We start from the raw sequence: 41,037 nt of genomic DNA on the forward strand, positions 1-41,037 counted from the left end.
AAAAAAGCCTTCGCGCGCACCCAACCAGGGTCGCCGAAGGCCGACTCGTGGATTATAGCAAGTGCCCCAGTCCCACCACGACCCGCATCGGACGGGGGAGACGCGGACGTGGATACGCACCGGTCTCGGCAGCACCGCACATTCACCGACGGCTGTCGCCAGGTGCGAGCAGACTGGTCAACTCCGAGATCGCCTCGGGGGACGGCTTGAAGTAGCGGCGGACGTTCTCCGGCTTCTTGTGCCTCGACTTCGCCATCAGCATCAGCAGGGAGGCACCCTGCTCGCCCAGGTGGGTCAGGGCGGAATGACGGTACTCGTGCATGTCCCAGCCTGTCCCCGGCCCACGCACGGCGGTGTGCTCGTCGAGCAGGGCGCGGGCCTGGCCGTAGGAGAGGCGGGCCAGACCGGTTTCCGGGCACACGTCGCGCGGGCTGACCACCTTCCCCGGGCCTGGGCGACGATGGGTGACGAACACCGGCCCCCGGACACGGCCGCGCAGCAGACGGGGCAGGAGACGGGCGGTTCCGGCGTCCCAGTAGACGGTCTCCAACACGAAGTCCTCGCGCGCCTGACCGCGGCGGCGGGCCTTGCTGCGGGCGCCCTTGGCCTTCACCGGGCAGCGGCGGGCGGCGAGGTCCAGGTCCTCGATGTTCACGCCGAGGATCTCCTCCGCGCGGGCGGCGGTCTCGTAGAGCATCCGCCACAGCGTCTTCTCCCGCAGGTGGACATCGCGGCGGGCGATGAGTCGGTCCACGGCCATCTTCGATCGGGCCGGGGTCTCGGAGTCCGGCACCGCCAGCCGCTTCGTCCAAGCCGGGACCGCCGGGCCGTCGTAGCCGTACGACTCGCACCAGCCCAGCCAGGACAGCACCGCCGCCCGGCGGGCGTTCCAGGTGTTGACCGCCGCAGTGCCCCACAGCAGTTCCAGGGCCTCGCCGATCTCGTCGTCCGCGACCGACCCCAGCGGGCGGGCCTCCCCGATCCGCTGGGCGGTCTTGCCGACGCCGACTCCGTAGCTGCGGACCGTGTTCGGATTGCGCAGCGAGTCGAGGAAGGCGTCCGCCGCCGCGCGGACGGTCAACGCCTTCCCGGCCGGCAGTTGCACCACGGTGGGCACCGCTTCCCCCTTGCCACGGATAACAGGGCCGCTTCACGTACGGCCCGGAGAACGTCACCGCAGGTGACGAACCAAGCTCCCGCAGATAATAGGGCGTTATCCGTGGGACAACTTCACACCCGTCACGCGACCGACATCCCGTCAGCCGCCGACCAGGGACGACGAGGGCTTAGCGCCGGTTTTCGTTCCGATGTTCCTCGCCCCCCGCATCGAGGTGGTCGACGACGGCGGTGCGCTGAGAGCTGCCGTGCTGTCCGGCCTCTGCGGCGTAGAGGACGCGGCCGTCCTGGAGGGTGACGACGGCGACAGTCGCCGGGCCCATCGGGCCGGGGGCCTCGGGTACGTCGGCGACGACCAGGAGCACGGCGTCCTCGTCGGCGAGGAGCTGCCGGGCGTGCTGCTGCGCGCGGTCGTGGATCGTGTAGGCCGCCACGGCGTAGCTGCACGGTTCGCACCACCGGCCGCGTCCCAGCGGATAGTCGCGGCGTACGCCGCAGCGCCGGCACTCGTGCTGCAGGGCGCGGGCGCGGTCGAGGACAGCGCGTTGCGCGAGCGAGCAGGTCCTCTTCGGCACCGCCTTGTCCGCCTCGTACAGCGGGGCGTAGCAGTTGCCGTGGTAGAGGACCTGGCCGACCGGTGCGGAGCCGGGCTTGAAGCCTTGCCGGGCGAGATCGGTCTTGGTGAACAGCCCCTCGGGGACGTCACCCCACCAGGTGTAGCGGGTGACGTCGGGGAGCGCGGGAACGTACGACACTGCGGCCTCCTTGGCGCGGCTTGCTTGGCTCGAAGATAAGGGCACGTATGGACTCCTGCAACAACCCTAAAACGTGGGTTGACCTGCGCGTTTAGGAACGGGAAATCTAGCTTGTTTGATCAGTTTTTCGCTTGCGAGAATGCTAGCTAATTCGGCAGCGGGAAGGAATGCCGCGCGTGCGTGGGAACGCCGCCAGAAGCGTCTCGCCGGACGGGATATCTAGCTAGACTCCGCGCCATGTCGCACATTCCCTTCGTGATCGCGCTGGAGGAAGCCGACCTCATCGCCTTGAACGAGGTGGTCAAGACCGGCTTGGACGCCGAGGAGAAGTGGCTGGAGAAGCGGCGCGAGGACATGGGGCTGCGGTTCCTTCGGGGCAAGGCCGCCCGGGAGGTCCGCAAGCTGATCCGCACGGAGTTCGCCGCGATGCGCGCGAAGGGCAAGCTGGCCGGCACCAAGGAGCTTGTCGTCGCGAGGGCGGTACGCGAGGAGCTCAAGCGCCGGAAAATGAGCGGCACCTACGAGCCGGTGCCCGCCGACGAGATGCGCGCGCCGGGCAGGCCGGTGGGGACCGGGCCGCGCCACTACGGCAAGAGCCGATTCGACAAGACGACCCTGACCCACCGGATGTACGTGAAGCTCCCCAGCGACCTGGGAGAACAGCTCGTGCGCGCCTGCTACTGGGAGTCGGAGCCCGCGGTGAAGGCCCTCATCGAGTGGCAGGATCTGTGGGGGGACGGACCTGTGGTCATCATGCGCGAGGCGGAGCGCCGGGGCGCGGTCACCATGCTCGACCTGTTCTGTGCCGCCTTCGCGCCCCGCCCGAGCGCCGACGCGATCCTGGAGAAGGCCACTCTGCAGGAGCAGATTGTAACGACCGGCGACGTCGTCCGCAGCGCCGTCAAGCGCGCTATCCGCTGAAGGATCCTGGGCCGTTTCACTAGGGAGAAGGCGGACTATCTAGCTAGATATTATGCGGAGACTACCAGCGGCAATGCTGCCTTTTCCGCTTGCGGTATCACTCGCCGCATTGCATGCGGGTTGGCTTGCGAGAGTCCAGCCGAATCGGCAGGCTTCGCTTACCTGAACAGGAAGGAGGACCCAGTGGCCGAACCGGATATCGTCTCGCAGGTCAGCGAGAAGGGTGGGGTCGGAAAGACGAGCCTGACATCGGGCTTGATCGCTGTCGCTGCCGAGATGGGCCTGCGGGTCGCCGGCGTCGACCTGGACCCGCGTGCCACGCTCACCGACGAGATGGGAGTCACCGCACCCAAGAAGACGGTGAACGACATCTACTTCGTCGATCCCGAGAAGCCCCCGCGCGACCCTGCGCAGATCGCCGTCGAGACGCTGACCCGGGCGGGCAAGCACTGGCCGTCCAACTCCTGGGTCCTGCCTGGCGTCCGCCAGCTCGCCAACCGGGAAAACGACGGAACGACAGGCATGGAGTACCGGCTGAAGCGGGCTCTGTGGGGCCTGCGCGAGATGGTGGACGTGTTCTTCATCGACGTCCCTCCCCGGCCGGGCGGGAAGCTCGTCGGCTCTGCCCTCATCGCCTCTCAGAAGGTCGTGCTGCCCGCGACCCTCAAGAAGGACGGGTACCTCGGTGTCCGTGAAGCCCTGAGCACCATCGAGCACGTCACCAATCCGGGCGGTGTGAACGAGGGTCTGCAGGTCTGCGGAATCGTGCGCAGCATCGTGCCAACCGGCAAGAAGTACACGGGCGTGCACCAGCTCTGGGAGAAGCGCCTGGAGGAGCGCTACAGCGGCCTCCTGCTGTCGACCAGGTTGAACGACTACGCCGTGCGCGAAGTCTGCAGGACCGGGTCCATGCCCATCACCAAAGCCCCCGGGCGCGAGGCCAAGTACCTGGTGGGCGCATACCGCGAAGTCCTCGACCACACCCTGCCGGACCTGAAGGAGAAGCTCTGATGCCGTCGTTCCTGGACCAGGCCGCGGAGTCCGACAAGGAGATCCGTCAGACCCAGGAGAAGGACCCTGCCGACATGTCCGGCTCGAAAGAGCCGGACTGGGACAACCCCGCAAGCTGGAATGGTGACAGCGGCAACGCCAGCAATCCCGCCAGCGGAAACGTTGGCGTCAAAGCCGACGAGAAAGAGCACGAGGAGCCACGGGCTCCTAAGCGCAAGGCTGCCCCTACCCGCACCCCGACGCTTCGCCGGGGCCGGCCGAAGGGCCCCGATCGCAAGCCGCTCAGCACACGGATCCTCCCGGAGCTTGATCGGATGCTGACCAAGGCCGTCGAGGACACCGGGAAGAACCCGCAGACCATCGTCGAAGAGGCACTGACCGCGTACTTCCGGCGGCTGAAGATCGAGGACCCGGGCAAGGTCCCCGCCGAGGGGCCGGGCGCCGCGTGACCAACCCGCCGGTCCTCACGGTGTCGTTGCCGGTGCTGCTCGAATGGCAGCAGCATCGGCCGGGCGGCTGTCGCTGCCTGTGCGCGATCTTTCATCACGCACCGGGGGCCACCGGGTGCGCCGCGGCTGCGGAGCCCGGTCTGTTGATCCGGGTCGAGACTGCCGAGGAGTCACGGGGGCCTCTGCCGGTGTGCAGTCCCTGCTACACCGCGCTGGCTCATCCTCGGACCGGGCCGCCTGAACCACCCTGGTGACAGCATCACCGGCATTCCCGCCCGCTTTCCCGCCAGCAGGAAAGCGGGCATTTTCATCTTCGATACCCGCCCAGACACCGGCTTTGACCTGCGTAGATACGTAATATCTAGCTAGATATTACGCGGTGTCACCGTGGCCCCCGGCGGCGACTGTGGAGGCGCCGGGGGCCACGATCCGTCTCCCGGGCCTACAGGGGGGAGGCACCGGGCGGCGGGGTTCAGGTGGGCACGATCGGCGCGTCGACGGCGGTGAGCGCGTCGCGCAGGTCGGCGGGACAGATCGTCACCGGGACGTTGCCCAGGCTGGGCTGGCCGTCGGCCTTAACCCAGATGTAGTGGGTGCCTGCCGCCGTTTCCGGCCGGCTGAGCCAGGCCGCGGCAAGTGAGCCATCAGCGCCAGGCTGCGGGACCAGCAGCCAGGCGTCGGAGAGGATCCGTACGCCCTGGGTCTGATCCCAGTCGGGCGCGGTGCCGCCCTCGGTCAGGACGATCAGCTCCTGGCGGATGTAGTCGGCGAGCACTGAGTACCCGTCCTCGACCGGTAGCCCGAGTTCATCGAGGGCGGCGAGGCCACGCTGCAGCGGAGCGATGACGACCGCCTCCCGGCCGCCGCCGCACTGCACGAGCCGGGTGGATCCCGGGCCTGCATTGCGCAGGTCGTTGAAGGTCGGGGTACCGGGGTCAAGCAGGCCACCCCACGTTGGGGTGACGGGCTTCTTGGACTTGGCCATAGCCGCAAGCTAGATGCGGTAGACCGAAGGCAGACCACAGGAATCCTGTGGGTTGTGGCTCCGGTCGGAGATGACCATGAACAGCTTCCAGTTCGGCAGGCGGATCTCGTACTGGCGTGGGCGCCGGAAGATGACCCGGGCTCACTTCGCGTCGCTGATGGGCAAGTCGGTTCGGTGGGTCGAAGAGGTTGAGGCCGGGCGCGTGCAGCGCGATCCCCAGTTTTCGGTGATGCTGCTCGCCGCCTCCAAGCTGGGCATCACCCTGGAACGGCTCCTCGACGACCAGGCCGTGGCCTGTGCGGGGCAGAGCGAACTCGACGCGGTACGCAGCGCGTTGCACCGGCACGACGTGATCACGGGGGCCTGCGGCGGCGCCGATGATGAGCCCGTGCCGATCGCGCTGTTGGACCGGATGCTCGTGCACGCCCGTAGCGGCTTCCAGGCTGGGCATTTCGCGCAACTCGGCGCCTCCATTCCTGACTTGCTCATCGACGCCTCACAGGCCGCGCGCCATCACAGCGGCGACGAGCGACTCCAGGCGTTCCGGCTGTTGTCTCTCTCGTTGGAGCTGACCGAGGCCGCGCTGATCAAGTGGGGTGACACCGAGACCGCCGTGCTGGCCGGCCACCGGGCCGTCGCGGCCGCCGAGCGGTCGGAGGATCCCGTCATCAAAGCGTCCGCCGCCCGGCATCTGGCGGACGCGATGACCAACCACGGCCAGGCCGCCGACGCCGTCGCGTTCGTCACCGCCGCCGCCGACCACCTCCAGGTCGAGCTCCGTCAGCGCGGCCCGGACGGGCTGAGCGTGCTCGGAATGCTCTACCTCAAGGCGGCGATGGCCCAGGCCGCGGCCGCCGAGGCGGACGACCGCAACAGTGCTGCGCTTGCTCGCCGGGTGCCCGATCACCTCGACGAGGCCGCAGATCTCGCCGGGCACCTCGGCGGCGATCAGAACCGACTGTGGACGTCGTTCGGCCCGACCAACGTGGCCCTGTACCGGGTAGGCGCGCACGTGCAGCTCAGCGAGGGGGCCGATGCCGTCGCGGTCGCTGCTGGCATCCCGGCGCCGGCCCTGTCCACCCTCCCGCCCGAGCGGCGGGCTCATCTGCTCGCCGACAAGGCCATCGGGGAGAAGCAGGCCGGGCTCACGACGGACGCCGTCGACACTCTCCTGGAGGCCGAGCGCCTGGCGCCGGAAGAGGTTCAGTGCCGCCCTCGCACCCGAGACCTGGTCGAGGACCTGCGTCTCCTCGGCACCGGTAGCGCCGAAGGACGCTTGCGGGCGCTTGCTGATCGCTGTGGACTGCCCGGGTGACCAAGACCCTTTACGTAATCGCCTGCGCCGCCCCGCCCGCTCGTCGCCTCCACATCCCCATCGCCTCTGCCCAGAAGGCTGGTTGGGACGTATGCGCAGTCCTCACTCCGTCCGCGTACCGGTGGGCGCGTGAGGACACCGAGCGCGGCGTCGAGGACCTGGAGGAGCTGACTGGGCATCCTGTCCGCTGGCAGTACAAGCTCCCCAGCCAACCCGATGCTCTCCCCAGCCCCGACGCAATGCTGGTTGCTCCCCTGACCAGTAACACCGCGACGAAGTGGGCGGCCGGGATCTCAGACACCCTCGCTCTCGGACTGATCACCGAGGCCATCGGGATGGGCACGCCGCTCGTCGCTCTCCCCCACTGGAACGACGCTCAGGGCCGCCACCCTGCGGTCGGGCGCAGCGTCCAGGAATTGCGCAACGCCGGGGTGAAGGTACTTCTCGGTGAGCCTGGGTTCGTTCCACACCGACCACGCCACGGAGACCTCGACGCATATCCCTGGGATGCCGCACTCGAAGCCCTGCCTCTCTGATCCTCACCGCAGGGGCGCCATGGCCCCTCAGACACCGTGAGCCGCCCTCTGACCCCGTGAGGGCGGCTCAGCGCGCTCTGGGCCCCTCACATCCCCGCACAGAGCCTCAGCGACCCCCTGCGGCCCATCCGTGGCATTCGCTGAAGAGAGCCACCCAAAGGCGGGCGACGGGGCGGGGCCGACGGCGCGTACCCGACTCACCCTGAGACCCCGATTTTGGTTGCCAAGCGCAACTAGTGTGCAGGGTTGTGAGGGGTTTTCCGAAACTCTCCATGCACGCACCCATGGGGGATTATCGGGAAACCCCTCACAACCCTACATTTTCGCAGGTCAGCGCGTTTTTAGGTGCTACACGAAACCGCCCTGCACGGGGTCCCGTGCAGGGCGGTTCTGGTGCTGGAGTGCAGGGCGGTTCTGGTGCTCTACTCGCCGTCGTCGGAGTCGTCGCCCGCGAGCATCAGCCCGCGGTAGACGTAGCCCGCGCCGGTGCGCTTCTTCTCCCACCCCCGGGCCGTCATCGATTTGGCGAACTCGACCTCACTGCAGGCTTGCTCGCCGCTCGCGTGGCACCAGCTGGTCCATGCGTTGAACAGCTCGCGCGCGGATACGACTGCGTGCGGTGACGCGATGGTGCGCTCGTCGACGAACCTGCCGAGGACGTCGCTGGACGCCTGGTACTCCTGGGTCTTGATGCGGACGATCTCCGGTGGCGCGAGCCCCTTCTCCATGTACTCGTGCCAGCCCTCGTATGCCCACTCCAGGACTGCGGGAGCGGCCTTCTTCAGCCGGTCGGGCAGTCCGCCGTCGCGCTCCTCCTCCGGGATCACCACGTCGAACGGGACCACCAGGATGCGCCGCCACACGGCCGGATCGTCGCCGGAGACGAGCGGCAGGTGGTTCGTCAGCATGATGAGGGTGTGCGACGGGTCGAAGGTGATCGGGTTCTTGTGCATGAGGTTCGCCTCGATCGGGTCACCACCGACCAGACGTTTCATGGTGGCCTCGGCGAACCGCTTGCCCTTCTCCGTCTCGGAGCAGAACGTCAGCCGGGCGCCCCGCAGCCGCATCTTGAAGGCGCCGTGCCGTTCGTGCTTCGACTCCATGAGGATCGCCGGGTCCACCTCGATCGCGTAGTCCCCGAAGGCCGCCATCAGGGCGTCGCGCAGCGTGCCCTTACCGTTTGCGCCGGTGCCGGTGAAGATCGGCATGACGTGCTCGGTGACCTTCCCGAGCATCGCGTACCCGAACAGGCGCTGGACGAAGGCCCGTACCTCAGCGTCCGGGAGGATGCGTTCGAGGAACTGTTCCCACTCCTGGGCGCCAGCGACCTCACCGTCCTCCTCCTCTGGCATCGCGGCACCCGCGACCTTGGTGATCAGGTCCTCGCGCGCACACGGGTCGACGGTGCCCTCAGTGAGGTGGACCGTGCCCTCCGGGGTGTTGAACTTGAACGGGTCCGCGTCCAGGGCCTTGGAGGCCGTGGTGATCGGCTTCAAGGACGAAGCAATCTTCAGCAGTCCCTCCAGGCCGGAGGCGGACTCGGATCTGCGGACGTCCTTGTACAGGTCGTCGCGCTCGTCACCGCTCATGTCCTCCAGGGCCTGCAGCGCTGACTTCACCGTCTGCACGGCGTACGCCATGTCGACGCGCTGCTCGTCGAGGAGCCAGCGGGCGCCGTCCCACTCGTGCCAGCCCAGGCCGTGGACGAACCGGAGCTTGTCGCCGTGCTCCTCGATGAACCGCTCAGCCATCCGCAACTGACCACGGTGCTGGATCGACTTCGAGGGCCGTGGGCGTCGAGGCCGGCGGGGGCGCTCGGTCGTTGTCGAGACAGCGGAGCCAGCCCACATGTCATCGTCGGGCGCGTTGTCGCGTGCTGCCGGGACACTCATGCGACACCACCGATCCGGCTGGTATTCCCGCCAGCGGAAAAGCTGGCAGTAACGCGCGACGTAATCGCGGTTGAGCAGGTAGAACCAGAACGCATTCGAGTCGTACTCCTCGGGTGCCTGGCCCCGGGACGCGCCAACGTCGCCGGGGCCTTCATCAGTGCCGAGGGGATGTGTACGTACTCGGAGGGGTTAACGTCCTGTCCTCTCATGCGGCACCGCCACGGTGGGCGGTCGGCATGTAGCGCGGGCGCTTCAGACCCGCGCGCATACCCGAGTCTCGGGTCTTGTCGATCTCGTGCGCGTACTCGGTGCCGAGCCCGGCCGCCGTCGCGGCCGCGGTCAGTTCCTCCTCAGCGACGGCCTGGTCCAGGAGGCCGGCGGCGACGAGCTGCCCCGCGCGGTACGCCGCCTTGTTGAGCCGGTCGTTGCGCCCAGAGTTCGGGGTCATCGACGCAAGCTCACTGCACTCGGAGCGCAGGATGCCGATCGCCCACCGCTCCTCGCGGGTGCCGCCGCTGCTCAGGGCCTGCAGTCGGGCCTCGATCTCAGCCCGACCCACACGCTCCCCCGCTTTGGGTGGCTCTGGCGATGTGGTGATCAGGGTCAGCAGCCAGTCCGGCAGTACCGCAGGCTCGGCGATGCCGTTCTCCAGGACATACGACTTGCCGCCGACAACGGAGCCGATCCCCACCACATAGCCACCGGCAGCGCGAGTGTCGATCTGCCAGCCGATGGTCCGAGCGGTGTTGCGGACTTGGAGATCGGCCGGGGCTCGGTAGATGAGGTGGCGCCCCCCGCTCGGGGTCCGCACGGTCATGGTCGCTGCGATCTCGGCACCGGGGATGCGCTCGACGAGCGCGGCGAACATGGTGCTGCCGTCGACGACCCCGGCCTCGGCGAACTCGGCGGGCGGGGGCGAGTCGTCTTCGTGAGGGATGTCGAGGTCGACCGCGATCAATCCGGAGGGACCGCAGGCGACGCCGATGTTGAAGGGCGCACGCGACCAGGTCCGCTCGATCAGCTCGGGGTCGCGCGTCGCGCGGGTCTCCCAGCTTGACCAGAGGGGTGCCTTGTCGCCGACGAGTAGCGGGTGGACGTACATGCCGCGTCCCGCGTAGTGCAACGCGGACGCGAGCAGTTGGGCCCGAAGAGTCCGGAATCCATCCGTATTGTGGCTCAGCGCATGTGGCGCTGGGCGGGAAAAGTCTCGTACTCTCATGAGAGAGCGGTCCCATCGCTCGAACTTCGCCGGGCTGGTAACCCGGCCTTGCAGTACCGCTTAGGCGCCCTGGCCGGGGCGCCTTTCGCGTTTACGGGGCCAATCCTGCCGCTTGATCGCCATATCGGGCAGCTCGTAAAGTCCGGTCTGCCAGATGAGTCCTGAAATGGGATCTTGCGGTTGTGGAGCTATGGAGTCCCTGGGCTGAGCACGACTCGTATGAGGGGGTCGAGGTCGCCGGTGTAGGTGAGGTGGGGTTCGTCTTCGCCGGGGCTTTCGAAGCGAGAACCGTGACGCCGCAGGTCGTCCTCGCTGAAGTACATGGCGTTGGGGTCGTCGTAGGTCTGCTGGTTGCGCTCCCTGATCCGCTCCCACAGTTCGTCATGGGTGGCGGGCAGGTAGACCAGGGTGACAGCGGCTCCCGCTTCCTCGCCGATTCGGCGCCATTCCTTGCGTTCGTTTGCCGTCCAGAAGCCGTGGTCCATGACGACGTCGCGGCCAGAGGCCAGGGCGTCACGGACCTCGGCTTCGAGCTGCTCAAGGATGGGGCGCTCCCGGATCCTGTACTGGCCTCTGGGGAAGTCGCGCCCGTAGTGGCCATGAGTGCGCCAGACCTGTTCGTCCGGGCTGACTCGAAGGAAGCCGTGGGCTTCAAGGTGTCGGGCGAGTTGGGTTTTGCCGGAGCCGGGTAGGCCGGCCATGAGGATGAGCTGGGTTATGGGACCCCGGCCCGCGAGCGTTCGCATGATCCGAGTGATCTCCGTCTTTCCGCTTGGAGGTAGTGAGCCGAGACGTTGAGCAGCGAGAAGGCTGTCGAGATGGTCTTCGGCGACATGGACCAGGGTGTCGTCGAGGAGCATGGGAATCACCGGGCTGACTCCTCCTTCGTCCAGCGGCGACCGGGGCCTCCCACGTCGACGCCGAACTCGATGGTCATGCCGCTGCTGTCGATGACTCGGACGGTCATGACGATGACGGCAGCTTGGGTGTCCTCGGGGATCTCAAGGAGCCTGGCATCGGCCGGGGTTGTGAGCCGAGCCCACATGGAACTGAACCGCTGGGTGACGGGGCGTCCTGTATGGCGAGTGATTAGGTCGATGGAGGTGCCCCCGCTGAGGCGCTTGCCCATGAGGAGCTCGGGCAGCTCGTCGGAGAGGGCTGCGGGGATCCAGGAGGTGGAGTGGGAGATGACGGCGCCAGTGTCCTCCTCGCGGTACGTACGAGAGCGGCGGAGCACTGACTCGCCAGGGGTGATCTGAAGGGCCTCTGCTACGTCCTGCGGGGCCGCGACAAGTCCGGCCATGTGGGAGTCGGACCGTTCGCCCGCGCGCCAAGACGACCCAGTGAGCTTGCTGCGTTCCTCCCGCTCGGCAGCCGTCGCGAGCGTCCCACGCTCCCGGACGACGGTTCCATGGCCACGAGAAGAGATGACAAGACCGTCTGCCTCAAGAGCCTTGTAGGCGGCGTGAACTGTGGTTTTAGAGCCCTTGCCCGCTGCCGCCAGCTCCTCAATCTTGGGCAGGCGGTCGCCGGGTGAGTACTCGCCGCTGCGAATTTGCGCAGCGATCTCGTCCGCGAGCGCCTTCCACTTCGGTGGCATGTCCGGTGATCTCCTCCGTTGTCGACGGGACCCAGTGAACCATAGTCCCGGGATTGATTCACAGAGGGGCACACTCCCAGGATTATTGGGGCAGGAGTGATTGACAGGCTTCCGCAATCCTGGGAATGTCATTGCGGCAGGCAGCGCTAAGTGAGGAACTCTCACGAAGCGTCACGGCACAGCCATGTCTGAACCGCTATGGGCCCGATGAAAACGGCCCTCTCGGGAGATCTGCCAGGACCACCGAGAGAGCCGCTGGGGCCGTCCCAACGAGAGGAACACGACCCACATGAACACCATCGTTGCTGGTCAGAGGATCGTTACCGCCGCCGAGTTCGCCGAGGTCGCGATGGGCTTCGACCAGGCCGTGCAGGCGCCGGCCCCGAAGGTCTTCGTCCCGGGGCCGCAGGACCTGAAGGACTTCGCGGAGTTCGTCGAGGACCTCACCGACCCGGTCGGCTCGGAGCTCGACGAGGAGAACGTCCGGTACTACCGCAGCCTCACCAAGAACGTCGCGGCCCTGTCCAACCGCCGGGCCCGGGTCACCTTCCCGAAGGCGGTGGCCGCGTGATTACCGTCGACGCCCGCTTCGCCTTCGTGCTCTCCCTGCTGCCCCTGCTCCTCGGTCGCCTGCGCATGGTCGCGGCGCTGGCCGGTGGCGGGTGGCTGGTCGGGATCGAGCTGTCCCCCCTCTCCCGCATCGGCCTCCTCCTGGTCGCCGTCGCCGTCATCGCCGTCGACACCCTGCTGACCACCCACGCGACCTACGCGACCACGGCCCCGGCCGCGAGCGCGGGCGCGGGCGCGGGCGCCCGGCAGTCGGCCGGCACCCGGATGGGAGCGGCTGCCTGATGGCCACCACGATCTCCAAGACCACGGTCAAGACCCGCCGCCCGAGCCGCCTGACCCTGCGCGGCTGGATGACCCTGCGCGACCTGTTCGCCGCCATCTGCGGCACGTGGGCCGCGATCGGGGGCTGGCACGAGAGCCACAACGTCATCACCACGGCGACCCGCTTCGTCGCCGTGTTCGTCGGCTACCACCTCATCGCCGCGATCGCGAACTCCAAGGGGGCGAAGTGAGTTACCGCCAGGACATGCGCGAGGACCGCGCCGCCGAGCGCGAGCAGGACCGCCAGGACAAGAAGCTGAGGATCGAGGCGCAGCTCGAAGCGCAGCGCATCGCCGCCGCCGAGCAGCGTGAGGCTGACCGGCTCGCCGCCGAGCAGAAGCGCGAGGACGAGCGCCTGGCCGCTGAACAGAAGAGGCTCGATGAGGAGGCCGCCGCCGAGAAGGCCCGCCGGGACGCCGAGCTGAAGCGCCGCCAGCAGCTGCAGGACAAGCGGCAGCGCCAGGCAGAGAAGGAGCGTCGCACGGCGGCCCGCGCGGCGAAGCGCGCGAAGGTGCTGAGCTGGCTCAACGCGAACCCGGCGACCGTGTTCGTCGCGTACGTGATGGTCGCGGCCGTAGTGCCCGCCGTGCTCTCCCAGGTCGGCGCCCTCGCGGGCAACGGCGTGATGGGCGCCCTGGCCGTTCTGCTCGCCTCGATGCTGGAGGGCGGCGCCTGGGCGATCGTCTTCCTCGGCAAGGAGGCGGAGGCCAAGGGCCAGGAGACCTGGAAGTACCGGCTCGCTGGATGGCTGACCTCGGCGGTCGCCGCAGGAATCAACTTCTGGCACTGGTCAGAGATGGCCCCGCTGTGGGTGGCGTGCGTGTTCGGCGGCTCGTCGCTGTTCGCCTTCTTCATCTGGGACCTGAAGACCCATGGCTCCGAGGGCCCCACCCGCGAACAGCGCCGCGAGGCGAAGAAGCGCCGGCGCCACGACCGGAGGCGCCGCCGCCACCACCGCAAGGTCGCGAAGAAGGCGGACCGGCTGTGGTCGGCCGCACCGTACGGGACGCTCACCGAGGCCGACGCGTTCGCGGCGGCGTGGGAGATCGAGTACGGCACCGAGCCGGGCCTGACGCCGACGCTGTACGCGGCCGCCACCGCCGCCCGCCTCAAGGTCGGCGCAGCGTTCCGGGTCGCCGAGGAGTCCCGCCCCGACCTGATCCGTGCGGGCCTTCTTGCCGGACTCCACAACCCCCTCTCCAAGGGGCTGGCGGACGCCTCTCCGGTACTTGGTCCGCTCGTCTCGATTGGGGCCCGCAGTGGTGCCGCTGAGGGGCCTGGAGGCCAAGCGGGAATTGGGTCGTACGCCTCTGAGCGATCTTCCGGCGACAGCGGCAACGCTGACGAAAACGCCAGCGGAAATGGAAGCGAGAACGGCAGCGGGAACACCGGCCGGAAGGGTCGTACGGAACAGGAGCTGGAGGCCCTGCTCCCCCAGGCCCACAAGGTCGCCGTCGACCTCGTCGCCGAGGGCAAGCAGATCTCGGCGACGGCTCTCGCGAAGCGGATGAAGGTCCGGCGCGAGGACGGGATGTGGCTGCGGGACCGGGTCGTCGCCGAGCGCAAGCTCCGGCTGATCGACAGCGACGCCGACGAAGTGGTGGGGGCCTGAGCCATGAGCCGAAAGCCCGCCATCCACGACGCCGAGCCGCACGTGGTCACCTCGCACGGCGCCGACTTCTTCGGCCAGGACCGGCACCCGATCAAGGCACTCACCGGACTGGCCCCGTACGCGGAGAACTCGGTCTCCTACTTCGACCGCAAGACGATCGCCCCGCTCCTCGCGCTCCTGGAGGCGCCGGCCGACCGGACCTTCCCGGCCGCCGAAGCCGACCAGCTCGCCGGGCAGCTCCTCAAGGTCGCCCGCGCCCGGGGCACCAAGCCCGCCGTCGCCGCCCTCGCCCGTGCCCTCGCCGACGCCGCCGCCCGCGCCGCGGCCGCCGGTGAGGAGTGGACCTGGACGGTGGAGCGCTCCCCCGCAACTTCCTGATTGCACCCCCCGAAAGCGCGGGGACCGGCGCCTCCCTTCCACAGTCGCCGCCGGTCCCCGCTCCTCCCGAAGGAGTACGGACAGCATGACCGAACAGCCGACCACCGCGAACCACGGCGAGGGCGAACTGGCCACCGTGACGTACCTGCCGGGTGCGACCGCCGTCCTCGAACAGCCGCACCCGGGCGCCGGCCCCGACCCCGACGAGTCCGCCCCCGCTTTGGGTGGCGAGAGCGCGAGCACCACGCTCGACCTCACGAAGCCCACCGAGTCGGAGGTCCTGGAGGGCAAGGTCCTCCCGGCCGCGACCTGGGTGCTCGGAGACGACCCCGAGGGCGACAAGCCCTGGATCAACCCGCTGCTCAAGACGAAGGACGGCCGTAAGGCCCGCCGGGTCTACCTGCAGCGCGTCGCCCGCCGCAAGGCCCGCCGTTGGGTGTCGAGGCAGGTCACGCCGCTGGGCATGGTGCCCGCCACGCTGCGAGGCCCGAAGCGGGTCAACCGCTGGGTGCGCGGAATGGAGGGCATGACCGCGGATGCGGCCAAGGCCCGCGCGGAAATGACGGCAGACGAGGCCGCGAAGGCAGCACGCGCAGCGCGCTTCGCCGTGATGCACCGGGATGAGAAGAAGAAGGCGTCGGAGAAGGCACAGCAGGACGCCAGCATGGCCCTGGTCCAGGCGACCGCCGCCGCAGCAACCGCGAAGAAGAAGTTCACCCAGCGGGCCGCCGCCGCCTACCTGCCGCTGGCCGGTGTCGACGTCACCGGGATCATCATGGAAGGCGTGCCGGGCCTGACTGCCGGTCTACTCATCAACGCCGTCGTCTTCGCCCGTGTTGGCAAGACGCCGGACCTCGCCCCGGAGGAGCTGGAGGCCCTGGAGCGGGCCGAGTCGGGCGTGCCCGAGCGCTTCGAGCTGGGCATGACCCCGCGCGCGTTCGAGAACATGCTCCAGCAGGCCCTCACCGAGGACTGCGGCGTCAAGGTCTACGCGCTGCGGGTCAAGCCGCACCCGTGGGGCTTCGAGGTCGAGGTCGTCCTCAACCGCGAGACCCCGGAGAAGCTCAACTCCAGCCTCGCTCTGTTGGAGTCGTGCCTGCCCGGCGTGCGCACCAACTCCATCCTGTTGCAACAGTCCGCCGCCGCCCGCAACGAGTGCACGCTGCGCATCCCCGGCGAGAACCCGTGGCGGGCCGTCCCCGAGCTGCCCTACCGCAAGCCCAACTCGGTGACGACCAACAACATGCACAAGGCGCAGATCGGCGCCGACATGGGCGGACGCTCCCTCGCCCTGCCGCTCAAGCGCACGAACGCGTGCGTCGTCGGAAAGTCCCGTTCGGGTAAGTCGACCGTCCTGCGCGCCATTCTCGACGCGCTTACCAGCACTGACGACCGCATCATCATCGGAATTGACCTCGGCTCCTACGGATCGGGATTCGGCCCGTACCGCAGGGCGATGGACGCCGTCGCCTGCACCACGGCCGACGCCCGCCGCGTTCTGGAATGGGCGCTGGCCGTCGGAATGCGCCGCCCGGCACTGTTCGACCGCTTCGGGATGGGCCTGAACTGGGAATCGAGCCGCGAGCGTCCCGGCATCACCGTCGTCATCGACGAATTCCCGGCCCTGGTCACCGCCTCCAAGCAGGAATACATCCCCGAGCCGGAAGACGAGACGGAAGAGAAGCCGCTGCGCCTCGACGCGCTCGTGCAGCAACTCGCGCTCACCTCCGCGAAGTCGGACGTCACCCTCGTCGTCGCCACCCAGGCGGTCACGAGCGACCGTGTGGGCAAGAATGCCTGGCTCTCCGAGCTGCCCGTGCAGGTCATGTGCGCCTGCGACACCGACGACATCAAGCTCATCGCCGGGGGCGGCGCCATGGCCCAGGGCTGGCGTCCGGACCGGCTGCTGCCCGCCATGGGCAACGCCATCAACGACGCCTCCGTCTGCTACGTCCTGGCGGGCGGCGACTACTGCGAGCCCATCCCCTACCGGGCCTGCATCACCAACGACGACGAGGCCCTGCGCCGTGCCGAGGAGCGCGTGACGGCCGGCCGTCCCGAACTCGACGACGCCAGCGCCCGCTTCGTCGCGATCCGCAACGTCGGCGATCTGGTCCGCGACGACATCTTTGCCCTGGACGACGAGGACCAGGAGGAGGAGCCCGCCGCCCCCGGCCTGGTCCTCATGAAGCAGATCCGGGAGCTCTACCGCAACGCCGAAGTCACCGGCATGACCGCCCCGATGCTGTTCGAGGCGCTCGCCAAGGCCGACCCCGACACCTGGAGCCACGACCGTCTGGTCGTCCCCGGCGAGGACGGAGAGGACGACACCACCCTCACCGAGGACGAGCTCCTGGCCGAAGTCTTCAAGGCCGTCCTGGAGCCGCACGGCCAGTCCTGGCCCAAGGACAAGATCCGGGTGCGAGGCACCAAGGGCACCGTGCGCGGCTACGCACTGCGCGACCTGAAGAAGATCCTCGGCGAGACCGAGGACGAGGCCGCAGAGGGCTGATCCGGCCCCGGAACGCGCCAGGAACACGCAGGTCAGCGGGGCGGAACACCCCCGGAACCGGGCCGGAACACCGGCTCAGACCCGGAACAAGGTTCCGCCCCCGGACCCCCTGTTCCGCCCCTGTTCCGCCCTCCTGACCTGCACGTTCCCCCACCGTTCCGCCCCGTGTTCCGCCCGGAAGATCCAAAGGAGTCCGAAATGCCGATCGAGCCGTGGCAGCCCCTCGCACCGGACAACGGATCACTGTTCCTGGCCTTCGACCGCCGCTTCCGCTACCTCGTCGAGGACCCCGAGGCCAAGCTCCGCACCACCTGGATCCCGACCGTCCTGGCCTGCCCGATCTGCGGTGCCGACACGGGTCTGCGCCTCGGCTACCAGACCGGCGTCGACCCGATGCTGCAGGCCCAGTGCGGGGCAGGCCACATCTGGGCCGAGCCCCGCGTCCCGCTCACCCACTGGGAGGCGTACTGCCGGATCCAGGCCGGACAGCCCGAGGTCGACGCGCTGTGGCTGGTCAATGCCGGATTCGGCGAGGAACCCCCGCCGCCCATCGACTACAAGAAGGAGATCACCGGCGCAGCGAAGTACGTCGCGAAACACGCGAAGAACCGGGCCAAGGCGAAAGTCCGCAGAAAAGTCCGCAAGGCCAAGAAGAACGCGGTCAAGCAGGCGATGCGCCCGGTGGCCGCCGGAATTCGCGCCGCCTGGGCATGGCAGGCCGGAGGCGTCGAGCCGGTCAAGAAGCCCAGCCGCGCCACGGCGAAGAAGACGGTCACGCCGAAGACCCCGCCCGTATCCGCCTACCGCAAGGCGTACGGAATGGAGGCCCCGAAGAAGGGCCCTAAGTGCCTGGTCTGCGAGGACACCGGCCGGATCACCGGATCCGGCATCTCCATCCCGTGCACCGAGTGCAAGGGCCCCGCGGCTGCGGCGACGGCGGCCGCCGAGAAGAAGGCCGCCAAGGTCCGGGAGGGCAAAGGCGCCGGCGCACGCGTCCGCGTCGAGAACCACGGCGTCACCGTCGGCCCCGGCGAGAAGGTCACCGGCCCCGTCCAGGTGACCGGTGGCGGCACTGCGGCCGCCAGGAGAGCGGCGAAGGTCACCGCCTCGATCGCTCAGTCCGCAGCCGCGGGCGGCGCCCGCCGCGTGGTGAACACCGGCGTGCAGAACGTCCAGGGAGGCCAGATCACCGGTGTGGTCCAGGTGGTCGGCGACAAACAGCAGGTCAACGGACAGAGCGGCAAGAGCATCGGCCCCGGCCGCCCGCTCACCGTCAAGGAGTCCGCCGCCGTACGCGACGCCGTCGACGCTGCCACCCGCGCCGCCCGCGCGGCCGGCGGATCCACCTCCGGTGTGCACATCAGCGGCAAGAACAACTCGGTCGTCCAGAACGTCATCACCCCCACTCAGCACAACCGACCCCGGGAGACACCGTGAACAAGCCGCCGTTCTGGAAGCAGGTCCTCTTCGGCCTCGCCCGCAAGGGATGGGCCTACGACACCCACGAGGAGATCACCCAGACCCTCGCCGACGAGACGCACCGCCAGCGCCGGGAGAACCTGCCCGCGCACACGGCCGGCGCCAAGAACATCGACCAGCAGCTCGGCTTCCAGCCCGGCCTGGTCACGGCCCACTCCGAGACCCACGACCAGGCGATCTACCTCGAAGCCCTCGCCGCCCGCGCCCGCGAGCTCGGACAACACACCCTCGCCCACCGCCTCAGCACGGCGGCCAAAGCCACACACGAGGCGAACTGGCAGATCGGCCAGGCCGCCCACGCCACCATCCCCGGCGCTCAGGTCCCGGCCTCTTCACCCTCCTGACCTGCACCGAAGAAAAAAAGCAGACCGACAGTCTGCGAAACGCTGGACACGCAGACTCGGAGTCTGCATCATGGAATTACCGCAAGCGAAAAAGTAAGCGGAAATGACAGCGGGAAACCGCAAAGGGAGTCCACCTTGAGCACCGAGAAGACCTTCACCGCCAGCACCGCCGGCCGCATCTTCGCGGACCTCATCAGCCACATCGGCGCGATCAACGTGTTCGTCGAGCCGACCCGCAAGAACGCCCAGTTCATCATCCGCACCGGCGACAACGAGGGCCCGCTCGCCGACGCGGTGAACGGCACCACGCACCGCGAGTACGACTACAACGGCACGCACGTCCTGGAGGTCCGCGTCCCCCAGGTCGAGGGCGCCAACTTCGGCAGCACCAACGTGGTCCAGATCGGCGGCAGCCGCTTCTCCTTCAGCGGCGGCGTCATCAACACGGGCTCGATGACCGGCGTGACCATCAGCAACGGCGACGTCTGGGTCGGCGGACAGCGCGTCGTCTCCAACGGCCGCGTCGTCGCCGAGCAGGGCTCCGTCGTCGGCAGCGGCAGCACCGGCACCATCACGGTCGACGTCCACGTGCCCTCGCTGTCTTCCTTCCGCCTCGACACCACCAGCGGCGACCTCACGGTCCACGGCGGCGACCTGCAGGCCCTGGAGGTCAAGTCGGTCTCCGGGGACGTCGACGCGACCGCAGCGCACACCCTGCGCGCCACCCTGACCTCCGGCGACCTGAACATCAGCCGGGTCGAGGGCCGCGCCGACCTGAACTCCGTCTCCGGCGACATCGAGATCGGCCTCTACCGGGGCAGCAGCTTCCGGGCGAACGCCGTCTCCGGTGACATCGACGTCCGCGTGCACGAGGAGGCGACCGGCATCTTCGACGTCTCCACGGTCTCCGGCGACGTCACCACGGTCGGCGCCACCCACCTCAACCCCCGCGTCTCCACGTTCTCCGGTAAGCACCGCCGCCGGTGACTTCGCCCCGGGGCGGCCGCCACAGTCGCCAAACCTCACCGGCCGCCCCGGGCCCCTAATCCCGCTCCGAACGGCAGCGGGGGGAGCACCCATAGTCCCTCGAATCCGAGACGGAGCCAGCAATGGCCAAGCCCACCGAAGAAGCCCGCACCGCAGCCAAGGCCCGGATCGCCGATCTGAAGAAGGTCCGCGACCAGGCGCACGAGGACGCCGAGAAGGCGAAGGCCGACGCCGACGAGGCGATGTGGCAGGACATCGCCGCCGAGCTGGACGCGAAGTCCGTGCTGCAGCTCGACGTCGTCGAGGCCACCGGCTTCAGCCGCGACCACGTCCTCAAGCGCACCAAGAAGTACCGCCAGCAGGGCTGATCAGCCCGGCCCCCGGAACCCCCGGCCGGGGGCCGGCCCCGCCCCACGATCCAAAAGAGAGAGGTTGTCCGTGAGCTACGAGAGCGCCCCCGAGACACCGCGCACCGAGGCCACGGTGCAGCCGTACCGCCCCGCCCCGTACGAGGCGACGCCGCTCTACCGGATGCCCGTCGCCCCGCAGTCTGCCGACGTCGAGCTGTACGACGAGCGCGAGCCGGTCGTCTGGGTGCCCGACGCGTACGGACAGATGGTCCCGATGCGCAAGTCTCACGCCCCGGCCCCGATGCAGCCGATGGCGCCGCGCGACCTCACCCCCCAGCCGCTGTTCGACCCCAAGGCCCAGCGCATCGCGGCCGGCGGCGTCCTCGGCGCTGGCCTCGGCTGGGGCGCGGGCCAGGTCGTCAGCGCCGCCACCGGACTCGGCGTCGGCACCACCGCCTTCATCTTCTTCTCCCTGCTGCTGCTCCGGCTGGCCCCGGCCGCCGCGAGCCGCACGACGATCCGCCACACCACGCACGTCACGAACAACAACCGCGGCTTCGGCCGGTCCAACACGACCGTCAACCACTGATCGGAGACCCGTGATGGCGAGCACGAAGGCCCTGAACCCCCCGGTCGGCCAGTGCCGACAGTGCTGGTTCCACGCGTACGCCTCGAAGGAGGCTCACAGGGGCCTCAAGCCCCGTCAGGACTGCCCGGAGTGCGTGTCCCACATGGGCGGACGCTGCCCCGACAGCATGATCGTGAAGGCGGCCTGACATGCGACGTCCCTGGATGAGCCTCGCGGACCGGCGGGCCTGGAGGTCTGCGAAGACCGTCGCCGACCTCGGCGAGCTGATGGCCCAGTGGCTGGAGGGCACCCTCGCCTCCTGGCCCGGCTACCAGCCCAACTACGGGCCCGACGAGGAGACCGCGCACCTGGTCCCCACCCTCGCCGCGCTCAACCGGGCCGGATTCCTCACCGTGGGCTCGCAGCCCGGCGAGTCCGGCACCGGCGCCGACGGCAAGTGGTGGGAGCAGAAGGCCGCCGTCGAGGGCTTCGTCACCGACCGCGCCCTGTACTGGCGCCTCGAACAGTACGCCCGCGTCTTCGGCCTCGACATGAGCGTGCACGACCCGGCGACGCACACCCGCGACGAGGCGATTGTGGTCACCACCCGCGACGGCGAGCCGATGACCTCCTTCGGCGGCGCCCTCGACTTCCGAGACCTGTCCGCCATGTGGCCCGTCATCAGGACGCAGACGTTCGGCGAGGTCGCGGGCGCGATCTACCTGACGATCGCCGCCCACGGGTTCGGGCCCAACGGAGAGCGCCTGTGGTCCCTCCTCGACTGCCTCACCGGCCGGCGCCGCCAGGTCGACGGCAAGCCGCTCGTTTTCCTCCAGGGCGAGGCCGCCGAGATCTTCCACCAGACCCGCACCGCCGAGACCAACTGACCCGGGGAGAGACCATGTTCCGCAAGAACGCGCAGCAGCAGAACAGGCAGCAGCGCCGACACCGTCAGCTCATGGGCATGGCCCACCGTCTCCTGGTCGAGTGCCACAGCGCGCAGGTGCACGCCGACTTCCTCGGTCGTCCTGTGCCGCATGTCGTCGCGGGAGACCTGGTAGCCCTCGCCTTCGGCAGCCAACTGCAGGTCGACCAGGAGGAGGCGCTGCGCTTCCTGGAGGCCGCCCGGGTCGAGGCGGGCCTGAGCCGTCGACTCATCGCGTACCCGAGCGTCGACGAGGACCGGGAGCAGGACGACGACCCGGCCCCGGCCGAACCGCTCGAAGAGGAGCAGCCAGCCCAAGTCTGACCCGGCCCGCTCGCTCAGCCCGCGGCGTGCGCCCCCCGCTTTGGGTGGCATCAAGGAGCCCCGCCGAGCCGCAGCGCTCAGCGGGGCTCAGTACGGTCCCAGGCGCGCGTGAGGTGCGGCAGGCGGCGGAGCGCGCCCGGCGCCGCACGGGAGGCCGCCTGCGGCCGAGCGGGCGGTGACGGTGAACGCGCGCTCCGCACAGGCCCGCACCCGGGGGCGTCGGGCGCGGACGCGCCCGTCCGCTTTACCCCTCCCCCTAAGAGGAGGGGCCGCCGTTCCCAGCCTCGCTACAGAGACGGTTGTGCGGCTCTGACCAGCACAAAAGAAAAAAGGCAGACTCCGAGTCTGCAAAACCCTAGACATGCAGAGTCGCAGTCTGCATCATTGAATTAACGCAAGCGGAAATGCAAGCGTCAAAGCTGGAGGGAACGCAATGTTCGCAGCAATCATCAGCGTGATCGGCACCCTGCTCGGCGCGCTCGTGGTCGGCGGTATGCAGCAGCTGACCACGAAGGCGGCTCGTCGCGAGCGGGCACGCCAGGACCTCATCGAGGCCGCGAACCTGCTCCTGGACGGCGCTACCGACCACCGCAGCCACCAGTACCTCAAGCACGTGGCCCGGCAGCAGGACCGGGAGGACACCCCCGAGGCGCGACAGGAGCGCTACGCGGCCCGCAGCGCCATGACCAAGGGACTGAGCCGGTTCGAGTTCGCCACGCAGTCCTCGACCCTGCTCCGGCTCGCCAGCGAGCTGGTGTCGACCTCCCTCGCGATCGGCGAGGCCGACTCGGCGAACGAGATCGAGATCAACCGGGCCGGGGACCGGGCGCGAGAGGCGCACAAGGCGATGCGACAGGCCATCGCCCGGCACCTCCACGACCGATAAGCGCCAGCGAAAAAGCGTTCGGAAATGCTTGCACCAACAGCCGAAGGAGACCCCGGCATGTCGTCCGCAGCCGTATTCGCCGCCGCATTCATCGCGCTCTACATCGCACACTCAGTCGGAGACCACTGGGTCCAGACCTCCCACCAGGCCGCCCACAAGGGTGAGAACGACAAGACCCCCGGCCAGTCCAGCCGCGCCGGTCGGATCGCCTGCACCCTGCACGTCCTCGGACTGACCATCACCAAGGGCATGGCCCTCGCCGCGGTGGTCCTGGTCCTCGACCTCCCGGTGACCGCTCTCGGCGTGACGGCCGGACTCGGCATCGACGCAGCGAGCCACTGGTGGGCGGACCGGCGCAGCACCCTCGCCTGGCTCGCCAAGGTCACGCGCAAGACCGAGTTCCTCAGCCTCGGCACGCCCGGCCACCCGAAGCACCCGGTCACCGCCGACGGCGAGTACGCGCCGACGCTCGGCACGGGCGCGTACGCCCTGGACCAGTCCTTCCACCACCTGTTTCTCCTGATTGCCGCCCTCCTGATCGCCGCACTCTGAAGGAGCACTCCATGACCAAGCGACTCCTCTGTCTTGTCCTGATCACGCTCGCGCTCACGGTCTCCTGCACCCCGGACTACCCCGCCGGCGCCTCCGGCCGGGTCACCGACCGGTCCCGCGCCTACTTCAAGAGCGGCGGCTGGCGCTACACGCTCACGACGACCGGCGACGCCTTCCGAGTCACCCGCAGCGACTACAAGCACTGCGTGACGGGCTCGCAGTACCCGGACTGCACGGAGAAGTGAGGGACCAGCACGGCAGACAGGACCACCTCCTACGGAAGGAACCACTGGCTCATGAGCAGCATCCCGAAGCTCCCGCAGAAAGAGGAACTGGCCGCCGCCCTGGCCATCGTGAGGATCGGCCTCGACCGGATCCGCGACGTCGCGTGCCGCACCGAGCAGGTCGGTCCGCACGCCGCTGCCCTCCAGACGCTGTACGACCCGGCCCGGCCCGACGCTGGCGTTCTCGCGGCCGTCGCTGACGTCGTCGGCACCATCTCGGTGTCGATGAGCGAGGTCGACCACGACGACATCGAGCGCGTCACCGAGCTGCTGGACGAAGCCCAGGGCTACGTCCAGGACGGCACCGGCGGGCGCATCCGGCACGCCCTCGACCTCTTGGAGCCCCTGCTCCTGGTCTGCGAGGAGTGCATGAAGCGGAGGCCGGACGTGGAGGTCATCCCGGATCCCTTTTCGACCGCGCTCTACCCGGACGAGCCGGACCACCGGCAGATCCCGCTGTGCCCGCCCTGCGCCACCAAGCGGTTCGAGGAGAGCTGACATGACCATCCGGATCATCTCCTTCGGCTACGGCCACGCACCTGCCCCCACCGCCGACCTGGTCTTCGACCTGCGGGCCCTGCTGCGCAACCCGTTCCACAACCCGGAGCTGAAGCACCGCACCGGCCTCGACCAGGAGGTCTACGACCACGTCCGCGACACCCCGGGCGCCGAGCGACTGGCGTTCAACGCGGTCGCCACCGCCCGCGGCCTCGCCGAGGACACCGGCGCCGACGTCACGATGGCGTGGGGCTGCACCGGCGGCCGGCACCGCAGCGTCGGCCTGGCCCGCCTCGCGCACGAGCTGCTGCTCGGCGTCGGCGACGAGACCACCATCGAGCACCGCGACGTCGACCAGGACCTCCTGCCCGCCGGACTCCACAACCGTCCCCGCCACACCGACCCCGAGCCCGAGAGCGGCGACATGCTCCTGGTTGACCTCGACGGCGGCCGGGGCGGCGCCCTCCCTGACGAGGCTCTCTGACCGAATCGGCCAACCCCGTCAGGCCCGCCCGCCAAGATGAACTCGGGGCCGCCACCACGGCGGCCCCGCACCGTTCCAGAGAGGAACCCAGCCCGATGACCGACTGGACCCCCACCACCCTCGTCTCCGTGGACGAGACCGCTGACCGAGAGCGCGCGAGCAACGGCCACAGCCGGTACGGCGCCTACATCGCCGACCGCCCCGCCAAGTTCCACGAGTACGACTCCCCCGGCACCTGCCTCACTGCCGACGAGTTCGCTGCGGCGGCCTGGGAGGTCGCTACGCCCCCGATCCTCATCGGGTACGTGAACCTGCGCCCCGACATCCAGAGCGTGACCACCCACTACACGGACAACAGCGAGCTGCTCATCAAGGTCTCGGTCCCGCTGTGGCACACCGGCCTCGCCGCCGACCGGCGCCCCCGCTACCCCTGGCAGGACTGGACGACCGAGTACGACTACGGAACCCGCGACGACAGGTACCGCGCCGCCTACCAGCCGGACATCAAGGGCGACCGTCCCGCCGTCCTCACCGAGTCGCACATCCTCATCGCCACCACCGGCTGGGACCTGCCCGCGCCGCAGCACACCGAGGGCCGCGCCCTGGTCGAGGAGGCCAAGCACGTCGTGCACGAGATCGTCCGGCGCGTCAACACGGAGGCCGGGCCGATGGTCGCGCAGCTCCTCGGAGACCGGTGACGGCCGGCCGTGGCGAGTAGGACACTCGTACCACCGACCCAAGGAGGGCCAGTGACCGCACAACCCGAACACCACGACGCAGTGCCGCCGATGCGGACGCTCGCCGAGCTGCGCGCCGCATTGCGTGTCTGGGGGATCCCGGGCGACCTCGAAGGCTTCGAGCAGGAGCTGGCTGACGCCGACCTCGACGACCTCACCCGCGTCCGTGAGGTCACCCAGGCGTACCGGCACCGGGTGATGCTGCGATGCGACCCGCAGGCCATGGCGGCGCTCATGCGCAGTACCGAAGACGTCGCCGACGAGCTCCGCCGGAAGATGAGCGAGGCCCGGTGAGCCACGCGTTCTACAGCGACGCGGCCGAGAAGATCCTGCGAGGCGACCTCAGCACCGGTGAGCGAGCCGCCGTGCGATCCGTACGGGCCGCCCTGGAGGACGACCCCACGCCCGACCACGCCCGCGGTCTCCCGGACGCCGATCCTCTCTCCGAGTCCTACGCCATCGACCTGCTCCCGGAGCAGACCGGAGGCCGCGGAATCACCGTCGTCTACCGCTACAGCACGGACCTGGATGCCGCGCTGATCCTTTGGATCATCGCTGGGCCCTGAACCCGCAGAACCTCCGTACAACGAGACCCCCGGCAGGGTTAGTGCCGGGGGTCTCGTCGTGCTCGGAGTGTAGACGCCAGCACCCGGCCGCTGACTATTCCGCAAGCCTTTCCGTCATTCTTCTTGCAAGCAGTATTGCCAGCGATAGGGCCGCCCCCTCCCGGCCCCGGGCATCGTTTCCCCGGTCGGTCCCGAACGTCTTGGGGCTAGGCCCCCACCTGCATTCCTGCGGGCATTGCCGCCAGCGAAATAGCCAGCCAAAGCGCCTGTCGCCTCTCTGGCCTTGATCACCGTTCGTGTCTGCCGCCGGTTCACCGGTGCCCGAAAATCCGGGCGGCCGCAGTCCGTGCCAACCCGATGGAATCCCCGCTCCCCTGCCAGTGAAAACTACTGCAGTGACAGGTGATCTCTCCGGATGATTGAGTGGCAGACCCAAGGTCGTCAGCCCGCTGGCCTCCTACCTGCACCGATCTCCCACCGAATGCGGTTCAAGATCAAAAACAGGAGAAGGACCAACGCGGTTCCCCTGTCGGGGAACCACGGCATAGCCGGGTAAAGGCCGCAAAGCACAAGGCGCGCGGGGCGCGCTCGTACGGGGGAGCACAGCCGTGGCCTGGGTGACCAAAATCGTGGCGGACGAGCAGGTCGAGTACCGGCTCAAGCAGCAGGCCGGGTGCGCCGTGGTGATGGAGGACGGCGCGAGCACGGTCGTCCTCGACGACGGTGAGGACCGCGTTGTCGATTACCGTCTGCGATCCGAGGGCGGCGCAGAACTCGTCTGGATGGGCAGTGGACTGGCCGAACTGGGACTCGTCGAAGGCGCCGTGCTCGACGAGGACGGCAAGGCCGCCGCCCGTCTCATCATGAGCGGCTGCGACCCGCGCACCGGGGCCCGGCTCATCAAGGGGACCACCTCGATCCGCACCCACGAGAAGGCGCAACTAACTGTCGCGCGGGCGGTCGAGGCGATCGTGAAAGCTGCCGAGGAGAAGGGCGTCACGGTCGCCGAACTCTTCGACGGCAAGCCCAAGCAGCTCAAGGTGTTCGGGGCACAGCAGCGCAAGGTCGACCACGACGGGGAACGAGCCCGGCTGCAGGTCGGCACGCTCCACAAGCTGGTGCGCGCGGCCGGCCTCTCCCTCGACGGCATCTACGACGCCGAGGAACTGGTCACCGCATGGGAGCACAAGGACCTCCGCACCGACAGCCGCCAGAGAGGCTGGGACCTCGTCCTCGACCTGCCGAAGTCCGACAGCGTGTTGCAGGGCCTGATGGATTCGCTCAGCGAGCGCGAGTACCGCGACATCGTCCACCAGGCCAAGGCCGACACCTTCCGGCAGATGGAGAAGTGGGTCGGCTACGCGATCGGCAGCCAGGACGGCGAGCCCGTGCGCGTGGCCACCGGCGGCCTGCTTGCCTGGTCCGTCGAACACCAAAGCGCCCGGCCCGTCCGCGCCGGAGAACCCGGCGACCCGCACCTTCACCTCCACATCACCATCGCCAACATGGCGCTCTGCGCGGACGGCAAGTGGCGCTCGATCGGCAACCGCGGCCTCGACCTGTACCGGCACGCCTCTGCACTCGACGGGTACTTCAAGGCCCGCGTGCGCGCCCTGACGTACGAGCGATTCGGCGTACGGCGCGAGCGCAATGAGCGGACCGGCGCGTGGGAGATCACGGGGATTCCCGACCAGGTGCGGGACGGATTCTCGCGGCGCGCGGCGCTCGTCGACGCGAAGACCGGCGCAGACGCCTCGCTCGCCGAGAAGAAGACCGTCAGCGCTCAGACCAAGCGCGACAAGCTCGACGCGGACGCCGCCGAGATGCGCACGAGCTGGCGCACGCGCGCTACCGACATGGTCGGCGACGTCGACGCGATGGTCGCCGAGGCCGCGCCCGGACCCCCCGGCCCGGACGGCGGCGCGGGTCTCGACGGGCCCGGTAGCGGCCCCCGTATCCCGCCGCCGAGCGACATCGCGGCCGTCGTGTTCGACCCCAGGACCGGTCTCACCGCCAACGACAAGCTGTTCACGCGCGCGCAGCTCCTGGCGGCTGTCGCCAACAGCCTGGAGTACGGCCTCGACGGCGAGCCGGACCGCCTGGAGAAGCTGTGCGACGAGGTTCTCAAGGTCGAGGGCTACGCGGTGTACGTGCCACCGGTCGGCTCCACGCTGATGTCATCGAACAGCCGCTACACGACCCAGGACATCCTCGACGCCGAGGCCCTGGTCATGCAGGAGTCCGTCGACCGGCTCGCCTCCCGCTCGGTGCAGCTCGCCGCGCACCAGGCGCAGGCCGCGCTCAGCGTCTTCGAGGTGGCGGCCGGGTTCGAGCTGTCCGCCGAGCAGCGCGCGGCCGTGACCCGGATCCTCACCGAAGGACACGGCATCGACGTCCTGGTCGGCGTCGCCGGGGCGGGCAAGTCGACGCTGATGGAGGCGTGCCGGATCGCTTGGGACGCCACCGGCACCACGTACGCCGGCGCGACGCTCGCCGCGGCCGCCGCGAAGAACCTCACCGACGCGTCCGGTATCGAGGCGCGCACCGTGGCTGCCTGGCTGAAGCAGATCGAGGACGGCGACGGGCTGCGCGGCATCGACGTCCTGGTCGTCGACGAGGGCGCGATGGTCGACGACCGCGCGGCTGCCGTGCTGATGACCGAGGCCGCGCGCACCGGCACGAAGGTGGTGGCCATCGGCGACCATCTGCAGCTGCAGGCCGTGGGGCCCGGCGGCTGGTTCCGCGAGGCCCACAAGCTCGTCGACGGCCTCACCCTCACCGAGAACCGCCGCCAGGAGGACGCCGCCGAACGTGCCGCGCTGGAGGTCTGGCGCACCGGGGACCACGAGCGCGCGCTGCAGATGCTCGCCGACGGCGGGCGGGTGCACGCCGCCGAGACCGCCGACGAGGCGCGCTCCCAGATCCTCATGGCGTGGGACGAACTACGGGCGCAGGAATGGACCGACCCGCACGACCTGATCGCGAACATAGTCGTCCTCGCCGCGAAGAACTCGGACGTGAACGCCCTGAATCTCGGCGCCCAGCAGATCCGCCGGGTAGCCGGCGAACTCGGCGACGAGCACACATACGCGCTTGCGGGCGGCGACACCCTCACGCTCGCCGTCGGCGACATAGTTCGGGTCCGCGAGAACGACTACCGAAGCCGCCGCGGCGAGGGCCCGGACATGCTCAACGGGTACCGGGCCGTCATTACCGCGATGCGCCCGGATCACAGCGTCGAGATCACCTGGAGGGTCAAGGACGTCGGCACCACCGACGGCTTCCGCTACGAGTCGGGCTGGGTGAAGGCCGACAAGGTCGCCAGCGGCGCCCTGTCCCTGGGCTACGCCATGACCGTTGCGGCGAGCCAGGGCCTGACGACCAACACGAGCCTGATGTACGGCCACGGCGCGAACGCCTTCGCCGTGTATCCGGGGATCACCAGAGCCCGGAAGCAGAACCACCTTTGGTTGCCACTGGCGGTCCTCGAGGACGAGGAGACCCGGGTCCGGCTCGGCAACGCGCGCAGCGAGAAAGAACTCCTGGAACGTTCGATCGCCTCGTTCGCGCAGTTCCTGCGTCAGTCGCGTCCGGACAGCATGGTCTCCGACCTGCTGCCCGAGCCGCCCGAGCCCGCGCCGCTGCCCAAGCAGCGCGACCTGGCCGCCGAGGAAGCGCGGGCGGACGCGGACCGCAGGCTGCGGCAGTCGAGGATGGCGGCGGCCGCGCGGGCCAAGTCGACGACGATCCGCCGCCCCTCCCCCGCCGATCAGACGCAGAGCGAGGCCCTGCGTGAGGAAGAACCGCAGCTCTCCGAGAAGCACCTCCAGAAACTGCGGCAGATGCGCGAGGAGCGTGAGGTCGAGCCCTGGACGTCGCGGATGTACGGGATGGTCAGCGACGCCGAACTGGACCGGACGATCGAGCGGAACCTGCGCTACGCCACGGCCCAGGACGAGGTCGCCGACGCGACCGAAGCCCGGCTCAACGAACTCGTCGAGCGGATCGCCAAGGCCGAGGGCGCGGGCACCACGCTGGGCAGGCAGTGGGCTGCAGAGGCCGCCGGCCTCTTGGACCAGGCGGAGAGGATGCTCGCCACTGTGCACACCGAAATGGACACCGCCGCCATCCAGAAGCGGACCGCCGAGCAGCGCACCGAGTGGCTCGCCGAGATCCGCAAGAGCGACCAGAAGTCCACCGTGGGGCTATGGATGTCGGGCAACACCCGCAAGAGCCAGAAGAAGCTCACCGACCAGCTCACGGCCCAGCGGGCCGCAGCCTGGCAGGAACAGAGCCGGGCCAGCGTGGCGGCCCGCGAGACCCTCAAGGAGGCGTGGGAGCTGCTGAGCAAGAGCCGGTTCGCCGACACCCTCAAGGCCAACAAGCCGGTGCCCGCCGACATCGAGGCGGTCTCCAAGGAGTTCAAGGAGATGCGCAAGCTCGCCGAGGCGCACGGGCACAGCATCGACGTCCGTAACAGCCAGCGGATCGGACCTCTCCAGGAAGGCGTTGCCAACCAAAGGCGGGACGCCGAGTCGTTCCGCCGGAGCGTCGCCGACGCCAGGACCGAGAAGCAGCAGCGCCAGGTGATCGCCGAGAAATTCCCCCAGTTGCACAGGCAGGAGAGTGCCGCCCGCGCCAAGCACCTCCAGGAACAGCAAGCCAGGGCAGCCGAACGAGCCCGCAACAGCGCGGCCAACGCCCCCCGCTACGAGCCGCCCACGCCGTCGAGGAGAGGCCCGCGCCAGGGCAGATAGCGTCAGTCAATCCGCCTGCGGAAATGCTGGCGTTTCCGCAGGCGGAGCGAGGTCGCATCTGGATCTCGCCCTGGGTCCCGCTCCGAGTCTCATCCTGAGTCGCGCCCCGGGTCGCGCAGTCCTCCGTCGCCGAAGACCGCGCTGCATGGCGCTGACCTGGTGGACAAGGGGGCCGCGAAGGAGCTCCCGAAGCGCCGACTACTTCCCTGAGCCGTTGTCTGCGCGGCGACCCGGCCCGGACTGCCCTTCCACCGGCGGCCCGTACGGCTGTTTGCCCGCCTGCGGGCCTCTGGGGGCGACCGAGACACCTGGAGGGTGACGTCGAGGCGTCACAGGGCCGTTTCTGGGTCGTTCGGGTGACGCCTGGCCGTCACGGTCGCCAGCTCCTCCCGCGCGGCTTCACGTGCCCGCCAGGCGCGGGTGCGGCACCTCCCCGAGCAGTACGCCGCATCGGCTCGCCGACGGATGCCCGGCAACAGGAGCTTCCCGCAGTGCACGCAGAAGTAGGGCGCCGAGTCGAGCAGGTTCCCCGCGTCCCGGAGGCGGTAGGCGTACATCGCCGTGCCGAAGATCTGCCGGGCCTTGCAGCGGTCCCGGTACGCCGACGCCTTACACGCGCCGCCGCAGTACCGTCGCCGCGGCGAGCCGTTCCTCGGGAGCGGCTTGCCGCACACGACACAGTGACGGTGACGCCAGCGCCGGGCCATGCCGTCAGCGTCCACCCCGGCCGCGCAACCGTGAAGTGCTTCCTGGGGGCGCTCGGGGGTGAAGGCGGCCCGCAGGATCGCTCTCTCAGAACTTCGATCACCCTCGTCGGTGTCCGCTGCGGACCTGCGTTTGGACTCCGTACGATGCTCCCGTGACAGCGCACCGCCGCACTCTCGGCACCGGTCCTGCAGCACCCATCCAAGCCGCGCAGGCGGACTTGGAGCTGTTGCCTGCGGTGAACCTGCCGGACGTCGAGGATCTTCGCGCACGCGGTGTTCTTGGCAGCCAGCGCCCGGCGCTCCCGGCGGCACGGCGCGTTCTCAGCACAGGCGCCCTCTCCCAGGAGTAGCGCGAGGGGTAGCCCAGCTCTGGGCCGCTCCAGGCGAAGCCGATCCGCTCTGCCAAAAACGGCTACTTATGGCAGAGCGGGACCGGTGCCTCCGGAGTCCAGGAACTTCCGTGCCATAACTGCGTGCCAAAACTTCGACTTCTGGCAGATAGTTATGGCAAGCTTCGATCATGCCCATCGACGAGACTCCGCAGTACCTCCTCGCCGAGTCGGTGCCCTGCCCCATGTGCAAGGCCCCGTCCGGCTCTCCCTGCCGTACGCAGCGCGGGAAAGTCGCCACGACGTACCACACCGGGCGCTTCTCCAAGGTGCCCAAGCTCTCCCGCGAGTTGGCCGTGAAGGTGCCGAAGCTGCGCGAGCCCGGATCGGTCTGGCAACAGCTCGCTCCCCCGCCGGCCCCGGCATCCGGCGGCGTCATGGCGGAGATCCTGATCGGCTACGCCCGCGTGTCCACCCGGGGCCAGGAGCTGGCCTCACAGCTCGAAGCCCTGGAGGCCGCAGGCTGCAACCGCATCTTCCACGAAAAGATCAGCACCCGGATCAAAGTGCGGCCCGAGCTGGAGGCAGCGCTCGCACTGGCCCGCGAGTTCCGCGCCTCCCAGGTACGCGTCTCGATCGTGGTGCACGAACTGAAACGTCTGGGCCGCGGATCCGCCGAGCTCGCGCTCACCGCCGAGCAGCTGCGCGCCGAGGACATCGGGCTGAAGATCCTGACCGGTCTCGGCTCCAACACGGACTCGGCGATCGTGTTCGCCATCGCGGCCGCCATGGCGGAGTCGGAACGCGACTACATCCGCGACCGCACCCTCGAAGGCCAGGAGAGCGCCCGCAAAGTCGGCCGCCACGGCGGACGCCCATCGGTCACCGACGACGACATGGCCGCGTACGCGAAGCTCCTGTACGACCAGGAGGTGCCCGTCCCGGAGATCGCACAGCGCCTGACGATCTCCAAGGGGAAGAACGCGGGGAAGCGGCCCTCGGTGCGGACCGTGTACCGGCTCCTCGGCGAGGCGGCGCAATGACAGTACGCGCGCGGACCCGAGGCACCGGTTGAGCTCTCCCCGAGCGAAGACCCGACTGCCCCGCCGGCACTCGGGTCTTCCCACGCCCACAGCGGCAATCAAGGTCTCTGATCTCCCTTCGCGCGCGCCCGCGTAGAGGCCGCTCAAAACGCTCGAAACTCATTCACCGGCGTCTCGCACGCGCGCACGCGATGAGGCGGTCCAGAAAGTCCAGAAACCTCAGCCGCAGTCGTTCTCCACCTCCGCAGCATCACGCTGCCCAGGTGCAGGACCGGACTTCAGACGGCGTCGACGCGCAGGGAAGGGACGCCCCCGCATGTACTTGGTTTCTGCGTCCCCCACCGCCTTCATCACCGCCTCGGCGCAGAACGACGACAGGCTGTAGGGAGCGTCAGCGTCATCACCTCGCACCTGCAACCAGACGACCGCGTTCCGCACCCGGCTCAGATCTTCAGGCTCGATGTACGCCGGGAGCTTCTCCTTGGCCACGCATCACCCTCCTCGATTGGCTCGACGGCTCAACCCCACCGGCGGTCGGGCCGTAACTGGAGGCGGGTGAGTCCCACGCTCATAGGCAATTGGGTCTAACTCCGTTCGAGGATCTGCTCGTACAGCGCAGCTCCGCGCCCATGTTCCGTGAGACGGCTTGCCCCTCGCTGACCTGCGAAGAGGTACATCCGTGGAACTGATGAGACCGTCCTACGCGCGCGCGGGTCTCTCAGTACCTATTTGGCCCCGGAGTCCTATCTCAGACACCAGGGAGCAAGGCTCTCCGGGGCTCCAGCCGTTCTATACCGGGTGTTCAGCAAGACTGCGGATGACGTACTCGGCGACGGGCTCCGCCTCGTCGAAGTGCACGGGGCGGCTCCCTTCGGACTGCCCGCCCCCGGACCCAGTCGGCTGCACTACACTGCGAGACGCCTCGCTCCACGGACGAGGCGGGCCCGGACCATGGCCCGGACGACGCACGCCCCATGAGCGCCCGTCACATTCCACAGGTGCATCGCGCGCCACGTCTCTTGCCTCTGCACCACACACGCTGACGCCTGCCTACTGCGCGGCGAGTCATGGGATCGCACGCCAGAAGGGTCGGCCGTGCCGCACCACCACGGATACAAGACGGATCTTGCCAAGCTCCGCGAGCGCACCGGGATCAAGCGGAGCACGGCCGTCGCCGTGCTCGCCATCGAGGACCCCGCCGTCCGCCGCGACATCATCGAGGCCCTGGCCCACGTCGAGCGCCTGATGACCGTGGCCGATGCCCGCACCTTCCTGGACCGCGCACAGCGGCCCGGCGTCGCCGCCCTGCGCATGATCCGCACGGCCGCCCTGGACGCAGCGGTACGCCATGCAGCGGGAAGCCCCGGTCTGCCGCCGGTCAACCGGGCCGCGGTCCATGAACTGCGGGACCTGCTGACCTACTGGTCCAGGACGGGCACGTTCTACACGCACGCCTGCCTGCTCACCTACTGGCTTGCCGTCGAGCTGTGCACCTATCAGGACCAGCTCCTTGGCGGCCGAGAGGCGCTGGCCGCGTGGCTGACCGCCTTCGGCGAGCAGGTCGAGCATTACGAGATCTCGGCCGGGTCCGTCGCGCTCGACATGATGTTCGCGGTCGCCGCGGACCTGCCCCGCGAGGAACGCCTCACCGAGATCGCCGCGTCGTTTCGCGGCCACCTGCGCCCAGGACACGTTGTGCACGACGCCGTCGGACTGGCGCTGACCTTGCAGGTGTGGGCCGGGGCGCAGCTGGCCGCGCTCATGCAGGACGAGACCGACCGCATCGCGGCGTACATCGCCGCCCGAGAGCCTTCAGCGCGGCAACCGGCATAGGGCCGAGAGCCGTTCGGCCGACGCCGCGAGACCCGGCCGCCCATGCGGGTGCGGCGTCCGAAGTAGGGCGTGTTCCTCAACCCCCTGGCCGCCGCCCCGCAGGTCGGCATACGGCGGTCGGGGCGTCACGCCCGATTCGCCCTAGCTACCGGTCGGTTACTTGTTCCCTGGTGCCCGAGCTGGGATTCCGGGGCCTATTTGCGATGCTCCGTAGGGATCGTGGAGTTGGGGTAGGGCTCGGGCATGTGGCCGGACGAGGGCGAACCGTCGTCAGATATCTGTGCTCAGTGCGGTGTGCCGCTTGGCCCTAACGAGGGCCGTATCGTCGGCGTACCGGACTCCTCATTCGTCAGCCCGCTGACTCCCCAACTCGACGGGAAGCGGATCCTCTTGGTGTGCTCCGCAGAGCACGGGCAGCTCATGTATGAGGAGTACCAGCGCCGTCCGTTCATCGAGGAACAGCTGTGGGAAATCCGGCTCACCCAGGGGATGCGCACGATCGACCTGCGCCAGTGGCCGGACGGCGTGACGGCGGAGGCCCTGGCCCAGGCATCCGGCCTGACGCCCGAGCAGGTCGAGCGGGCCGTGATGTGGCGGGCCAAAATGCGGCAGACGTTCCGGCCTGACGACGGGTGATCGATCTAGGCGAGGAGCCGTGGCGTTCAGGAGCAAGCTCCTCTGAACGTTCGCTAAGCCCTCCCGGCTGCCCCAAGGCCAGGACGATAGCAAGCCGGCCAGGTCAGGGTGCGCGTCATGACATACAAGATGTCCGCTTCCCCGTCGTCCCCCGCTGATGTCGAGCCACCGAGCCCGGCCGCATCGTTTGCCGCGCTGGTCGAGGAGTGGGTTCGGTGGGCCGAGGCGTACGGCGCCGAGTTGGAGAAGGAGCTTCAGGACGCACAGAAGCGCCAGCATTCCGGCTTGCGGTAATGCTGGCGCCTCCGCTTGCTGCTATCGAGGCAAGGCCCTACGTCGGCGGGGCTGAGGGCTGCGATCGGTGCGCTCGATGGTCACCTCCTGGTCCTGCTCGGTCGACGCATCCCGGGGTTCGAGGAGCAGGACCTCCATGTAGACCCGGGTGCCGGGGCCGCGCCGGTTGGGCACCACGGAGACGTTGCCGACGACGACCTCGTTCGACGCCTCCAGTGCTCGCTGCACCGCGTTGGCCGTGCGCTGAGCCTTGCCCGGGTCGGAGTCCATGAGTCGGATCTGGCTCATACCGTGACCATCCCTTCAGCGGCCGCGCGGACGCGGGGGTCGCTGAGGTCCGGATCCCCTTTCTGATCTGCCACCCAAAGCGCGCCGGGCCAGATGGGGCTGCTGCCGTCGGCGATCTGCTGCACGAGGATGGTGAGGTGGCGGCCGTCGTGGTCGGCGGCCGCAGTCCGGGGCCAGGGCAGTTCGATGCCCGCACGCCAGGGCATCGACGGGTAGTACGAGCTCGGGTGGTCGGTCCAGGCGAACCACTCGCGCCAGACCTTCGCCGCGGTGCCGCCGCCCCACACCCACGGATGGGCCTCGGTCGTCCCGGAAGGGATGACGCGCCTCTCGCCGGTGTCGAGGAGGCGGCTGGCGTAGCGGTGTCCCTCGTCGCGGTCGCTCTCGGTCAGCACCCTCCGGTCGGCGAGGAGCGCATCGGGGGCTGAGGAACATCGGAACGAAAACCGGCGCTAAGCCCGTCCGGCCTCTGCGAGGGCTTTGACCTGGGCTTCTGTGGTGGCTGAACCTTCGGCAGTCGTGTTGATCGACTGTTCTGGAGGTCCGGGGTGCCGGTGGAGTTTTTGACGGATGAGCAGGCTGCCGCGTACGCGGCGTATCGCGGGGCGCCGTCCCGTACGGAGTTGGAGCGGTTCTTCTTCCTGGATGACGCGGATCGGGAGCTGATCGAGTCCAAGAGGCGGGCTCACAACCGCCTGGGGTTCGCGGCTCAGCTCACGACCGCCCGGTATCTGGGGGTGTTCCTAGATGATCCGGCGGACGTGCCGCCGGAGGTGGCGGACTACCTGGCCGAGCAACTGAACATCGGTGATCCGTCGGTGCTCAAGGAGTACGGCGAGCGGGAGAACACCCGGTTGGAGCACGTGCGTGAGCTGCGGCGGGTGCTGGAGTACCGGGAGTTCGCCGAGGCGGAGGGCGAGCTGCGGGAGTGGGTGGACGCGCGGGCCTGGACGACGGGCGAGGGGCCGAAGGCGTTGTTCGACGCGGCGGCCGGGTTTCTGCGCGAGCGGCGGGTGCTGCTGCCGGGGGTGACGACGCTGACGAGGCTGGTGGCCTCGGTGCGGGAGGCGGCGAACCAGCGGCTGTGGGACACCCTGCACGGGATGCTCGGCGTGGGGCAGCGGGCGGTGCTGGACTCGCTGCTGACGGTGCCGCCGGGTGAGCGGGTCTCGGAGCTGGACCGGCTGCGCCGGGGACCAGTACGGGTCTCGGGCCCGCAGATGAAGCGGGCTCTGGAGCGGGCGGAGGAGATCGCCGCGCTCGGGATGGGCGCCCTGGATGTGTCGGGGATACCGCCGCGGCGCTTGGCGGAGCTGTCCCGGTACGGGGTGGACGGCAAGGCGTCGCTGCTGCGCCGGCACTCCGACGCCCGCCGGTTGGCGACACTGCTGGCCACCACGGTCTACCTCACCTCACGGGCGGTGGACGACGCGCTGGACCTGCTGGAGGTCCTGATCGCCACGAAGTTGCTGGCGAAGGCGGAGCGGGAGAGCGCGAAGGAGAAGCTGAAGACCCTGCCCCGAGTGGAGCGGGCGTCGGCGAAGCTGGCGACCGCGTTCCAAGTCGTGTTCGACACCACCTCCGAGCAGGTCGACACCGACACCGGGGAGTTCGCCCCACCGAAGGTGGAGAGCCTGGAGGCGATGTGGGCGGCGATCGAGCAGGTGGTGCCCCGCCACGAGCTGGCTGCGGCGATCGCCGCGCTGTTCGAGCTGACCCCGCCGCTGGACTCGGACGCGGACGAGGCATGGCGAGCCATGCTGGTGAACCGGTTCGGAACCGTCCGGCCGTTCCTGCGGCTGCTGGTCACCGTGGTGGACTTTGATGCCACCCCGGAGGGCGAGGCCGTGCTGGCCGCGCTGTTGTCGCTGCCGGAGCTCATGGGCCGCAAGAAGGTCGGCCCGGCCGAGATCGACACCAGCCTGCTGACGGGGTCATGGCGGCGCCTGGTGCTGTCCGCGTCGCATCTGGAGCCGGGCACGGTGGACTGGAAGGCGTACACGTTCTGCGTACTGGAGCAGTTGCACCGGATGCTGCGCAGCAAGCAGGTCTTCGCGAAGAACTCCTCCAAGTGGGGCGACCCGCGGGCGAAGCTACTGGCCGGGCAGGCGTGGCAGCAGGCCCGGCCGACCGTGTTGGCGTCGCTCAACCTACCCGGTGAGGCGGGCGGGCACCTTCGGGCGCGGGCGGCGCTGCTGGACGGCACCTACCGGGAGGTGGCCGCCCGGGTCCCGGACAACGCGCAGATCGTCTTCGACGACGATGGCCGGCTGCACTTCGCCGCCCTGGAGCCGGAGCCCGAACCGGCCTCCCTGCTGGACCTGCGGGCCGCGGTGAACGCGATGCTGCCGCGCGTGGACCTGCCCGAGGTGCTGCTGGAGGTGTTCTCCTGGACCGGCGCTGATCAGGCGTTCACCTCGGTCACCGGCGGCGAGGCCCGCCTGAAGGATCTGCACGTCACCATCGCGGCCCTGCTGGTCGCCCACGGCTGCAATGTCGGCTACACCCCGGTCATGGGCGGCGCGGACCCGCTGAAGTACGGGCGGCTGTCCCATGTCGACCAGACGTACCTGCGGCTGGCAACGTACCGGGCCGCGAACGCGACCCTCATTGAGCACCAGGCGTCCATCCCGCTCGCCCAGACGTGGGGCGGGGGCCTGGTCGCCTCGGTGGACGGGATGCGGTTCGTCGTCCCCGTGCCGTCGGTGTACGCGCGGCCGAACCCGAAGTACTTCGGGCGCCGGGGCGGCGCGACCTGGCTCAACATGATCAACGACCAGGCCGCCGGGCTCGGCGGGAAGGTCGTGGCCGGCACCCCGCGCGACTCCCTGTATGTGCTCGACGTCCTCTACGACCGCGATGGCGGCCGCCGTCCGGAGATGATCGTCACCGACACCGCGAGCTACAGCGACATCGTCTTCGGCCTGCTCACCCTGGCTGGGTTCGCCTACGCCCCGCAGCTCGCGGACCTGCCCGATCAGAAGATGTGGCGTGTCGATCGTACGGCCGACTACGGCGCGTTCCAGGACGCGGCCCGCGGTCGGGTCGACCTCGCCCGCATCGAGCGGCACTGGGAGGACATCCTGCGGATCATCGGCTCCATCCACACCGGCGCCGTCCGCGCCTACGACGTCATCCGGATGCTGTCCCGGGACGGGCGGCCCACCCCGCTCGGTGACGCGATCGCGCACTACGGGCGGATCGCGAAGTCCCTGCACATCCTGCGCCTGGCCGACGAGCCCGGCTACCGGCGGCAGATCAAGGTGCAGGCCAACCTCCAGGAAGGCCGCCACGCATTGGCCCGGAAGATCTTCCACGGCCGGGCCGGGCAGCTCTACCAGCGCTACCAGGAAGGTATGGAGGACCAGATCGGCGCCCTGGGCCTGGTCCTGAACGCGCTCGTGCTGTTCAACACCCGCTACATGGACGCCGCCGTGAACCAGCTGCGCGCGGACGGCTTCGAGGCCCGCGACGAGGACGTGGCCCGGCTCTCCCCGTTCGTGCGCCACCACATCAACGTGCTGGGCCGGTACTCCTTCCAGCTCCCCGACCTGCCCGGCGGAATGCGGCCCCTCCGTGCCCCGGACGCTGTCGACGGGTAGCGAGACGCGGCGGGCGCGTCTGGCCGCGCCCGCCGCTCGCACCGTCCTGGGAACTCTATGCGTTGGCCGCCTGGACGCGGACGGCTCGGGCGCGGACCACGAAGGGCCGGGAGAAGACGGTGATGGCGATGGAGACGGCGGCCACAAAGGTGATGGCCGTGCCAGCAGTGAAGTGCTGGGCAATGCCGCCAGCGATCGCGGCTCCGATACCTTGCCACGTCATCCGGCCGGCGGACTCAACTCCCTGGACCTGGCCACGGACCGGATCAGGGGTCAACTCCAGAAGCTGCTCCTGGAGCGGCAGGGTGGCAGCGAAGCCGGCACTGGCGATGAACACCGCGGCTGTCGCCACCAGCACGGGCGGGTGGACGGCGAACAGCAGGTAGGGGGCGGCGAGCAGCAGTCGCAGGGCGAATGCGTAGCGGCGCCGCAGCTCGGCGGTGAACAGCCGCCCGACCGCAAGGTCACCGAGGAGCATGCCTGCCGATCCGGCGGCCAGGAAGACGCCGGCGTGATGGGGGGCGTAGGAGATGAACAGGGCCTCGCAGCCAACGATCAGGCCATTGGGGACCCACAGATTCAGCAGAAGCGCGCGTTGGCCGGAGTGGGAGAAAAGCTCGATGTTCGTCGTCCAGGTCTGGAGCAGTCCAGGGCGCCGGGTCAGACGGATCGAGCGTTCCCGGACCGTCACCGCCACAATGATCAATCCACCGCCGGTCAGGGCCGTCGCGACGGCGAAGACCTCCTGCGGGCTCAGGTACCGCAGCAGCACGGCGCCGATGGCGTAGCCGAGGATGGCCATGCCTCCCGAGGTGATGTTCATCAGCGAACGTGCCAGTGCATAGGCGGAGGTCGGCACTACCTCGGCGAGCAGCCCCATCCGTGTGCCCGTTCCCAGGGACTGGAAGAACCCCAGTACAAGGAGCAGACCGAACCGGGCGGCCAGCGGCAGCCCTGGAACCGCCTGTGCGGCAACACCTACGAGCGAGACGCACTGGAGCGCGACAAGGGTCCGGCGAGGACGGCTTCCGTCCGCGACCGACATCAGCGTCAGCGCACCGAGTACCGTCGCGAAGGTGGCGCCGTACATGCTCACAGCGGTCAGGAACGGGGACTTGGTCTGCTGGTTGACCAGCGTGCCGAGCGCGAAGCCCGACAAGGTGCTCGCGGCGACCGTCAATGTGAAGCTGGCGTACAGGCCGACGAATTCACGGTTGCGGAGCAGGTCACGGTAGGTGGTTGGAGGTGTGCCGGAGGCAGATGTGTCAGAAGGCATGAAAAAAGCCTTCGCGCGCACCCAACCAGGGTCGCCGAAGGCCGACTCGTGGATTATAGCAAGTGCCCCAGTCCCACCACGACCCGCATCGGACGG

44 protein-coding genes are annotated in these 41,037 nt (G+C 69.1%); 33 read left to right on the forward strand and 11 right to left on the reverse strand.

Annotated elements, in window-relative coordinates; translation table 11 throughout:
- Positions 1–142 precede the first annotated feature (142 nt).
- Both ACWGIS_RS33095 and ACWGIS_RS33100 read right to left on the reverse strand, forming a co-directional pair.
- Positions 143–1,117, reverse strand: a complete 975-nt coding sequence (locus ACWGIS_RS33095; RefSeq protein WP_095710561.1) for a tyrosine-type recombinase/integrase — start codon at positions 1,115–1,117, stop codon at positions 143–145.
- Between the two features lie 169 nt (positions 1,118–1,286).
- Positions 1,287–1,871, reverse strand: a complete 585-nt coding sequence (locus tag ACWGIS_RS33100; RefSeq protein ID WP_453366195.1) for a hypothetical protein — start codon at positions 1,869–1,871, stop codon at positions 1,287–1,289.
- A gap of 237 nt (positions 1,872–2,108) precedes the next feature.
- On the opposite strand from ACWGIS_RS33100, the gene ACWGIS_RS33105 reads away from it, so the two are divergent.
- The 4 genes from ACWGIS_RS33105 (at position 2,109) to ACWGIS_RS33120 (ending at position 4,506) form a co-directional block, all read left to right on the forward strand.
- Positions 2,109–2,792: a hypothetical protein gene (locus ACWGIS_RS33105; protein ID WP_453366196.1), complete on the forward strand. Its 684-nt coding sequence runs from the start codon at positions 2,109–2,111 to the stop codon at positions 2,790–2,792.
- Between the two features lie 183 nt (positions 2,793–2,975).
- Positions 2,976–3,803 (forward strand): ParA family protein, encoded by an 828-nt coding sequence (locus ACWGIS_RS33110; protein ID WP_453366197.1) that lies wholly within the window; start codon positions 2,976–2,978, stop codon positions 3,801–3,803.
- Entirely contained in the window at positions 3,803–4,252 is a 450-nt protein-coding gene (locus ACWGIS_RS33115) for a hypothetical protein (protein ID WP_453366198.1), read from the forward strand. The genes ACWGIS_RS33110 and ACWGIS_RS33115 overlap by 1 nt, the downstream gene beginning before the upstream one ends.
- A gap of 32 nt (positions 4,253–4,284) precedes the next feature.
- Positions 4,285–4,506 carry a DUF6372 family protein gene (locus ACWGIS_RS33120; RefSeq protein WP_453366236.1) on the forward strand — a complete coding sequence of 74 codons (222 nt, stop codon included), beginning with the start codon at positions 4,285–4,287 and terminating at the stop codon, positions 4,504–4,506.
- Between the two features lie 218 nt (positions 4,507–4,724).
- On the opposite strand, the gene ACWGIS_RS33125 is transcribed toward ACWGIS_RS33120, so the two are convergent.
- Entirely contained in the window at positions 4,725–5,237 is a 513-nt protein-coding gene (locus tag ACWGIS_RS33125; protein ID WP_453366199.1) for a hypothetical protein, read from the reverse strand.
- Between the two features lie 76 nt (positions 5,238–5,313).
- On the opposite strand from ACWGIS_RS33125, the gene ACWGIS_RS33130 reads away from it, so the two are divergent.
- Positions 5,314–6,552 (forward strand): helix-turn-helix domain-containing protein, encoded by a 1,239-nt coding sequence (locus tag ACWGIS_RS33130; RefSeq protein ID WP_453366200.1) that lies wholly within the window; start codon positions 5,314–5,316, stop codon positions 6,550–6,552.
- On the forward strand, positions 6,549–7,088 hold the full coding sequence (locus ACWGIS_RS33135) for a flavoprotein (RefSeq protein WP_453366201.1): 540 nt from the start codon (positions 6,549–6,551) through the stop codon (positions 7,086–7,088). The genes ACWGIS_RS33130 and ACWGIS_RS33135 overlap by 4 nt, the downstream gene beginning before the upstream one ends.
- Positions 7,089–7,510: 422 nt before the next feature.
- Here the strand turns inward: ACWGIS_RS33135 and ACWGIS_RS33140 are convergent, their stop codons facing one another.
- From ACWGIS_RS33140 to ACWGIS_RS33155, 4 genes are all read right to left on the reverse strand, one after another.
- Complete coding sequence (locus ACWGIS_RS33140) at positions 7,511–8,839, reverse strand: DNA primase family protein (protein WP_453366202.1); 1,329 nt, start codon at positions 8,837–8,839, stop codon at positions 7,511–7,513.
- Positions 8,840–9,185: 346 nt separating this feature from the next.
- Positions 9,186–10,199 carry a bifunctional DNA primase/polymerase gene (locus ACWGIS_RS33145; RefSeq protein ID WP_453366203.1) on the reverse strand — a complete coding sequence of 338 codons (1,014 nt, stop codon included), beginning with the start codon at positions 10,197–10,199 and terminating at the stop codon, positions 9,186–9,188.
- A 188-nt stretch (positions 10,200–10,387) separates the two neighbouring features.
- Complete coding sequence (locus ACWGIS_RS33150; RefSeq protein WP_453366237.1) at positions 10,388–11,059, reverse strand: AAA family ATPase; 672 nt, start codon at positions 11,057–11,059, stop codon at positions 10,388–10,390.
- 5 nt (positions 11,060–11,064) lie between these two features.
- Positions 11,065–11,799, reverse strand: a complete 735-nt coding sequence (locus tag ACWGIS_RS33155) for a GntR family transcriptional regulator (protein WP_453366204.1) — start codon at positions 11,797–11,799, stop codon at positions 11,065–11,067.
- A 289-nt stretch (positions 11,800–12,088) separates the two neighbouring features.
- On the opposite strand from ACWGIS_RS33155, the gene ACWGIS_RS33160 reads away from it, so the two are divergent.
- From ACWGIS_RS33160 to ACWGIS_RS33270, 23 genes are all read left to right on the forward strand, one after another.
- On the forward strand, positions 12,089–12,370 hold the full coding sequence (locus ACWGIS_RS33160) for a hypothetical protein (RefSeq protein WP_453366205.1): 282 nt from the start codon (positions 12,089–12,091) through the stop codon (positions 12,368–12,370).
- Complete coding sequence (locus ACWGIS_RS33165; RefSeq protein WP_453366206.1) at positions 12,367–12,651, forward strand: hypothetical protein; 285 nt, start codon at positions 12,367–12,369, stop codon at positions 12,649–12,651. Before ACWGIS_RS33160 ends, ACWGIS_RS33165 begins: the two co-directional genes overlap by 4 nt.
- Complete coding sequence (locus ACWGIS_RS33170) at positions 12,651–12,881, forward strand: hypothetical protein (protein WP_453366207.1); 231 nt, start codon at positions 12,651–12,653, stop codon at positions 12,879–12,881. Before ACWGIS_RS33165 ends, ACWGIS_RS33170 begins: the two co-directional genes overlap by 1 nt.
- Complete coding sequence (locus ACWGIS_RS33175) at positions 12,878–14,302, forward strand: DUF2637 domain-containing protein (RefSeq protein ID WP_453366208.1); 1,425 nt, start codon at positions 12,878–12,880, stop codon at positions 14,300–14,302. Before ACWGIS_RS33170 ends, ACWGIS_RS33175 begins: the two co-directional genes overlap by 4 nt.
- A gap of 3 nt (positions 14,303–14,305) precedes the next feature.
- Positions 14,306–14,680, forward strand: a complete 375-nt coding sequence (locus ACWGIS_RS33180; RefSeq protein ID WP_453366209.1) for a DUF7739 domain-containing protein — start codon at positions 14,306–14,308, stop codon at positions 14,678–14,680.
- Between the two features lie 85 nt (positions 14,681–14,765).
- Positions 14,766–17,192 carry a hypothetical protein gene (locus tag ACWGIS_RS33185; protein WP_453366210.1) on the forward strand — a complete coding sequence of 809 codons (2,427 nt, stop codon included), beginning with the start codon at positions 14,766–14,768 and terminating at the stop codon, positions 17,190–17,192.
- A gap of 198 nt (positions 17,193–17,390) precedes the next feature.
- Positions 17,391–18,629 carry a hypothetical protein gene (locus ACWGIS_RS33190; protein WP_453366211.1) on the forward strand — a complete coding sequence of 413 codons (1,239 nt, stop codon included), beginning with the start codon at positions 17,391–17,393 and terminating at the stop codon, positions 18,627–18,629.
- On the forward strand, positions 18,626–19,015 hold the full coding sequence (locus tag ACWGIS_RS33195; protein ID WP_453366212.1) for a hypothetical protein: 390 nt from the start codon (positions 18,626–18,628) through the stop codon (positions 19,013–19,015). Before ACWGIS_RS33190 ends, ACWGIS_RS33195 begins: the two co-directional genes overlap by 4 nt.
- Positions 19,016–19,150: 135 nt before the next feature.
- Positions 19,151–20,002: a DUF4097 family beta strand repeat-containing protein gene (locus ACWGIS_RS33200; RefSeq protein ID WP_453366213.1), complete on the forward strand. Its 852-nt coding sequence runs from the start codon at positions 19,151–19,153 to the stop codon at positions 20,000–20,002.
- 122 nt (positions 20,003–20,124) lie between these two features.
- Positions 20,125–20,370, forward strand: a complete 246-nt coding sequence (locus ACWGIS_RS33205; protein WP_453366214.1) for a hypothetical protein — start codon at positions 20,125–20,127, stop codon at positions 20,368–20,370.
- Positions 20,371–20,440: 70 nt separating this feature from the next.
- Positions 20,441–20,941, forward strand: a complete 501-nt coding sequence (locus ACWGIS_RS33210) for a hypothetical protein (protein WP_453366215.1) — start codon at positions 20,441–20,443, stop codon at positions 20,939–20,941.
- A 188-nt stretch (positions 20,942–21,129) separates the two neighbouring features.
- Complete coding sequence (locus ACWGIS_RS33215) at positions 21,130–21,807, forward strand: DUF6919 domain-containing protein (protein ID WP_453366216.1); 678 nt, start codon at positions 21,130–21,132, stop codon at positions 21,805–21,807.
- 14 nt (positions 21,808–21,821) lie between these two features.
- Positions 21,822–22,169, forward strand: coding sequence for a hypothetical protein (locus ACWGIS_RS33220; protein ID WP_453366217.1), 348 nt, complete (start codon positions 21,822–21,824; stop codon positions 22,167–22,169).
- Positions 22,170–22,602: 433 nt separating this feature from the next.
- Positions 22,603–23,055 carry a hypothetical protein gene (locus ACWGIS_RS33225; protein WP_453366218.1) on the forward strand — a complete coding sequence of 151 codons (453 nt, stop codon included), beginning with the start codon at positions 22,603–22,605 and terminating at the stop codon, positions 23,053–23,055.
- 57 nt (positions 23,056–23,112) lie between these two features.
- Positions 23,113–23,607: a transcriptional regulator gene (locus ACWGIS_RS33230; RefSeq protein ID WP_453366219.1), complete on the forward strand. Its 495-nt coding sequence runs from the start codon at positions 23,113–23,115 to the stop codon at positions 23,605–23,607.
- Positions 23,608–23,618: 11 nt separating this feature from the next.
- A complete protein-coding gene (locus ACWGIS_RS33235; RefSeq protein WP_453366220.1) occupies positions 23,619–23,852 on the forward strand; it encodes a hypothetical protein in 234 nt (77 codons plus the stop codon).
- A gap of 51 nt (positions 23,853–23,903) precedes the next feature.
- Positions 23,904–24,389: a hypothetical protein gene (locus ACWGIS_RS33240; protein WP_453366221.1), complete on the forward strand. Its 486-nt coding sequence runs from the start codon at positions 23,904–23,906 to the stop codon at positions 24,387–24,389.
- Between the two features lies 1 nt (position 24,390).
- Entirely contained in the window at positions 24,391–24,873 is a 483-nt protein-coding gene (locus tag ACWGIS_RS33245; RefSeq protein ID WP_453366222.1) for a RapZ C-terminal domain-containing protein, read from the forward strand.
- 95 nt (positions 24,874–24,968) lie between these two features.
- Entirely contained in the window at positions 24,969–25,571 is a 603-nt protein-coding gene (locus tag ACWGIS_RS33250; RefSeq protein WP_453366223.1) for a hypothetical protein, read from the forward strand.
- A gap of 51 nt (positions 25,572–25,622) precedes the next feature.
- Positions 25,623–25,904 carry a hypothetical protein gene (locus ACWGIS_RS33255; RefSeq protein WP_453366224.1) on the forward strand — a complete coding sequence of 94 codons (282 nt, stop codon included), beginning with the start codon at positions 25,623–25,625 and terminating at the stop codon, positions 25,902–25,904.
- Complete coding sequence (locus ACWGIS_RS33260) at positions 25,901–26,176, forward strand: hypothetical protein (RefSeq protein WP_453366225.1); 276 nt, start codon at positions 25,901–25,903, stop codon at positions 26,174–26,176. Before ACWGIS_RS33255 ends, ACWGIS_RS33260 begins: the two co-directional genes overlap by 4 nt.
- A gap of 608 nt (positions 26,177–26,784) precedes the next feature.
- On the forward strand, positions 26,785–30,933 hold the full coding sequence (mobF, locus tag ACWGIS_RS33265) for a MobF family relaxase (RefSeq protein ID WP_453366226.1): 4,149 nt from the start codon (positions 26,785–26,787) through the stop codon (positions 30,931–30,933).
- 1,227 nt (positions 30,934–32,160) lie between these two features.
- Entirely contained in the window at positions 32,161–33,012 is an 852-nt protein-coding gene (locus ACWGIS_RS33270; RefSeq protein ID WP_453366227.1) for a recombinase family protein, read from the forward strand.
- 219 nt (positions 33,013–33,231) lie between these two features.
- Here the strand turns inward: ACWGIS_RS33270 and ACWGIS_RS33275 are convergent, their stop codons facing one another.
- Positions 33,232–33,501: a hypothetical protein gene (locus ACWGIS_RS33275; protein WP_453366228.1), complete on the reverse strand. Its 270-nt coding sequence runs from the start codon at positions 33,499–33,501 to the stop codon at positions 33,232–33,234.
- 606 nt (positions 33,502–34,107) lie between these two features.
- Between ACWGIS_RS33275 and ACWGIS_RS33280 the strand changes: the two genes are divergently transcribed.
- The 3 genes from ACWGIS_RS33280 (at position 34,108) to ACWGIS_RS33290 (ending at position 35,775) form a co-directional block, all read left to right on the forward strand.
- Entirely contained in the window at positions 34,108–34,845 is a 738-nt protein-coding gene (locus tag ACWGIS_RS33280; protein ID WP_453366229.1) for a hypothetical protein, read from the forward strand.
- 243 nt (positions 34,846–35,088) lie between these two features.
- Positions 35,089–35,481, forward strand: a complete 393-nt coding sequence (locus ACWGIS_RS33285) for a hypothetical protein (RefSeq protein WP_453366230.1) — start codon at positions 35,089–35,091, stop codon at positions 35,479–35,481.
- Between the two features lie 117 nt (positions 35,482–35,598).
- On the forward strand, positions 35,599–35,775 hold the full coding sequence (locus ACWGIS_RS33290; RefSeq protein ID WP_453366231.1) for a hypothetical protein: 177 nt from the start codon (positions 35,599–35,601) through the stop codon (positions 35,773–35,775).
- 21 nt (positions 35,776–35,796) lie between these two features.
- Here ACWGIS_RS33290 and ACWGIS_RS33295 read toward each other — a convergent pair whose 3' ends face one another.
- Together ACWGIS_RS33295 and ACWGIS_RS33300 are read right to left on the reverse strand one after the other, a co-directional pair.
- The gene (locus ACWGIS_RS33295) at positions 35,797–36,063 is read right to left on the reverse strand and encodes a hypothetical protein (protein ID WP_453366232.1); all 267 of its coding nucleotides are present in this window, start codon (positions 36,061–36,063) and stop codon (positions 35,797–35,799) included.
- A complete protein-coding gene (locus ACWGIS_RS33300) occupies positions 36,060–36,458 on the reverse strand; it encodes a hypothetical protein (RefSeq protein WP_453366233.1) in 399 nt (132 codons plus the stop codon). Before ACWGIS_RS33300 ends, ACWGIS_RS33295 begins: the two co-directional genes overlap by 4 nt.
- A gap of 153 nt (positions 36,459–36,611) precedes the next feature.
- On the opposite strand from ACWGIS_RS33300, the gene ACWGIS_RS33305 reads away from it, so the two are divergent.
- Positions 36,612–39,665, forward strand: a complete 3,054-nt coding sequence (locus ACWGIS_RS33305; protein WP_453366234.1) for a Tn3 family transposase — start codon at positions 36,612–36,614, stop codon at positions 39,663–39,665.
- Between the two features lie 55 nt (positions 39,666–39,720).
- Here ACWGIS_RS33305 and ACWGIS_RS33310 read toward each other — a convergent pair.
- On the reverse strand, positions 39,721–41,037 hold a 1,317-nt coding region (locus ACWGIS_RS33310), incomplete at its 5' end, for an MFS transporter (protein ID WP_453366235.1).

Source organism: Streptomyces sp. NPDC054842 (assembly GCF_053611025.1).

What these genes read in the sequence shown, in the direction of transcription:
- ACWGIS_RS33105 (WP_453366196.1), top strand. Translation starts at nt 2,109, where the DNA reads ATGTCGCACATTCCCTTCGTGATCGCGCTGGAGGAAGCCGACCTCATC.
- ACWGIS_RS33115 (WP_453366198.1), top strand. Translation starts at nt 3,803, where the DNA reads ATGCCGTCGTTCCTGGACCAGGCCGCGGAGTCCGACAAGGAGATCCGT.
- ACWGIS_RS33125 (WP_453366199.1), bottom strand. Translation starts at nt 5,237, where the DNA reads ATGGCCAAGTCCAAGAAGCCCGTCACCCCAACGTGGGGTGGCCTGCTT.
- ACWGIS_RS33130 (WP_453366200.1), top strand. Translation starts at nt 5,314, where the DNA reads ATGAACAGCTTCCAGTTCGGCAGGCGGATCTCGTACTGGCGTGGGCGC.
- ACWGIS_RS33140 (WP_453366202.1), bottom strand. Translation starts at nt 8,839, where the DNA reads ATGGCTGAGCGGTTCATCGAGGAGCACGGCGACAAGCTCCGGTTCGTC.
- ACWGIS_RS33145 (WP_453366203.1), bottom strand. Translation starts at nt 10,199, where the DNA reads ATGAGAGTACGAGACTTTTCCCGCCCAGCGCCACATGCGCTGAGCCAC.
- ACWGIS_RS33150 (WP_453366237.1), bottom strand. Translation starts at nt 11,059, where the DNA reads ATGCTCCTCGACGACACCCTGGTCCATGTCGCCGAAGACCATCTCGAC.
- ACWGIS_RS33155 (WP_453366204.1), bottom strand. Translation starts at nt 11,799, where the DNA reads ATGCCACCGAAGTGGAAGGCGCTCGCGGACGAGATCGCTGCGCAAATT.
- ACWGIS_RS33160 (WP_453366205.1), top strand. Translation starts at nt 12,089, where the DNA reads ATGAACACCATCGTTGCTGGTCAGAGGATCGTTACCGCCGCCGAGTTC.
- ACWGIS_RS33170 (WP_453366207.1), top strand. Translation starts at nt 12,651, where the DNA reads ATGGCCACCACGATCTCCAAGACCACGGTCAAGACCCGCCGCCCGAGC.
- ACWGIS_RS33180 (WP_453366209.1), top strand. Translation starts at nt 14,306, where the DNA reads ATGAGCCGAAAGCCCGCCATCCACGACGCCGAGCCGCACGTGGTCACC.
- ACWGIS_RS33185 (WP_453366210.1), top strand. Translation starts at nt 14,766, where the DNA reads ATGACCGAACAGCCGACCACCGCGAACCACGGCGAGGGCGAACTGGCC.
- ACWGIS_RS33190 (WP_453366211.1), top strand. Translation starts at nt 17,391, where the DNA reads ATGCCGATCGAGCCGTGGCAGCCCCTCGCACCGGACAACGGATCACTG.
- ACWGIS_RS33205 (WP_453366214.1), top strand. Translation starts at nt 20,125, where the DNA reads ATGGCCAAGCCCACCGAAGAAGCCCGCACCGCAGCCAAGGCCCGGATC.
- ACWGIS_RS33215 (WP_453366216.1), top strand. Translation starts at nt 21,130, where the DNA reads ATGCGACGTCCCTGGATGAGCCTCGCGGACCGGCGGGCCTGGAGGTCT.
- ACWGIS_RS33220 (WP_453366217.1), top strand. Translation starts at nt 21,822, where the DNA reads ATGTTCCGCAAGAACGCGCAGCAGCAGAACAGGCAGCAGCGCCGACAC.
- ACWGIS_RS33225 (WP_453366218.1), top strand. Translation starts at nt 22,603, where the DNA reads ATGTTCGCAGCAATCATCAGCGTGATCGGCACCCTGCTCGGCGCGCTC.
- ACWGIS_RS33230 (WP_453366219.1), top strand. Translation starts at nt 23,113, where the DNA reads ATGTCGTCCGCAGCCGTATTCGCCGCCGCATTCATCGCGCTCTACATC.
- ACWGIS_RS33235 (WP_453366220.1), top strand. Translation starts at nt 23,619, where the DNA reads ATGACCAAGCGACTCCTCTGTCTTGTCCTGATCACGCTCGCGCTCACG.
- ACWGIS_RS33240 (WP_453366221.1), top strand. Translation starts at nt 23,904, where the DNA reads ATGAGCAGCATCCCGAAGCTCCCGCAGAAAGAGGAACTGGCCGCCGCC.
- ACWGIS_RS33245 (WP_453366222.1), top strand. Translation starts at nt 24,391, where the DNA reads ATGACCATCCGGATCATCTCCTTCGGCTACGGCCACGCACCTGCCCCC.
- ACWGIS_RS33250 (WP_453366223.1), top strand. Translation starts at nt 24,969, where the DNA reads ATGACCGACTGGACCCCCACCACCCTCGTCTCCGTGGACGAGACCGCT.
- ACWGIS_RS33270 (WP_453366227.1), top strand. Translation starts at nt 32,161, where the DNA reads ATGCCCATCGACGAGACTCCGCAGTACCTCCTCGCCGAGTCGGTGCCC.
- ACWGIS_RS33285 (WP_453366230.1), top strand. Translation starts at nt 35,089, where the DNA reads ATGTGGCCGGACGAGGGCGAACCGTCGTCAGATATCTGTGCTCAGTGC.
- ACWGIS_RS33290 (WP_453366231.1), top strand. Translation starts at nt 35,599, where the DNA reads ATGACATACAAGATGTCCGCTTCCCCGTCGTCCCCCGCTGATGTCGAG.
- ACWGIS_RS33295 (WP_453366232.1), bottom strand. Translation starts at nt 36,063, where the DNA reads ATGAGCCAGATCCGACTCATGGACTCCGACCCGGGCAAGGCTCAGCGC.